Source organism: Pseudonocardia halophobica (assembly GCF_027922425.1).
Lineage (GTDB): Bacteria > Actinomycetota > Actinomycetes > Mycobacteriales > Pseudonocardiaceae > Pseudonocardia > Pseudonocardia halophobica.
Genome location: NZ_BSFQ01000023.1, coordinates 1 through 57671, shown reverse-complemented (window position 1 = coordinate 57671; position 57671 = coordinate 1). Strand labels below are relative to the sequence as shown.

The following is a 57671-nucleotide window of genomic DNA, read 5'->3' as shown; positions in this document are numbered from 1 at the left end:
GGCCAGCACGTACGCGCCGACCAGGGCCAGCCCGGTGCCTTGCCCGGACATCGGCGACGAGCAGAACGCCGCGTCCCCGAGCAACCCCACCCGTCCGCTCGACCAGCGGTCCATCACCACCTGCGCGACCTGGTCGAGGTAGAAGTCCGGGGTGTCGTCCAGGTGCGCCAGGATGCGCGGGGTCTCCCACCCGAAGTCGGCCATCCGGTCGCGCAACAGCCGCTTCTGGGCCGCGACGTCCCGGTAGTCCACGTCGAAGTCGGGAGAGGGGAAGGAGAGCATGGCGATCGCCCGGGTGGCGTCCTGGACGGGCCGCAGCCCGGCGGACCGCCCGGCCTCCTGGTAGTCGATCAGCCAGCGGTCCAGCCCGAACTCGTTGGGCACGCTGTAGAAGGCCAGCACCAGCCCGAGGTGGCGGACGAACTGCTCGCGGGGTCCGAACACCATTCCGCGCAACGCCGAGTGCAACCCGTCCGCCCCGATCACCAGGTCGAAGCGCCGCCGGTCGCCGCCCGCGAAGACCACGTCGACGCCGTCCGCGTCCTGGGTGAGCTCGGCGATCCGGTCACCGAAGACGTATTCGACGCTGTCGCGGGTGTCGTCGTGGAGCACCTGGGACAGGTCCCCGCGCAGGATCTCGATCTCCGAGATGTACCCGTCGCCGCCGTCGTCGTCCGCGCGGTAGGTCTCCAGCACGTTCCCGTCCACGTCCACCGTGTACGCGCCGGCGGTGTCGGTGCAGGCCGCGCGCACCGCCGCGTCCAGCCCCATCCGCCGGATGACCTCCTTGGCCACCCCCCGCGCGTCCACCGCCTGCCCACCGGGCCGCAGCCCAGGGGCCCGCTCCACCACGGTCACCTCGACACCCCGCCGGCTCAACCAGTGGGCGAGCGCGGGCCCCGCGATGCTCGCCCCCGCCACCAACACCCTGATACCGCTCACCGGTGCCCCTTTCGTCGACTCGTCGAGGGGAAGACGTCGACGGGGCCCGAAAATCATCGCCTGCTCGGCATTCGCAGCGAGTCGCGGCCGTGGGTCAGGCCCGCGTCTGCGCTGGAACAGGCGCACTCGTCCAGCCGACCCGCACGGAGTGCAGCTCAGAAGCTCGCTGTAGGGCACGACAGGCATCGTCGGAGCCAGTTGGAGGCCATGAGGGAGGCCACGACGGGTCAGCTCGGTGGGGGGTCGTCCGCCAGGTAGATGGCGCGCATCCACACCGTCGTCGCCGACTCGACGAGGTCGTCGACGGCCAGTGCGTCCGGCGCGTCGATCAGGGTGAGGAAGAGCATGCGCTCGCCGTGCCAGATCAGGTTGCGGGCGAGCTGGTCGGCGGCGGGCCCGTCGGGGGCGATACCGCGTCGCCGCTCGCGCTCGATCGCTCGGGTCATCCGTTCGACGGGCTGGTGGATGAGGTCGTGCCACAGGCTGCGGGCCTCGTCGACGGAGTTCCAGAGGTCCGCGCCCTCGCGCATGACGGCGCCGTGCTCGAGCCAGAAGTCGACGACAGCCCGGATGGTGGCCGTCATCGACTCGCGCGGGCGGGCGGACTCCGGCCGCTGGAACCAGGAGTCCTCGGTGTCGTAGAAGACCAGGAGCCGGTCCCGCACCCGCGCGAGCAGCGCGGCGTAGGCCTCGTGCTTGGACTTGAAGTAGAAGTAGAAGCGCGTGCGGGTGATCCCGGCTTCCTCGGCGATCTGCTCCACACCGAGGTCCCGCAGCGGCGTCTCGACCAGCAGCCGCTCGAGCGCGTCCAGGATCAGGGCGTCCCGACGCCGAGTGGCGCGGGTCGTGGGCTTCCGCTCGCGCTGCCCATTGCTCCTCGGCGCGGCCTTCGGACCTGTCATCGCGGTGGACTCTACCGCCGCCAGCTGTGCCGGACCCGCGGTGCGCGCGGGTCCGGCACAGGTCACAGGGTGGTGGCTCCGTCCGGCAGCACGAACTGGACCCGCTCCAGTGAGGCGCAGAGCCGACCGAAGACATCCTGCCGAATCCGGTTGTGCTCGGCGTCCTCGTCGTACTGCCGGTAGGCCTCCTCGTCGGCGAGATCGACGGTGATCACGAAGTCCGCGTTGCCCTCGCGCAGCCCGAGATCGCGGCCGGCCCGGAGCTCGAACTCGACGCCCTGCACCCGCAGGTCACGCAGCTCCTGCAGGCCCGCCTCGAGCTCGGCTGCACCCACTCCCTCGCGGATCCGGCCGAGGACCACGTTGCGGATCACCGGCGTTCCCACTCCCGCGGGCGCACCGGCACCTCGAGCAGGGAGGCCGCGCGCCGGTCGTCCAACGTGCGCCTGCCGGCGTCGGTCATTAGTTCCGGCGTCCACATCGTGACAGTGTCGATCTCCACCCGGACGTTCTCGACGCCGTCGACCTCGGCCACGCGCGCCTCGATCCCGTCCGCGATGGAGCTCATGAGGATGCACGACGGTGCCGTGGGGCTGACCGTGACGACGACCGTTCCGTCGCCCTCGACATGCCAGTCCCGGACCAGTCCCATGTCCCGCACGCTCATCGGCGCCCGCGCCGCGATGCTGCAGGGATCGTCGACCTTCCCGAGAGCGGCCTCGATCGCCGCCGGCGTCGCGCTCATCGCCGGTACCCCGCCGGGTCCGACGCGAACTCCGCCTTCCAGGCGGCGTAGGGCTCCGGGCGCGGATCGGTGCGACGGGCCAGGGAGAACTGGTCGTCGGCGATCTTCGCCTTCATCGCCTCGACGTCCAGGTCGAGGACGCGGGCGTAGTTCAGGCCGAGGATCTTGGCCTTGTCCTCGCGGGTCAACGGCTCGATCCCCACGCCGTTCAGTGTCTGCTCCGAGAACTGGAACTCGGTGAAGGCCTCCAGGAAGGGCTGGGTGTGCGCGAACATCGCCCCGTCCGAGAAAATGATCTTGTCTGGTCCGCCCCAGAGGAGGAAGTCGGCCATGATCTCCTCGAACATCTTCGGCGCCTTGAGCAGCAGCAGGCTGGTGACCTCGAGGTTGGCGTAGACGTTGGGGTAACGTCCCAGGGCCAGGGAGGTCTCGCGGGTGAAGGCCAGCCCGGCGTGGATGATCTCGAAGCTCACCTCCGGGAAGCGGCCGGCGGCCCCGTCGACGTCGTCGATCTTGTAAGGGTTCATCGGCACCGGCCCGAGCGGGGCGGCCTTGTGGATCGCGACGGTCTTCAGGCCGTGCTCGATCGCTCGCTCGATGATCGGGAACGCGAGGTCCGGGTCGTCGAGCCGCCAGGATCGGTCCGGCTCGACCTGGGCCGGGTACATCTTCAGCCCGACCGCCTGTGGCAGCTCGGCCATCTGCTCGTCGAGTTCGCGCAGGCAGGTCTCGAGCCCGGCGGTCGGGTCCACACCGACGTAGGCGAGGAAGCGGAACCCGTACTTGGTGGCCGCCTCGACGGTCTTCTCCCGCGCCGCCAGGCCGTCGCCGAAGTAGGAGTCGAGGCGGAGGGTGTGCGTGGCGGCGACGTCGACGTCCGCCTCCACGAACAGCGCCTGGGCGAGGGCGTCGACGGTCCAGTCCGAGGTGAACTCCTCGAGCGTCATCCGGGCGTGGGGCGGGGACCAGGTGTTGTGGAGCCCCCAGAGCATGTCGCACAACAGCTGACCGGGTTTGTTGCGGATGTTCGCCGGTTCGAGGTTGTAGGCGTGGGACACGGCGTTGATCACGAAGTAGTCGTCGATCATCGTTGACTCCTGTGGTGGATGGTGCGGGTCAGATCCGTCGGTCGGCGGTGGTCCAGTACTCGTCGCGCAAGGCCCGTTTGAGGACCTTGCCGATCCCCGAACGCGGGAGTGCGCGGGTGATGACGCGCTTGGGTGCCTTGACCGAGCCGAGGTGGGCCTTGCAGGCTGCGATCAGCTCGTCCGGGTCGATCGTGTGCCCAGGCCGGGTCTCGATCACCGCGGTCACGGCCTCACCCCACTTCGGGTCGGGGAGCCCGATGACCGCGCAGTCGTCGATGCCCGGGAAGGTGTGCAGGAAGGACTCGACCTCGGACGGGAAGACGTTGAAGCCACCCGTGATGATCATGTCCTTCTTGCGGTCGACGATGTAGACGAAGCCGTCCTCGTCGCGCAGGCCGACGTCGCCCGTCCCGTACCAACCGCCGGGTCTGCGGGTCTGGGCGGTCGCGTCGGGGTCCTGCCAGTAGCCGTCGAAGACCAGGTCGGACCGCACGACGATCTCGCCGCTCTCGCCGGGCCCGAGCAGGTTCCCGTCGTCGTCCATGATCTCGATCCGGGCGAGCGCCGAGGGTCGGCCGCAGGACGCCAGCCGACGACCGAGGACCGGGTCCGCTGCCGCCTGCGCGATCTCCGTGGTCTCGTGGACGGTGCAGATCAGCGGTGCTTCGGCCTGGCCGAAGGTCTGTGTCATCACCGGGCCGAACACCTCGACCGCCTCGGCGAGCCGGTCCGGGGCCAGCGGGGCGCCGGCGATGAGGAACTGGCGGAGCGAGGAGTAGTCGTACCGGCGAACCTTCGGGTCGGCCAGTAGCTTGTAGAGGGCGGTCGGCGGGAGGAAGATCGCGGAGATCCGGTTGCGCTCGATCGACCCGAGCACCTGCTCGGGAACCACCCCGTCGTGCACGACCACCCGTCCGCCCTGCGCGAGGGTCGGGAAGCAGACCAGGCCGGCAGCGTGCGTCATCGGGGTCGCGCACAGGTAGCGGGGCGGCTCCGGCTCACGCAGGTGGATCTGGAACCCCAGGCACATCAGGTGGATCTGGCGGTGGGTGATCGGGACCGCCTTCGACCGCCCCGTGGTCCCACCGGTCGGGAGGAGCATCGCGACGCCACCGGGCTCGAACGGCCGGTCCGGTACACGGGGACCCGTCGGCACCAGCCAGTCGTCGGCGTCGAAAGGCTGGGAGGGTTCGAGGCCGTCGACCAGTTTCTCCAGCTCGGCGGCCCGGTCGGCCAGATCGGGGTGATGGAGGATCCGCCGGCACCCGACCGTCGTCAGGAAGTCGGCCTGGTCCGCCGAACCGGAGACGACGTTGATGGCGGTCCAGATCGCCCCCGCACGGAGGATCCCCACGATGCACGCGAGCGCGAGCGGGTGGTTCCGGCTGAGGACACCGATCCGGTCCCCCGGCCGGACGCCGTCCCGGCGCAGTGCGCCCGCGATCCGGTGGGTCAGATCGCGGAACTCCTTGTGGGTGAGGACCGTGGTGCCGTCAGGATCGACGAGGCACGGATCGGTGGGCGCCGCGCGGGCGCCGCGGTCGATGTAGTCGACGAGCAGCATGGGACGACCTCGGTGTCATCGTGGTGGGGTGGCGCGCAGGGGTCAGGAGACGAGGCTGCGAAGCAGGTCGCAGGCGTCGTCGATCACGCGGGATCCCGCCGGGATCTTCTTGGGCACCAGGGGTGCGTGGTGGATGATCCCGGGAATGCACACGTCCTCGGCCGTGCCGCCGGCGGTGCGGATCCGCTCGGCGAAGGCGTGCCCCTCGTCGCGCAGCGGGTCGAACTCGGCGGTGACGACGACCGTGGGCGGGAACCCGCTCAGGTCGTTGGCGCGGAAGGGGAAGACGAGCGGGTCGTCCTCCTTCGCGTCGGGGGCGTACTGGGCGAACATCCAGTCCATCTGTTCGCCTGTGAGCATGTAGTCCTTGTCCAGAAGGTGCCGCGACTCGGTACCCGAGTCCCGATCCAGGACGGGGAGCATCAGGACGACGGCGCTCAGGCTGCGATCACGCAGTGCCGTCGCGGCCACGAGGCACCCCCCGCTGGACTCTCCCGCGAGGACCACCTTCCCGGAGCCGGACAGTGCGTCGAGCACGGCGGCGATCTCGTCGAGCTGGCGCGGGTAGGTCGCCTCGGGGGCGAGGGTGAAGTCGACGGCCACGACCGTGCAGCCGGACCGGTTGGCGAAGCGCCGGCACAGGGTGTCGTGGGTGTGCAGCCCGCACCGGGTGAACGAGCCGCCGTGCACGTAGACCACGGTGGCCAGGGGTTCGACGAACGGCGCGTACGTCCGCACCGGGACGCCGGCGACGATCCCGTCCTCGACGGAATGCACCTCCTCCCGCTCGAACCCGAGCGGGATCAAGGCCTCAACGCCCTCGCGCATCTCGGCGACCGACGTCTCAGACAGGGGCTTGGTGGGCTTGCTCGTGGCGTTCTCGATGAAGGCTGCTGCGGCTTGATCGAGCGGCATGCACGAAACAATACACGACGTCGTGTCTTGCTCAAGGGCATCGCTCGATTCGAGACCCGGAGGCCGGTACGAGGACCGTCGGGAGCCCAGGACGGAGGAGGCCCCGCGACCACCCACTTCGTCGTGTCAGTCCGACCGCCCAGACCGGCGACACGCTGTGGACTTCCCGCTCGCGTCGGCGCCAGGACCGGCAGGATCTCGTCTGTCAGACGCGGACCGGTTCGAGGTCCGTCCCCATCCAGCGCGCGATCGCGACGGTGCGGGCGTCCGTCCCGGGCTGTCCCATGACCTGCAGTCCGAACGGGAGACCGCCGACGCCCATCAGCGGGACGTTCACCGCGGGCGCGCCCAGCAACGAGCTCGGGAAGTTGAACCCCGGGTCCCCGGTGGGCCAGCGGACCGGCGGTTCGCCGGGCACGTCTCCGGACCAGATCGGGGCCGGCCCGCTCGACGTCGGGAGCAGGACGGCGTCGGTTCGGGTCGCCAGGAGCGCGTAGGCGGCCGTCAGCGCGGCGCGACGGCGGAGGGCGGCCTCGTAGCCCTCGGGACCGAGCCGGGCGGCGGTGTCGAAGAAGAATCGCTTGACCCGGTCGCTGAAGTCCGCGGGGCGGGCGAGCGCGAGGTCGCGGAACGCCCACGAGTGCTCCCAGGCGAGGATCCCGCTGCCGACCTCGGTCGCGCCGACAAGGGCCTGTTCGAAGCCTTCGACGACGGCGTCGTCACCGCGGCGCAGGATCCGCACGCCGGCTGCCTCGACCTGGGCGAGAACCTGTTCGAACGCCCTCCGGCTCGTCGGGTCCAGCCGTTCCCACGCCTCGGTCTCGACCACCGCGACCGTGCTCGGCACCCGGGCGGGCGGCGGGATGGCGGGGCCGTGCAGGGCGGGTCTGCCCGGGTCGCCGCCTGCGCGTGAGGCGATCGCGATGGCGACCAGCCACATGTCCTCCGACGAGCCCGCGTGGACGCCGTGCGTCGTCGTGCTCGCGGTCTGACGCTCACCGCGGTTGATCGCGCCCTGCGACGGCTTGAACCCCCAGACGCCGCTGTAGCTCGCCGGCCGCATCAGGGAACCGCCGGTCTGGGTCGCGATGGTCGCCGGGACCATCCGCGCGCCCACCGCCGCGCCGGACCCCGACGAGGATCCCCCCGGCGTTCGACGGGGGTCGAAGGGGTTGGTTGTGTGGCTCGGCTCCGGCCCACCCAGCTCGGTGGTGACGGTCTTGCCCAGGATAACGGCCCCGGCCTCGCGCAGCGCCCACACGGCGGCGTTGTCCCGCTTCGGGAAGTTCCCCGCGAACGCGGCACAGCCCATCTGCGTGGGCATGTCCCGGGTCTCGAGCAGGTCCTTGATGCCGATCGGTATCCCGTCGATCGGCGAGAGCGGCTCGCCGCGGCGCCAGCGTGCGGTGCTGGCGTCGGCCTGCGTCCGGGCCCCCTCCTCGTTGAGCACCACCCAGGCCTGGACGACCGGCTCGCGTTCCGCGATCGTCGCCAGGCACCGCTCGAGGTAGTCGCGCGGGGAGTCGGAACCGTCGAGGAAGGCCGCGGTCGCGGTGTGGAAACGCAGGGGCTCGAACGTCCTCGGGTCGTAGGTCACGTGTCCTCTCCTCGCTCTGCCCACGCGAACGGGCCGGGCTCGGTGAGCCGGCGCCGGAGCGCGGCGTCCTGCGCGGCGTCGGCGACGGTCCAGGCGAGCGCGAGCCCGCCGTCGTGGATCGCCCGCGTGCCCTCGGGCCCGGAGGCGGTGCGGGCGAACGCCGCGGTGTGGTTGCCGTCCTGGGCCGGCGAGTCGAAGGACAGCACCGGGTGGATGGCGGGCATGCGGACCGAGACCTCGGCCATGTCCGTGGAGCCGATGGCCTTGTCGGGGTAGTCCGGGAAGGTCCGGCCGAGGGCCTCGGCGTTGGCCTGGAAGAGGCCGGCGAGGGCCTGGTCGTGCCGGAAGCCGTGCGCGGACGCCAGCTCGGTGATCTCCATCTCGACCCCGGCGGCGAGCGCACCCGCCTCGAAGCAGGCGCGCACGCGCGGCCAGAGGAGGTCGACCTCGTCCAGGGTGTCCGCGCGGACCATGCACTCCACCACGGCGGCGCCGGCGATGACGTTCACTGCCGTGCCCGCCTCCTTGACCCAGGTGTGGACGCGGTCGCCGTCGCGCTTCTGCTGCCGCAGCAGTCCGATCCCGACCTGCGCGACGGTCACGGCGTCGGCTGCGTTGAGCGCCTCGAACGGGCGTGACGCGTGTGCGGTGCGACCCTGGTAGGAGATCGACCAGTGGCGCACCGCGCGGATGGTCGGGGTGGCCATGTCCTTGAGCGTCGGGTGGGTCATCAGGGCGGCGTGCAGGCCGTCGAAGGCGCCCTCCCGCAGCATGATCGCCTTGCCTGCCAGGACCTCCTCCGCGGGCGTGCCGAGCAGCCGGATCGTGAGGTCGAGCTCGTCCGCGAACGGGGCCAGCGCGAGCGCCGCCCCGAGCGAGCTCGCGGTGATGACGTTGTGCGCGCACCCGTGTCCGATGCCCGGCAGTGCGTCGAGCTCGGCGCAGAGCCCGATCGCGAGCGAACCGGTGCCGATCGTGGCGCTGAACGCCGTGTCGAGCCCGGCGACCTTCTCCTCGACAGTGAACCCGCTGTGCTCGCGCAGCAGCCCGACGACGGCGGCGGCCGTCCGGTGTTCCTCGAAGGCCACCTCCGGGTCCGCGGCCATCTGCTGCGACAGCGCCACGACCGCGGGTTCGTGTCGGGCGAACTCGGCGGCAACCCGCTCCTTGGTCGTCGTCATCGCAGCACCTGCTCCGGGGCCCGGTCGCGGGCGCGGGTCTCCGGGAGCGCGACGACGACGACGATCAGCGCGACGAGCGCGAGCAGCGTGATGTAGCCGCCCGGTGCGAGCCGGCCGAACCAGCCGGTGAGGAGCGCGCCCAGGATCGGCGCGGTGCCGCCGAAGATCGCGTAGGCCACGTTGTAGGCCAGCGCGGTACTGGTCGCCCGGATCCTGGCGGAGACGATCTCGACGGCGACCACGGTAGAGCCCACCGTGACGAGCGCCGCCGGGACCACGAGGATGATCTGGGTCGCGAGCGTGGTCGCCAGGGTCCCGCCGCTCGCCAGCAGGTAGGCCGGCAACGACCCGACGACGGCGACCGCGACACCGGCGACCAGGAGGGGCTTGCGTCCGACCCGGTCGGCCACGATCCCGGCCGGGATGCAGAGCACCGCGCACACCAGCAGCGCGACCCCGCCGGAGACGAGCACTGTGCCCGGGGGCACCCCACCGGTCGTCGTCAGGTAGGTGGGGAGGTAGCCGAGCAGGTTGTGCACGACCACGGCGAGCAGGGCGAACAGCGTGAACAGCAGCAGGAAAACCCGCCAGTTGCGGAAGGTGTCGCGGATCGGGCGCGACGCCGTGTCCCCCGCGGACTCCAGCTCCTGGAAGGTCTGGGTCTCGTCGAGCTTGAGCCGCATGTAGAGCCCGACGAGCGCCATCAGCCCGCCGGCGAGGAACGCGAGCCGCCAGCTCCAGTCCTCGTACGCCGACTCGGAGATCAGCCGCAGCGCCAGCAGCGCGAACGAGGCCAGCGCCGAGCCGACGTAGGTCGCGCTGCCGACGGCGCTGAGCCAGAGCCCGCGCCGCCCCGGCGGCGCCTGCTCCATGACGTAGGAGGCGGCGCTCGTGTACTCGGCCCCCATCGAGATCCCCTGGCCCAACCGACAGACCAGGAGCAGAATCGGGGCGAGGATCCCCGCCGAGTCGTAGGTGGGCAGCACTGCGATCGCGGCGGTCGACACAGCCATGATCAGCACCACGGTCGAGAGCGCGGTGCGGCGGCCGAGCCGGTCCCCGATGCTGCCGAAGATCGCCGCCCCGAGGGGCCGCACCACGAAGGCGAGGCCGTACACGGCGAGCGCCGAGAGGATTGCGAGGGTCGGGTCGCCCGCGGGGAAGAAGTGTGTCGCGATGATCGTCGCGGAGGCCCCGTAGATCACGAAGTCGTACGACTCGACCCCGTGGCCGACCATCGCGGCGGGGAGGACGCGGCTGCGCTTCACGGGCCCGCTCACCAGATCTTCTCCAGCACTCGCAACACGTTCCCGCCGATCACGGCGGCGATCTCCTCGTCGGTGTACCCGTGCCGGACCAGCCAGCCGGTGATCGTGCGGAAGCACTCCCCCGGGTTCTCCAGACCGCCGACGGCCTCGACGGGGTCGAACGCGGGTCCGGACCGGATGGTGTCCTCGACACCCCACTTCTTGCTCATGACGTGGTGCATGTCGAGGTGGTCCCCGAAGAAGGTGTCCGGCCCGAAGGCGACGTGCTCGATCCCGACCAGGTCCACGCAGTACCGGAAGTGGTCCATCACCGATTCGACGCTGTGTGCGCGGTGAGCCGTGCTGACCGTGGTGTACGGAGCGGCCTCGATCCCGATCACGCCGCCGGACTCGGCGCAGGCCCGGATCACCTCGTCCGGTTTCATCCGAGGGGTGTCCCAGACGGCCCGGGCCCCGGCGTGGGTGATCAGGACCGGTCGCTCACTGACCTCGATCACCTCGAGCGCGGTCCGGTCCCCCGAGTGGGACACGTCGATGGCCATCCCGAGCTGGTTCATCCGCCGGACCGCGCGCCGGCCGAGCCCGGTCAGACCGCCGTCACCCTTCTCCCGCAGACCGCTCCCCAGGGCATTGGCATCGCTGTAGGCGACGCCGATCTGCCGCACCCCGAGCCCGTACAACACGTCGAGCCGGTCGATCTCGTTCTCGATCAGCGCCGCACCCTCGAGGCCCGCGACGACGGCGAGGCGCCCCTCGGCATGTGCCCGCCGGATGTCCGCGACGGACTCGGCCCGGATCACGTAGTCCTGGTGGGCGAAGTCGCAGAACCGCATCCCCAGGTCGGTGATGACGTCGTCCCACTTCCAGCCGTTGCGGGACTCGCACGCCCCCCAGCCGAGGTTGTCGAACACCGCATCGAGCCCGGACCGGCTCAGCCCCTCGTAGCCGTAGGCCAGCCGCGCTCCGCGGTTCCACTCCAGCAGCTCGGTGCGGGCGTGCCGCGGCAGCCGCACCGGGTGGTCGTGCAGCGAGACGACGACGTTCTCGGCCAGGAGCCGTTCGGTTCGCGCCGCCTCGTCCTCGGTCAGCCCGAGGTCGTGGGGCGGGAGCCGGTCGACGTCCGGGGCGAGCTCGAACTCCTCGTAGTCCGTCCCGGCCTGTAGGTAGGAGAAGGACTGGTATCCGCTGTAGCGGGTGGATGGCATCGCGTCTCGCCTCCGTTGTGTTCATCATTGCGGCACGGCGGTGCTACTTTGCGGCACGAATTCCGCCGGAGTCAATCGTCCGCTCACTACGGAGACGTCGAATGAAGATCGTCCTGGTCGGCGACACCGCCCTTGCCCGCGAACCCGCGTCCCGAGTGGACCGACCCGTCCTGACCGGCGATCTCGTGATCGCGAACCTCGAGGCCCCCCTGGTGGACGAGGCCCGACCGGCCGAGAAGGAGATGACGATCCGACTGCCCACGTCGGCGGCGACGCTGTTCCGGGGGTGGGGGATCGACGTCGTCTCGCTCGCCACGAACCACGCCCTCGACCACGGCCCGGAGGGCCTGTTCAGCACCATGCGCGCGCTGGACGACGCGGGCGTCCGCCATGCAGGCGGTGGCCGCACGCTCACCGAGGCGGACGCCGGTGTCGTCGTCGAGGTGGACGGCACGCGCGTCGCCGTACTCAGCTTCTGCTCCACGCTGCCGCCGGGCGCCAATGCCACCGCGACCCGACCCGGGATCGCCCCGTTGCGCATCGACCAGAGCTTCGCGGTCGACGGGACCCTCGCCCAGGAACAACCCGGCACGCCGCCCTTCGTTCGCAGCGTCGCCCAGGAGGCCGACGTCCGCCGCGTCGAGCAGCGGGTGCGTACGGCCCGGACCGAGGCGGACCGGGTCGTGGTGTGCTTGCACTGGGGCGTGCCGTTCGCGTACCTCCCGCCCAACCAGGGTCCGCTCGCGCAGTACCAGCAGAACCTCGGCCGCAGGCTCGTCGACGCCGGCGCGGACGTCGTCGCGGGCACCCATCCGCACTGCCTGCACCCCGTCGAGCGGTGGAACGAGGGCCTGATCCTCTACTCGCTGGGCAACTTTCTGTTCCACCAGGGCGAGATCCAGCAGCCGGACACGTTCTTCGGGCTGCCCTACCGGGCGTCGCGCCTGTTCGAGGGGACGCCGTGGTTCGACAGCGCCGTCTTCGAGGTCGACCTGCCCGCCGAGGGTGCGCCGCGCCTGCGGATCGCCCCGATCACGCTGGATGCGGCCGGCGAGCCGCGCGTCGCCGACCCGGATGCGGCCGCACGGATCCGCGCCCTCGTCGAGGAGTCCTCGCGCGAGATCGATCCGACGGTCCAGGTGGACGCCGACGGAGTCGCCCACTTCGGAGCACCTGCCGACGTGGTTACCCGAATGTCACGATCGGCAGTTGACGACCCACAGCCCGCGTCCTAACGTGCCGTCATACGATACGCCGTGCACTACTGCGACACGAGGTGAGTGGTCATGACCAGCGTCGACGAATCCGTCCGCACGGTGTCCCGTTCCGACAGGACGGTGATCAGCTACTCGGTCGTCGGGCCCGCACACGGCCCGACCTGGGTGTACGTGCACGGCTGGGGGTGCCGCCGGACGGACTTCGACCCCGTCGCCGCGTTCCTGCCCGAGGGGGACCGGGTCGTCTCGGTGGACCTCGCCGGGCACGGAGACAGCACCTCCGCCCGCGCCGCCTGGACGATGGCGGAGTTCGCGCGGGACGTCGCGGCGGTGCTCGTCGCCGAGTCGGTCGAGCGGTGCGTGGTTGTCGGGCACTCGCTCGGCGGCGCGGTGGCGCTCGAGCTGGCCCGCCTGCTCCCCGACACGGTCACGGAGGTCATCGGCCTGGACTCGTTCCACTACCTGGGCCTGTACCCCGCGATCGAGGACGCCGCGGCGCGCGGCCTGCTGCAGACGTTCGAGGACGACTTCTCTTCGGGCGTGCGCAGCCTCGTCGTCATGGGTTCGGTCCCGGACACGGACCCCGGGTTCGCCGAGGCGATCTTCGCCAAGGCCTCGCGTCTCGTCCCCGCCGTCGGGATCGGGACGCTCGCGGAGATGCTGCGTTGGGACATGGACGAGGCCCTGGCTGCGGTCCCCCACCCGGTGGCGACGCTCGCGGTGCGCGGACTGCTGGACCCTGCCGCGCCGGAACGGTACGGGGACCGGATCGACTTCGTCGTCCACGAGCTGGGCAGCCACCACTTCCTCCTCGAACGACCCGAGGAGACCGCGGCCCTCCTGCTCGCGACGAGGACCACTGCATGACCGTGTGGACACCGCTGCGCCTGCGTGAGCTGACGCTGCCCAACCGGGTGTGGCTCTCCCCGATGTGCCAGTACTCCGCCGGCGCCGACGGCGTTCCGACCGACTGGCACCTCGCGCACTACGGGGCGCGCGCGGCGGGCGGGGTCGGCATGGTGATGGTCGAGTGCACGGCCGTCGCGCGGGACATGCGCACCACCGCCCGGGACCTCGGCATCTGGGACGAGCAGCAGGTCGCGGGACATCGGAGGCTCGTCGAGGTGATCTCGACGGTCGGGTCGGTGCCTGCGCTGCAACTCGGCGTCGCCGGTCGAAAGAGCTCGCACGGGGTGCCGTGGGACAACGCGGGCACGCGGAGCGCCGTACCGCCGGAGCAGGGCGGGTGGCAGCCGCTCGCGCCGTCCGCCGTGCCCTTCGCCGGGCTCGCCGTCCCGCGCGCGATGTCGACCACCGACGGCACACGCCTGCTCGAGGACCTCGCCCGCGCCGCCCGGGGCGCTGACCGCGCCGGGTACCGGCTCCTGGAGCTGCACGGTGCCAACGGCTACCTGTTCCACGAGTTCCTGTCCCCGCTCGCGAACCACCGCACCGACGACTGGGGCGGAGACCTGCAGGACCGCCTGCGGTTCCCGCTGGAGATGGTGCGCGCCCTGCGGTCCGGATGGCCGGAGGCCAAGCCGCTCGTCGTGCGACTCCCGGCCGAGGACCTTCTCGACGGCGGCCTCACCACCGAGGACATGACCGTGGTCGCCACCCAACTGGCCGCACACGGGGTCGACATGATCGACCTCTCCTCCGGTGCGCTCGTCCCGGAGGCGGTGCGCCTCACCGAGCCGCTGCACAACGCCCGCTACGGACCGCTGTTCCGCACGGTGGGTATACGCACCGCCGCCTCGGGGATGGTCTTCGAGGCCGCGCACCTCGACGAGGCCGTCCCCGCGCTCGTCGACGCCGTGTTCGTGGGCCGCGCGCTACTGCGCGACCCCTACTGGGCGTTGCGCGCCAGGAGCTCCGATGCGACGGACTCCTGGCCCCGCCAGTACCACCGCGCCTTCTGAGCCGCACTCACGCCGAGGAGATCAGCCCGCTGATCTCCTCGGCGGCCGCGACGGTCAGCCGCGCCAACCGCTCCTCGTCCGCGGGCGAGTACCGCATCTCCGGGATCGCCAGGGTCAGCCCCGCGAACGGGCGCCCGGCGGCGTTGGCGACCGCGGCGCCGAGGGAGGTCACGTGCGGCCGGAACCACGCGGACCCGTTCAGCGCGTAACCCCGCTCGGCGGTCCGCGCGATCTCCCCGAGCGCCTCCTCCGCGGTCGGGACCGGCTCGGCGAAATCCTCGACGGGATGCTTGAGCACCTCCTCGACCTCGGCCGCGTCGAGTCCGGCGAGGATCGCGAGGCCCGCGGACGAGGCTCGCAACGGCACCCGGCTACCGACCTCGATGAACACCCGGACCACGTGGGTGCTGTCCTCGCGCGCGATCACGACGATGTCGTCGCCATCCCGGACCGAGAAGTGCACGGTCTCGTCCGTCTCCGCCGCCAGGCGCTTGACCACCGGACGCGCGAGGTCGCGCAGGTCCTGCTCGCCGGTCCCGCGCAGGCCGATGGTGAGTGCCTTCATCGTCACGCCCCATCGGGTGCGCTCGGGGTCGACGATCCGCAGCCAGCCGGCCTGCTGGAGGGTCACCAGACAGCGCTGGACCGAACTCTTCGGCATCGCCGTGACCCGGGCGAGCTCGGAGACACCGATGGGCTGACGTGCGGCGACCTCCTCCAGGACCCGAAGAGTGCTCAATGCGCTGCTCAACGGCCGCACACTACCGGCCGGCTTCTCCGTCGCCGTCACATCCGCGCCTTCGTCGTGCCTGGTCGGGGCTGGGAGCGTAACACTCCGGCACGACCGTCTCGCATCTAGGAACGCCACTCATGTTTCGCTATCGTGCACACCGTACCGCTGGCAGGCACATTGGAGGAATCATGAAGGCTGCCCGGATCTCGGGGTTCGGCGGGCGGGAGGTCCTCGGGGTCATCGACGTTCCCGCCCCGGAGCCGGCTGTGGACGCCCTACCCGCGCGAACACCCCGTCAAAGGGCTCGCGCGCGACGTTCGGCCCGGCGTCAAAGGTTGGCCAGACCACTGTGACGCATCGGCAGTGCCATGCCGATGCCGTTGTCGGAGACGATCACCGTGAGGGTCGCTCCCTCATGATCGTCGCCGACGGCGACGAGCCCTCGAGCAGACTCCGGACCCGGGTCGGTGACAACGAGGTCGACCTGGATCTGGTCGGCCCCGGCGTGCTTGGCAACGTTGGCGGGGGCTTCGCGGACGACGGCGACGACGTCGTCGTCGACCAGATCCCCAGAGGTTCGAAGGCAGTGATCGCTTCTGTCGCGCGGCGCTCGGCCTCGGCGTGTGCGACCTTCCGGGCGATCTCGGCCTCGGCGGATCCGCGGGCGGGCCTGCGTGACGATATGACTGCCCGTACCGGCCTGCGAGGGGCTGCTGTCCGTGCCCGGTCACCTGCCACTCGGCGGCGGGTGCGGGAGCCGACGTCAGAATCAGTCCGCCAACGGCCGACGTGTGCCTCGCGACGCTGGCAGCTGCTGGCCGGTGTCGTCGCGCTGGTGGTCAGTGAGCGCGAGATGGCCGTCGGTGCGACGCACCTGGTCTTCGCGAGCCTCGTCGCCGGCGTTCGCGGGAGCCGATCTCCGAGGCCAACGTCGACGCGGCCACCGACGGCCCGGCGATCTCGGAGGAGGAGCACGAGGTCACGCTGCACGCCGAGCGGCCGGTCACCCAGACCGAGGCCGTCCCGGTGGAGCGGGTGCGCCTGGACAAGGAGACCGTGACCGAGCAGGAGCAGGTCAGCGGCGAGGTCCGCAAGGAGCAGATCGAGGCCGACGGGGTGCAGACCGACCGCGCCCGGAACTCGCCCGACCGCTGACGCCACCCGCACACCACGGCGCCGCCCTTCTCGACGGCGCCGTGGTGTGCGTGGGTGCGAGCCGCGGTGCCGCTCCGCGTTACGCGGGTTTGTCGCCCTTGGCCAGGAAGCGGTGGTAGAGCAGGGCGGCCAGCCCGCCGCCGACGATCGGACCGAGCAGGTAGGCCCACGGGGCGCTGAACTCGCCGGCGACGATGGCCGGGCCCAGGGTCCGGGCGGGGTCGACCGAGCCGCCGGTGACTGCCCGCGATGGATTCTCCGGTTGGACACCGGACGCTGCTTGGGTCAATAGCGGGGACGAGGTCGAGACAACTGGAGCTGCGGGACTCGGCACGCTGACGACATGCTCGACAAGATCAAAGATCCCGCAGCACTGATCGCGGCGCTGCTGAAGCCCGAACGTCTTCGGACTCGACCCGAGGGGCCCTCCCCCACGCCAGCGCTGCCCGGGGTCTTTGGCTGGCACTTCACAAAGCCCCCGGCAGAGGGGCTCGCTCCTGGTTGGCTGCTCTATGCCGGAGCCTGCGCCGGGCATGCCGGGTACGGTCTGAGATCGAGCACTGTCAGCGGCCGGAGCCCTCCCCGGGGAGCGAGGTTCCCCGAGACGGGCGGGGCGCGCAGTTGAGCCGTGGTGTACGTACTTCTGCGTACCGCCGCGATGTTTCCCCAGGTCGGCCGCTCGGTGCTGCCGTCTTTCGCTTGACTGGCACCCAAGTTGGCGCTTGACTCTCGTGCCAATGAAAACGACGCGTGGGTACCGGATGACGGCACGGGCGGCGGCCGCGGAGCAGACGCACCGGCGGATCCTCGACGCCGCGCGGGCCCGTTTCCTGGCCGCCCCGTATGAGGAGGTGACGCTCGCGGCGATCGCCGCCGAGGCCGGTGTCAGCACACAGACCCTCCTCAACCGGTTCGGCTCCAAGGAAGGCCTGGCCGTCGAGTTCGCCACCGAATTCGCGCGGGAGATCGACTCCGATCGGGCCACCGCCCGCGCCGGCGACCCCCGCTCCGCGGTCCGGGCGGTGCTCCGCCAGTACGAGATGATGGGCGACCTCAACATCCGGACCTTGGCCCTCGAGAACCGAATCCCGGCACTGGCCGAGATCTCGCGGATGGGCCGCGAACACCACCAGGCCTGGCTGGAGGAAACCTTCGGCACGTGCCTGCCGGCCGATCCCCGTGCCCGCCGGACGACGCTCCTCGCGCTCTACGCCGCCACCGACGTCTACCTGTGGAAACTCCTCCGCCGCGACCTCGGCGCCTCCCTGGCCGAGACCGCCCGCGTCATGGAACGGCTGGTACGCGGGGCGCTCGCCCCGCCCGGGTGAGAGAAGGTGCGAGATGGACTACCTCGCGACGATCTGGGACGCCGGCGGCAGCGCGCCACCGGAGCTCGCCCTGGTCCGCAAGCTCACCGAACGCGGCCATCGGGTCGTCGTGCTCGCCGGGCCTCCCCTGCGACCAGCGGTGGAGGCGGCCGGAGCATCGTTCCGGGCCTGGCGCGAGGTTCCCCATCGGCGTTCGCCACAGGATCCCGACCCGTTCACCGACGCCGACCTGTCCAGCCCGCCCCAGCTCATCGGGAGGCTGGTCGACCGGATCCTCGCCGGCCCCTCGGCGGCCTACGCCCGGGAGGTCGGGGCGGCGCTCGACGAGTGCGGCTCCGACGTCCTGGTCTCCAGCATGCTGATGCTCGGCGGCATGGCTGCCGCCGAGGCCCGGCGCGTCCCGTGCGCGGTGACCATGCCCAACTGCTACGCCATGGCCGCACCCGGCGTACCCCCCTTCGGCACACCGTGGCTCCCGGCCAGGACACCGCTCGGTCGCCTCCGCGACGCGGCGGTGAACACGCTGGCCACGAAGTTGTGGGACCGCGGGCTCGCTCCACTCAACGCCACCCGGACCGATCTCGGGCTCCCGCCTCTGCGGCACGTGTTCGACCAGCACACCCGGGTGGCCCGGATCCTGGTGTTGAGCTCGGCGGTGTTCGACTTCCCGACCGAGCTGCCGGCCAATGTGCGCTACGTGGGCCCGCAGCTCGACGACCCGGTATGGGTCGAGCCCGTCGAACTCCCGCCCGGGGATGAGCCACTCGTCCTGGTCGGGATGTCATCGACGTTCATGAACCAGGGTGACCTGCTGCGTCGGGTCGTGGCGGCACTCGACACCTTGCCGGTGCGCGGGCTGGTCACGACCGGCCCCGAGATCGACCCCGCCGAGGTCCCGGGGACCGGCCGCGTCCGCGTCGTCACCGCCGCCCCGCACCGCGAGCTCCTGCCGCACTGCGCGGCCGTGGTCAGCCACGGCGGGCACGGCACCGTCATCAAGGCCGCCGCCGCCGGGGTGCCCCAGCTGGTCATTCCGCTCGGCCGCGATCAGCCCAACAACGGCGCCCGCGTCGTCGCCGCCGGAATCGGTGTTCGGCTCAAGCCCTCCGCCAAGCCCACCGCGATCGCCGCCGCAGTCCGCCGCCTGCTCGACGATCCGTCGTTCACCCAGCGGTCCCGTCACTTGGCCGAGCGCATCACCAGGGACGCGCACAGCACGGCCGCCGTCACCGAACTCGAGAACCTCGCCCGTCCGGCCGATGACCACGCGAGGACGTGAGCCCGCCGTCTCGGTCGTCCCGCTGCCGGATAGTACGGCGGGCCGACCGCCCGACGGTTAAAAACCGTCTCTCTCTCGCTGATCATGCTTCCGATCAGTTACGACGAGACAACGACGCTGATTCAGGCACGCTAGGAGCCTGACCGTCGCTGGCGACAGAAGGTGTTCTCGCGCCCTTCCCACGCCGGGTCTGGGAACGGCAGAACTTGCTACTTGCAGAAATCAGTGAAGAAGGCTGCATTGTCGTCCGCGATCGGTGCCTGAGTGCGGACGAATGTGCCGAACGGCGCCAATGTCCGCGTCGCGCCTGAGACGGCTTGACCGTTCTGCTGGCAGCCGCCACCGGTGCCCGCTGGCGTCCCGGGCGGCGGTGAGCCTGGAGACGCTGCATGTGCGACGCCTGTAGGTAGGAGTACGAGTCCCGCTGCAGCTGCCGCGACGGCAAAGGCTCTGCGCACTCGTTCCATGTTGATCCCCTCGTCGTTCCTGATTTCGGGAAGGAGTGGTCACCGGCTCGACTTGGTGAAGCTTGTCGTTACCCCACCGCCTCGCAAGCGAGCTAACCCGAACTGGCAAGACACGCTCTTGATGTGGTGGGCGGATCATGTCCGGCGCACCGGTCGTTCCTGGTAGGTGACAGGGACCGACACGATGGGCTCGTCGAGGCTCCGGTCGTTCCGACGCGCGACCGCTCGGACATAGCCGAGATGCCACCCGCGGTCGGCGGTGAGCGCCTCGATCTCCACGGTGTTGTCCGCCGCGACGGCGTGCTGCCAGTCCAGCCAGCATCGCCATCCGTCGGGCATCGCGTCGGCGAGCTCGACGATGGCGACACCGCTTCGTTCCCAGTGCCGCCGCCACCACCCCGGCGAGTGCAGGCAGCTCAAACTGGGCTCCCACCACGCCTGCAGGTGCCCCGGTGTCGCGCGGCCGGACGTCGGCGCAGCGACCCTCCCCTGCACCAGCGACAGCGCGAACTGACCGAAGTCCTCCGCGCCGGTGGGTTGTGGATGTTGCTTCGCCGGCGCGATGCCTGCTCACCGTCGATCGTCCGCGGTGGGCTTGATCGCGGGATCACCGACTACTCGGCCATGGATCTCTCTGATCAACTTCTGGGTCTCGCGGGTCAACTGGGTGTTGGTACTGAGCTCCTGCTCCTGCTCGACGAAGTCGTGGTTGGCCTTGGCCTGCTGAAACGCCGCGGCGCGATTCTGTCCGATCATCACGAAAGTGGACAGGAAGATAGCTTCCAACGAGACAACCAGAGTCAGCTTCGGCCACGGGTCCCGTTCCAGGAAGATCATCCACACAGCGAAGTCGATGGCGTGGATGTAGACGAATTTCATGGAGCCGGCGAAGGCGGTGATGCTGTCGGCCAGCCGCACCTCGAAGTGATTCTGCCGTGCCTCGATCTGCTCGAGCACCGCTGGATGCTTCAGAGAGGCGCCCCGTTTGGCGCTTGCCACAACTGATCCCTCCACTTAACCATCAGTGGGCCGACCAATCAGCCGCCTTCCCGTGCCCATGCGCGAGGTCTGGCCTGACCGACCTCTTCTTCACGCCGAGCAGCAGCTGCGATCATCAGCTGCCTGCCGCCTCCGCGAGATCGTCGGCGTATGCGCGTGCGTCGAGCGTCACGTTCCGCCTCGGCCGCGTCTGCAATGCCAAGAGTTACCCGGCAAGGTCATGCTCTTCTCCTGACCAGCCTCGCTCAAGGGTTCCGATGGCAAGCAACCGGTCTCGGCCTCCTGATGCGAGGCGCATAGGACGGCGTTCACGAGGGCCTTCCGTCCCTCGTCGCCGAGCCGCCGACCCGAACCGGACAATGGCACCGGTGGCACGGGGCATCGGCGGGACACGCTGCTCAGCCGCCGGGGCCGCCGGGGCCGCCGACGCGACGCGGCAGCGGGAAAGTGCTCTGCGTGTGGCCGAGGACGAGCCGGCGGAGCCGCACCGCAACTACGAAACGCCCACATCCAGTGGCGTTGCGCCGATGGTGACGTGTCAGATGAATCCGCTGATGCCGGTGAGGGCTCGTCCGACGATGGGGGTGTTCATTTCGCAGTGCCTTCGTAGGAGTAGAGATGGCCTCGGAGTCGGCGACGAAGCAACCGACGTGGTGGTCAAGGCGGATCCCGTTGCCGCACATGAGCTCGCAGGCGAAGCCGACGGTCTCGCGAATCCAAAACGCTGGTGACGGCTTTGGCGAGGGCGGAGTGCTGGTCCGCGGCCTCATTTGCGTTGCCGATCCAGTACTTGCGCACGCACAGGACCGAGGAGTCTCCGTCGCGGCGGGCGGTGGTGGCGGGGCCACCTGCGGCCACAGGGCGGCGAGATCGGACGCACGGCAACCCGGATACCGTGGCCTGCTCGTAAGGTTCGGGTGCTCGGCGCCCGCCGTGGCGTTTCGGTCGGGTCGCTCACCGCGCAGGGCAGGGACCTGTCCCGGCGTCAAGAAGTCGTCGGCGCCGAGGCTCCGGCCCGCCAGAGCCGGTCGCAGTTCGCATAGGTGCGCGAAGTGGTGGGTGAGCCATTCCCTGCGGCAGTCCTCCGCCCCGAGACCGTCGGGTGCGTGGAGCGGGCCACGCCACCCGCACTCACATGCCCCGACGAACGCGGTGAACGTTCCCTCCGCGCAGCGGGTCACGTCGGTCCAGATGTCGGACAGCGCGCCGTTGCGGTAGCGGCCGGCGACGAAACCTTCGTGCTGGTCGGTCGCCTCGTCCGCCCCGGGCCCGATGAACAGCATCGGAACATGGTGCGACTCGGCGACGGCATTCGCGACCCGCCGGGCGCAGTTCACCGGGTCCGGGATCTTGTTGCCGGCGTGGGAGAGTCGCCGGCAACCAGCGGTAGCAGCCGGTTGCCGCACTACGGCTCGGTCAGAGGGAGGCACAGAGCCCGACCGACCGGCCTCCGACCCTGCCGCAGTGCACCGCTCACGTGCCGCTCCCCCGCGGGGCCGGTGAAGCGAGGGCGGCGATGCCCGCACACACCGCCGTAACGGCCGCCGGAGTCGAGCTGCTGGAACCGGGCCAGCGCCTGCAGATTCGAGCGCTCGAATGACGACCTCACCGACGGGCTCTACGTCGGCCTGGGGCCGTGGGCCTGGCATCTCTTCCGCGTCGAGCCCAGTGACGAGCACTGACAGCGCCAGCGAGGACACCGAGACGTACGAGGGGATGGGCGGGTCCTCGCGATGATGCACAAAACTGCAAGAGGAGGAACAAGAGCATGAGCACTATCGACCCGGCCACGCCCGGCGCCCCACCGCCCCGCGAGCGGCTCGCCACGACACCGGTTCACCGACCCGGGGCGACCGGGCTCGCCATGTTCGCCGGGACCATCATGGTCGTCCTCGGGGTCCTGTCCGCGCTGGCCGGGATTTCCGCGCTCCTTGACGACGGGCTCTACGTGCCTGTGCAGGGGTACCTCTACTCCCTCGACCTGACCACCTGGGGCTGGATCCACCTGATCCTCGGTGTGGTCGTCGCCGCCGCGGGCTTCGGAGTTCGCCGGGCAGCTCTGGGCCCGTGCCATCGGCATTCTGACAGCGAGCGTGAACTTGATTGCGAACTTCCTGTTCCTGCCCTACTCCCCGTGGTGGTCGATACTGCTCATCGCACTCGACGTTGCCGTCATCTGGGCCCTTTCGGTCTACCGACCGCAGGAGGCACGCAGCTGAGGGTCTCTTGCTCGTCGGACCCGCCCCTGTTCCGGCCTCCTCTGACCGACCTGCGCCGGGCAACCGATGAGTGCTGCGCCGCGCCCTCCTGCGGCGCGAGGGCCGTAGGTGCCGCCGGCCGGACACGCTCCGGGCGCGGCGGCGAGCCGCACCGACCTCGCGGGCGCTGCCCGACCGGATCGGTAGCTCGGTGCCGGCCGACCCGGGGCAGCGTCGACGCCGGCTGATCGTCGCTCGACGCGGCACGAGTGCAGGTCAACACGGGCTGAGTCGCCAGCCAGGCCACGAGCCCACCGCTGTCAGGAAGTCGTCGGCCCCTACCTGTCGGCTCGCAAGCGCCGGTCGCACCGCGCGCAGGCAGGCGAAGTCGTCGGTGAACCACTCCCGGCGGCAGTTCGCGGCCCCGAGCCGACTCGAAGCGTAAGACGCGCCACACCCCGACGAGTTGACCCCAGCCGGTGTCCCGTGTCACCCCGAGCGGAGGAGGCGGTGCGGGAGACCGGCGACGACGGTGAGCGCTCAGCTCAGTCCCCCGGGCCGCCGCGGCCCGCGGGCACCGACATCCGAGAGGGAGACAGAGATGGCGATCGGACCGGTCCAGTTGATCGTGCTGGGTTTCCAGAACCCCGACTTCCACGGCGAGATCATCGGCGAGCTGGAGCGACTGCGGGAAAGCGACACCGTGCGGGTCATCGACTCGCTAGCGGTGTACAAGGACGCCCAGGGAGAGATCGAGGTCGAACACCTCAGCAACCTGACCGAGCAGGAGGCCATCGAGCTCGGCAGCAAGGTCGGCGCGTTGATCGGGCTGGGCATCGAGGGCGAGGAGGGGTTCGACGAGGGCGCCATAGCCGGCGCCGAAGCCATGGCCGACGGCATCCACATGTTCTCCGACGAGGACGCCTGGGACGTGCTGGCGGACATCCCCAACAACTCGGCGGCCGCGCTGCTTCTGATCGAACACCACTGGGCGGTGCCGCTTCGCGATGCCATCGCGAAGGCAGGCGGGTTCCGCGTCGCGGACGGGTTCATCAGCCCCCTGGACCTGATCAAGATCGGAGTGGTCTCGGAGGCGGAGGCCAGGGAGATGCACGAACTCGAGAAGGCGTCGACCGGCGCCTCGTAAATGGCACGCTCATCACACACGGAGGTAGAGATGTTCGGATCGCGCAGGGTTGCCCGCCGCACGGCCCGTCGCACCGCTCGCCGGGTCAACCGCCGTCAGGACCGTCGCGACTAGGCGATGGCGGTCACTCGGGCCGCCTGTTCGGGCGGGCCGCGGCCCGTCCGGCCAGGCGAGTCCGGGGTTTGTTTGCAGGCGGATGGATGGTGGACCCAGTGTCTCAGTAATTTTTCGATCTTCGCGCGGCCAGGCGGCCGCGAGCTGTCATGTGAGGCGTTCTCGGCCTGAAGCGCGTCCTCGCCGAGGTCATCGACAGCTCGCACCTCGCCCGCGGGGAGCAGCTGTCGGCGATCGTGGACACCGCAGTGCGCGAGGTCGGCCTGAACGCGGAGATCCTGCTGGTCGACCTGGCCGAGCGGGTGCTCACCCCCGTGCATCCGGAGCCCGGTGTGCAGATCGAGGTCGTCGGCACCTGGCCGGCCGGGCCTACCAGCTCGCGGAGATCCTGACCGGCAGCGGCGAGCGAGGGGCCCCCGCGCTGTGGGTGCCGCTGCTCGACGGAACGGACCGGGTCGGCGTCCTTCGCATCGGCTTCCTCGACGACGCCCGGACGGCCGTGGACAGCCCCGCTCTCCGGCGTCGTCTGTGGACCCTGGCCGGACTCATGGGCCACCTCGTCATGGCCAAGCTCGCCTACAACGACCGGCTCAGGCGGTGGCAAAGCGACGGCCCGCTCTCCCTCCCGTCGGACCTGCTCTGGCAACTGGTCCCGCCGCGGACCTTCGCCACCGAACGGGTGGTCGTGTCGGCGCTCCTGCAGCCGCACGACCAAGGTCGCCGGCGACGCGTACGACTACAACGTCGAGGGCGAGGTCGTCGAGCTCGCCGTGTTCGACGCCGTCGGGCACGACATCCGGGCCGGCCTGACCACCGCGTTGGTGATCACCGCCATCCGCAACGCCCGTCGGCCCGGCGAACGCGACCTCGCGGCGATGCGGCCCGGGCCGACGACGTCATCGCCGCCCAGCCCGGTCCACTGCAGCTCGCCACGGCCGTCCTCGCCCGCTTCGACACGGTCACAGGCGACCTCCACTACCTACTGGCCGGCCACCCGGCGCCGCTGCTGCTGCGCCAGGGCAAGATCGTCAAAGAGTTAGCCGGCCCTCCCCGGCCGCCCCTCGGGGTGAAACCGCACGGCCGGGCGACGGCCGCCCCGTGGGGGACGGGTCGCGCGAGCAGCTCGAGCCGGGTGACCGCCTGCTGTTCTACTCGGACGAGATCACCGAGGCGCGCGACGCGCAGGGTGCCTTCTTCGGCGAGGACCGCCTCATCGAGCTGGCCGAGCACGCCGCGGCAGCCGGACTGTCCGCCCCCGAGACCCTGCGCCGGCTGGGCATGGCGGTGATGGAACACCAGGACGGACGGCTCCAGGACGACGCGACACTGCTGCTGGTGGACTGGTCCACAGCGGCGCACCTCAGGATGTTCCCCACCCTTCCCACCCGCGCTCCGGACGTCGACGCACCGGACGTCGATGCACCGGACGTATGAGCATTCACCTCACGAGGGCATCCCGGAGGAAGTGGAGGGAGTTCCCGCCCACCGGTCGACGTCGCGCAGGGCGTCTTCGCGGGAGCGGTAGAGAGCCAACACCGTGTCGAGCCCGGTCAGCTGCATCGGCCGGATGACGGGCCGGTTCTGGTCGACCACGACCCGCAACAAGACGTTGTCACGCTGCGCCTTCGCCGCGTCGACAAGGGCGCCGATCCCCGCCGAGCCGAGGAAGTCGACCTCGCTCAGGTCCAGAATCACCGTCCTGGACGAGCGATCTTCGAACGCCCGCTCGAGGGCGGCACACGCCTGCTAGACAGTCGTGTAGTCGACCGGCCCGCTCAGCGCGAGGACCACCGCATCCCCGGACCGACGAAAGGAGCAGCCCAAGTCATCAGACGCCGACGACATCTGAGTACCTCCCGATCGACGCAGAGCATTCCCGACCGTGGGCGCCGTCAAACCACGGTGCGCCCCTCCGCGAATCAGACGAACCGCCGGACAGCACCCGACCTGAAGACGGCAGGCTGAACAGGATCAACGCGAGTGCCGCGGACACGAGCCAGTGGCGCGGCCGGCCCGCAAGGCGGGCGCGCAGCCCCTTGAGCTGATACCCGAGCACGCCGAACGCCGCAGCTTCGTCACCACGCGCGAGGACGTGTTCGAGCGGAAGCCGCTGACCTAAGCCCATTAAGGACCCCACTGCCGCCGCGGCCGAGGCCGCGAACACCCGGAGGAGCGGCGGAATCCGCGTGCCGCCGGGTATTCGCCGACCGGTAACCCCACCGACTGTCATGGAAGCGCGGCGGCGCCGGTGAACGCGCCCGGCACCCCGCCCACGGGGCCCGTGCCCGGCCGGCACTCGGCCCCTGACCTCGGGCGGTTCGACCAGACCGCCCGTCCCGCCACTGCAGATCGGGCCGCCGCCCCCTCTGCAGCGACCCCTGTGGGCGGCCGGGGCGACGTCCCGCCCGATGTCGCCGACGTCACGGTCGGCGATCTCATGGGGCGGGTTTCGCGGGACCTGTCCACCCTGAGGCGCCAGAAGCTCGCGCTTGCCCAGGCCGAGCTGAAGCAGAAGGCCCTTAAGAACAGCAAGGCCGCCGGGGGTTCGGCGCCGCCGGGTTCGTCGGCCCATTGGCCTCCTGCTGGACTGAGATCAGGACAAGTCGGAAGCGGTGGTCGGGGTGGGCCCGCTCGCCTGGACGCGCTGGTTCAGCTCGGCGTTCATGCGCCGGGCGTCCTCGAGCTGGTCCTCCAGAACGACGATGCGGCACGCAGCCTCCACAGCCGTGCCCTCGTCGACCAGTGCCCGGACCCGAGCGGCCAAGCGGAGCTGGTACCGGGAGTAGCGACGATGCCCCCCGGGCGAGCGCTGCGGGACGAGCAGTTTCGCCTCATCCAGGCTGCGCAGGAACCCCGCGGTGGTGCCGAGCATCTCGGCCGCTCGGCCCATCGTGTAGGCGGGGTAGTGCTCGTCGTCGAACTTGTCAGCCGCAGCTTTTGGGTCTCGGGTCATTCCACCTCCACGGACGAGGGGCCCCGGTGCAGTCGCACCGGGGCCCCGAGGGGTTAGCTCTTCACACCATCTACCGACTCGAAGGTCGGCTTCCTCGACTCGCAGGACCCTGAACAACGACTCCTGCGAGACAACGCATCCGCGTGGTAACCGAGAATCACCTTCCGTTCCGACGAGGCGGGTACCCACCCGGCCCGCGGGCCGACAGCAGGTCTGACAGTGGTGCCGTTTTCCCTTCTCCTCAGTGTTGAGACTTACTGGTGTTGCTCCGCGGGTAGTTACGTCATCTCCCGCGCTGATCGTCTCTTCGCTCTCTGACATGCAGGAGAGTACACACAGCCGAGCGCGAATGTCTAGTGCGCAGAGGTGAGATTTTCTGGCCTAGAGATGCGCCGCGCCGCTGCCGGTGGAGACCGGTCCCTGCCCCAGCTGAACGGCCGTCGGAGCGCCGTACGCGCAGGACTGCAGCATGACGACTTCGCTCTGCGATCCCGCCATGGCCGAGAACGAAGACGACCTAAGCCGAACCCCTGGTCTGCTCCTCACCGACGATCAGCGCGACGAGCTGATCGCCCGACAGGCGCGCCTGACAAAGGCGCTCGCGGCGGTCGAGGCGGCGCAGCACGAGCGCGAAGTCAATTTCGTCGAGCTGAACGACGCGAACGTCGAACCGACCGAGATGGCGAAAGCGCCGGGTGACCCTCAATCTCACCCGCTGGCCCACCATCGTAAGGCCGAGGCGGCGCAGGGCCTTGCTGCGGACGCGCCCCGCGCGGCGGCATCGAAGAACGCTTCGGCCAGCGTCTCCCGCGCCCACTTCGTTCGCTCGCGATGACCAGCGGACCACGTCGTCACTGCAAGGGCGGGGACGCTGGTGAACTCGCCGCCGAAGACCATCCAGTTCAGCCACGACGCTGTCCCAGCCGTCGAGGGGATCCGTGCCAGGTGGAGATCCGCCTCGGCGCCTACACCGGTGCCCGCGCCGCTCTTGGACGGTCTCGCCGCCGACGGGCTTCCAACCGCGCCTCGGGCAGGTCATCGGCGCCGTGCCACTCGGCATCGCTCAGCTCGTTGTCGCGCTCGAAACTGGCAGCGATCCTGGAGAAAGGCGGCTGTCGTGGGGAGCCGAGCACCTCAGCCTCGGAAGGCGGAACCCGACAGCCCTCGCCGGGGCAGATCAACAGGATGGCGGCCCGTGCCATCCCGACGACCTCCCGGAGGGCTACCACGTGGCCGCCCCCGTGAGCGGAGCTGACCTAGCTCGGCCGGAGGTGGTGTTGAGGCCGCCCCGGGTGTTCGCGTTCGCATCGGCGGCGTCACGGATCATGTCGTAGACCCTTGTGGTCGTCCCGGTCGCCGTGGCTGTAGTTCAGCCGGGCCACGTCCGTCCTGGCCTGGATCAGCTCCCGGATCCGGTCCGGGTCGCCGTGGCCGGCCCGAGGTTCAGACGATCTTTGTGCGTCGACTCGCGTCATACCCCACGTCGAGTGAATTCTTCAGGAATCAACGTGGGGCCGTCCCTGAGGGCGGCTCCGACGTCTGTCGTGGGTCAGTGCAGGCCGGGCAGCAGCAGCACTTTGCAGGCCTCCCCGGTGAGGAGGTCGACTGCTTCGTCGACCTGGCTGAGCGGCATGCGGTGGGTGATCAGCCACTCGAGGTCGAGCCGGCCGGAGTCCAGCAGCAGCATGGTCTGCTCCCAGGTCTCCCAGAGGCGCCGGCCGAAGATCCCGCGCAGGGTGATGCCCTTCTTGTTGATGTAGGCCGCGATGTTGATCTCTGCGGGTCGGCTCGGGTGCCCGACGGTCACGAGTGTCGACTCGCGGCGCAGGGCCTCGAACACCGACGGCAGTGCACTTTGGGCACCCGAGCATTCGAAGGCGACGTCGAAGCCGCCGCGCCGGCCGGTCAGCTCACGGCACCGCTCGGCGACCTCGTCGCCGGGGGGCATCGCCAGTGCGCCGATCTTCTCGGCCTGCGCGCGGCGGTAGGGGTTGGGCTCGACGACGATCACGTGGGCGGCGCCCATCAGTCGGGCGAGGTGGGCGACGACGAGACCGACCGGCCCGCCGCCGCTGACCAGCACAGCCCGCCCGGCCACGGCGTAGCCGGACCGCTGGATCGCGTGGACGGCGACGCCTGCGGCTTCGAGGAGGGCGCCGACCTCGAGGGAGGCGTGGTCGGGCAGCTTGACGCAGATGTCCTGCGGCGCAGCCATGTACTCAGCGAACACCCCGTCGATGTGCATGCCGATGATGCGGGTGCGTTCGCAGGTGTGCGCGTCGCCGGTCCGGCAAGGGAAGCACTGCCCGCAGATCAGGTGGCTCTCCAGGGCGACGCGGTCGCCGACCCGGAGTCCGGTCACGCCGGGCCCGACCTCCACGACGGTGCCTGCGCCCTCGTGCCCGACGGCGACGGGCAGGTCGAGGTTGAACGTCTGCGCCGAGGGCGTCCACTCGTAGACCTCGCGGTCGGTGCCGCAGAGCGACGCCGCGCCCACCTCGATGACCACCTGGCCGTCGGCGGGCTTGGGGTCCGGGTGGTCGGTCACGTACTCGACACCGCGCTCGGCGGAAGTCTTGACGACAGCCTTCATGGTCGTCCCCGTTCGTCTTTGAAGGTTGTTGTTCTCAGCAGGGGTGGTCTAGTGGTGGGCTGCCTGGCCGGCGAACCGGCGCAGGATGTCGGGCGGACCGACCTGGCCGCCCTTGAGCAGCAGCCGGCATCCGGCCACGGTGGCGCGGTCGTCGGTGCGGCATATCGGTCCGGCAGTGACGAACTGGTCGGACACGCGCAATTCGCGTACGCCCATGGCCATCAGGGCGTGGCTGGAGGTGTCACCGCCCAGCACGGCGACGTCACGGGTGAGCCCGGCGGCGGCCATGCGCCCGGCGAGGGTGCCGAGCAGTCCGCCGACATGGCGTGGGTCGACCGGACCCGCCGCCGCATATCGCGGGTCCTCACTACCCCGTGTCGTGTGGACGACGACGTCGCGGCCTGCGGACAGTGCCGCGCCGGTGTGCTTCTCGAGCGTGGCGGCCAGGTCCGGGTCGTCGCTCTTGAGCAGATCGACCGGCACCGCTACGTCGGCCCAGCCGTGCGTCACAGCGTCGCCGATCTGCGCGGCGGTCGTGCTCGAGGCCGAGGCACTCACCACCAGCACCGGCCCGGAGGCGTGCTGGCGACCGGGTCGGCGCGCCTCGCGGCCGGTGGCGGTGCGGGCCAACGCGGCCATGATCCCACCGGAACCCACCACGACGCTCGGATGGGGCGCGGAGGTCTGGCCCGCGCCGCGCAGGGCGCGCGCAACCTCGTCGAGATGATCGTCGGTCACGGCATCGACCACGAACGCCGGCACGGACTCCGCCTGGCAGGCCGCCCAGCGCTCGGTGAACGAGCCGTCGGCGTAGGCCGGCAGGTGCACAGCAGCCGGGACCTGACGGTCGGTGAACTGCTCGGAGAGCACCTGGCGCAGGTCGGCCTCGTGCATGGGAGTCGAGGGATGCCGGGACATCACCGGGTGCCGGTCGAGGCGGTGCACCTGCCCGGCGAACACCCCGAAGTGGTTGCTGAAGGCGGTGTAGCGCCCGAACTGCGGTTGGGCGGGGGCGACGGCGACCGGGCCCAGCCCGGCGAACTGCTCGCGCAGCAACTCGATGCCTCGACCGATGCTGCCCAGGGTGGGCAGGCTGTCGAAGGTCGAGCAGACCTTGTAGAGCAACACCTGCGCGCAGGTCCGCGCGATCTGAGCGAGCTGTGACCGGACCAGTTCGTCAAAGGCCTCCCCGCCGAGTGAGCGCGCGGGACCGGCGATGCCGACGACGTCCGCGTCCGTCGGCAGCGGGTTATCGCCGCCTCCGACGACAAGGACGGCCTCGAGGTCGTATCGGTGGGCTTGGGCGAGGACGTCGGCGGCACCGGTGAGGTCATCGGCGACGAAGCTGACGGCGGGCATGTCAGTCCTCCTCCTCCGGCGGCGTGCGACCTGCGAACTTCTGCACCGCGTGCAGCAGCGCCGGATCACCAGTGTCCGCCGCGAGCTCCGCGGCCCGCTGCAGCGGAACTCCGTCGATGGCGGCGGCCCAGGCGTCGCGCAGGCTGCGTACTCCGGCGGCGGGTCCGTCCGGGTGTGCGGCGACGCCGCCACCGGCGAGCATGAGCAGGTCGGTGGAGCGAACCGCAGCGTAGGTGGGTGCGGCTGTGGTGACGTTCTGCCCGGACGAGAGGGTGGGTACCGGGCCGCGGGTGGCGCCGAGCGGTGCGAGCAGGCTCGCGACGTTCGCCGCGACCTCGTCGTCGGTCTCGTAGAACTTGCTGCCCAGCCCGCTGGCGTGGACGTGGTCGGCGCCGGCGAGGCGGGCGAGCTGCTGCCAGACCCGATAGGACATCCCGAGCGCGGGCGAGCGCATCGAGCCGGCCAAGCCGGCCCGGTGGCCGTGGATCGGGACCTCGGCGAACTCGCGCAGCCACGCCAGTGCCGGCAGGCCCATCACCGGGACGTTGAGCATCACGCACCGCCCGCCGGCCTCGACGACCAGGTCGTGCCGTCGGCGCAGGCCCGCGAGGTCTCCGGTGATGTTGAACGCGTACATCGTCGGGTGCCCGGTGATCTGCTCGGCCGCCCGGATCTCCTCGGTGGCCACGGCGACCCGGCGCTCGAGCGGAAGGTAGCTGGGGTCGGTCATCAGCTCGTCGTCCTTGATCAGGTCGATCGAGGCATGGGCGAGCTCGCGGACCACGGACCGGAACTGCTCCTCCGACAGCCCCACGTTCGGTTTGACGATCGTGCCGATCATCGCGCCCGCGACGTCGCCCAGCAGCCGCCGCGTCCCAGGGATGCCGAAGGCCGGGCCCGGCTGCGCGGCGATGAACTCCGCCGGCAGCTGCAGGTCCAGCACCCGGCAGGCGAACAGCTCCTGCAGTTCGAACAGGTTCCCGGCGATGGTCGTGTGCAGGGTCGCCAGGTCGGTGCCGACGTTCTCCATCGGCCACTCGACCACCACGCGGGCCGCATGGACCTTCTCCGGCTGGGTCCGCGACGGTAGCGACGGGCTACGGCGGCCCAGGTGCTGCACGTCCACGATCTGTGCGCCGTGCCGTTCGTGCAGCTCCGCCGACTCGCCGGGCACCGACACGAACGTCCCGCTGGACTGCTCGCCGGCCAGGATCGCCGCGGCACGGGCCGGCTCGATCTCCGACTCGAGGTAGTAGGCGCAGCGCACCACTCGCGGGTCACGCATCTGCTTCTCGCTCCTGCCGGTCGCAGCGGACGGTGCGCTCCGGCTGTCGGCTCGTGGGATCACTGGTCGACGCGGCGCCGTCGCTGCGGTCGGTCGTCCTGGTCCGGTCGTCGTGCGGTCGGTCCGCGACGGTGTCGCCGACCACCGAGACGTGCGCAGCCCCGGGTGCGGACTCGCCGGTGTCGGCGGGCACGTGGTCCAGGTGCGGGTGCAGATCGGCTGCGAGGGCGGCTTCGGCTTCGCGCGTTCCACCAGCGGGCTGCTTGAGGACCACCCGGGCCCACAGCACCGTGATGATCGGGCAGAGGATTGCGGTGACGACGACCGACGCGGCGACGAGCACGGTGGCGCTCTGCGCGGCCGGGGCGTAGGCCGGGTTGGCCTGCGCGACGATCGTCGGAACGACCGCGGCGTTGCCGGCCGTGGTGGCCGCGGCGAGTCCGGCGATGCCGTCACCGCCGGTCAGCTTGTCGGCCAGCAGCAACACCGCGCCACCGATGAGCACGACGAACAGTCCGAGCCCGATGCCGAGCAGACCCGCCTGCCACACCGCGGTCAGGTTGATGGTCAACCCGAGGGTGAGGCCGAGGAACGGCACCAGCGCCGGCACCGCGGGCGCCAGGAACCGGCGCATCGCCGGGTCGAGGTTGCCCAGCGCCATCCCCAGCGCCAGCGGCAGAATCGCCCCGACCAGCGCCTGCCACGGGAACGCCGACAGCCCGGCGATGCCGAGGGTGACCATCGTGAGGAACGGGCCGGACTCCAGGCTCATCACGCTGTAGGCACCGACGTCGCGGTTGCGGCCGAACTGCCCCATCAGCGACATGTACAGCCCGCCGTTGGTGTCGTTCAGCGCTGCCACCACCGCCAGCACCGACAAGCCCGCGAGCAGCCCGCCGGAGATCGGGGCCTCACCCAGCAAGCGGCCCGCGACGATGCCCACGACCGCCGCGAACAGGATCTTGCTGCCGAGCAGTGCGCCGCCCTTCTTGGCGATGTAGGGCGTGGCCTTCAGGTCCAATGTCGCACCCAGGCACACGTAGAACACGCCGAGGATCGGCGCCAAGCCGGTGAACATCGCCCCGGTGAACGACCCGAAGAACTTCCCCGCGTCCGGTGCCGCCGTGTGGATCACCGCCCCGACGAGCAGGGGAATCAACATCAACCCGCCGGGCACCTTCTCCATGCCCGCCTTGATGCGTATCGCCACTTCAACCTCCGAACAGCGATGTTCGAATGAACATTGGATGCGAGGAGAGTAGGTGTACCGTCAGGGAGAGTCAAGGGGTGCACCCTTCAGCATCTTTTGATCACCGCAGGTGGGACGGTCTGCGGCTCCGCCGATCTGTTCGCAACTCGCATGAAGCTGCTATGTTCAATCGCACATGACCTCCGACCGGAGGTGCAGAGGCAGGAGGCCGGGATGAGGCGAGTACGTGGAGCCCGGGCAAGCGCAGGCGTCCAGGTCGGCGAGCTGGAGAAACGATCGCTGCGGCATCGGGGTAGGTGCCGGTCATGAGCCTGAAGGCGATCGCAGGGCCCGGTAGCGTTACCCGGGTGTCGCAGGACAACGCCGTAGAGGACGCACGAAGTGCTCGTCAGCGCGACATCCTCAAGACGCTGCAGCAAAACCGACAGGTCGACGTCACCGAACTGGCACAGCGCTTCGGCGTGTCCGGCATGACCATCCGCCGCGACCTCGCCGAGCTCGACGAGGCCGGACAGCTACACCGGGTCCATGGTGGGGCGATCATCCGCCGCGCCCCCGCCTACGGCTCCCGGGCCTCGATCCAGGCGGGCGAGAAAGCCGCCATCGCCCGCGTCGCCGCCCAACTCGTCGAACCGGGTGCCGCCGTCGGAATCGACAGCGGAACGACCTGCCACGCCGTCGCCGCCGAACTGGCCCATCGCAGCGACCTCACCGTAGTCACCAACGCACTCCACGCTGCGATCACCGCGCGCGAGGGCGGAAGTCGGGTGATCGTGCTCGGCGGCCTGCTGACCCCCGAACTGAGCCTGGTCAACCCCGGCATCGTGCGGGAGCCGCCACAGGTCCACCTCGATCTGTTGATCCTCGGCTGCGGCGGCCTCTCCGTCGACCGCGGCATCACCTACTTCGACCCCACCGAGGTCGAGGTCCGCCGCCTCCTCGCCAGCCTGGCCGACCGCGTCGTCGTCACCGCCGACCACACCAAGTTCGACCGCAAGAAGGCCATGGTCCTGGGCCCGCTCGACCTCATCGACGTGCTCGTCACCGACGCAGCGCCACCCGAGCCCCTTCGAACCGCCCTCGCCGCGGCCGACGTGGAAGTCGTCATCGCCACCTGAAACCCCGGCGTTGGGTAAGAACGGCGATGGGTGGCCGACTTGGAGGCACGAGAACGCCTGTCGGCAAGTGGTTCGAGCACTCGAAATGATCTCCGTTGCGGTTCCCAGATCAGGACTTTCCGGCTCGCTCGGCGACCGGTCCGTGTCCGGGGAGCTGGCGCAACGCGGCCCGGATGACGGTGAGGTGGTCCGCGGCGGTGTTCGACCCGACGTTCCGGGCCGCAGCAGCACGGCGAGAGGCTCACCGGTGCCCGTCGGTCCGTGGTCGACGAACGCGCACACGGGTGATGCCCGAAATCCTTCTTGAACGTCGGCGCCGCACCCCCTTGCCCGAATGCGGAGTGTGCCCAGGGTGGCGTCCACGTCGATGACCAGCGGCCGCGCCACGTCGGTTTCGTGATCGGGAGCATGCGCCCCGGCCAGCACTCATGCCCGCGAACGTGCGACCGCGCGGGCGGGGTCGATCGCCGCCGACACGGCCGAAGCGTCGGCGGCGAGCCGGTCGACAGTGCGCGACACCGTCGGATCCGACGCCACCTACCCAAACAGGCCCGGTTCGAGCAAGTGCGACCAGATGTGGACTAGCCGCCCGACGATCTTCGCGGAAGATCGCTTCACTGGAGGTCAACATGGCGTCTGACCTGCAGATTTACGTGGAGCCGCCTTGGGGAGTCGAACCCCAGACCTACGCATTACGAGAATTTTCGTCTTCGTGGTCACGGCAGGCGTCAGCTGCATCAGTGCAGCTCAGAGACTCGGCTCGGCTCATGACTGGCATCGCGGGAACTGGTTGGAGGCCACGAAGGAGGCCACACGGCCGGGACGCCGACGTGGCGGGCGCCGCTACGACCGAGAATTCCCGCCACGGTCGCAACCGCCACCGCTTCGCTAGCAGGGCCGGTAAGTCTCGCCACCGGGCAGGTAGCACCGGGGTCCTGTGTAGCCCGGGTCGGGGTCGCTCTTGTCGCCGTCCCGCGGCGCGGTCACATCATCGTCATCGTCAGGGCGTGGACTGACATCGCGGTAGCGTTCTGATGCCTGCCGGTTCGGCGGTCGTTGTCGGAGTAGTCGGAGGTGCTGGTGTCCGGCCGCGGCGACACCACGCGTATGCAGGTCGAGCCGTAGATGCCCAGCCTTGCGGCCCTCGCCGCCTCGTAGGCGCTCTGGAGCTCGACGGTGTAGACGGGATCTCCGGCGTACGCCGGGAACCGTCGTACGAGCCCCTGCTGCATCATCTCGTGCGCGAGGTCCTTGGTCGAACCAGCGCTCTCGCCGTAGCGCACATACCTGAGCGGCCGTCCGATCCTATCCACCGCGTTCCGGCCGTCTGTGTAGACGTGGACGACCTGGTCGGTGAGCTCGCGACGCACAAACGAGGCAGCGTCCGCACCGCCGCACTCGTCGACTTCGGGTGCGTCAATGCCGATCAGCTGGATCTGGCTACCGTCCTCGAGCTCAACGGTGTCGCCGTCAACGATGCGCGTGACGACGACCGCCTCGCCGCCTGGCTGACAGGTCGACCGTGCGGAGTAGGTAGGCGGGGCCTCAGAACACTTCTCGGGAAAAGACCGGCGTTCACCCTCGGCCTCCGGCAGACAAGCGACCGCAAGAACGCCGAGCACGAGAAGGAACACGACCAGGCACCCCGCAGCGCCGGACACATTCCGAGAGCCGGAGCCGGCCTGCGCCTTCGGTGGCGGCACAGCGGTCGCAGCCACCTGCCCCTCCCTCTGACGATCGGGCACTGCCCGCGTCGTCCGGGCCGATCGTCTACTTCAGGAGACGACTGACGGCACCGCTGGTTGGCGGCCAATCGGAGTAGGTCAGTGGCGATCGATACGACGGCACGTCCTCCCACAGCACTGACTGCCGTGGCCTCCGGGGCTGAGCGTGCCGCTTGTGCAGCGGGTGGGCGTCCATCAGCGCTCCCCTGGCCCGCGCCGCACTGAGCTGAGCGCCCGCTAACCGGCACCGCTTCGACCCCGACCGACGGGCAACAGCCGACGGGTAGCGGGCCAGGTCGTCAAGAGTAGGGGCCAGCATCCACATACGACCACAATCGTGATCTCGCCCTAGGTCACTAGAGGTAACGGGGGGACCACGGATGTGGAATTCTCGTTCGTGATGATCCCTAAGGATGAGGGTGGCCGGCTCGCAGCCGAGCAGCGTGCACGCGTGCTCATCGACCGTCAGCTCACAGCAGCGGGATGGGCGGTGCAGGACAAGAAGAACCTGAGCCTGTACGCCTCGCAGGGCGTCGCTGTGCGCGAGATCGTCATGAAGGCCGGCCACGGGCGAGTCGACTACTTGCTCTACGTCGACAAGAAGGCCGTCGGCGTCATCGAGGCGAAGCCCGAGGGCACGACGCTGAGCGGGGTCGAGTGGCAGTCGAGCATGTACGCCGACGGGCTCCCGGCCGACGTCCAGCTCAGGGCTATCCTGCGCGACGGTCGCCTGCCCTTCGTGTTCGAGGCGTCTGGCTCGGAGACACACTTCACCAACGGATTCGATCCCGACCCTCGTGCCCGCCGCCTCTTCAACTTCCCCAAGCCGGCCACGCTGGCCCGCATTCTCCGCGAAGCCGATGCGGACTCAGAGCACTCGACCTGGCGAGCGAAGGTCCGCCAGCTGCCCGCGCTCGACGAGGCCCCGCTGCGGCCCGCGCAGATCAAGGCCATCAAGGGTGTAGAGAACAGCCTCGCCGAGCAGCGCTTCAGTCGAAGCCTCATCCAGATGGCCACCGGCGCCGGCAAGACCTACACCGCGGTGACCCTGTCATATCGGCTGCTCAAGTGGGGCGGCTTCGGCAGGATCCTCTTCCTGGTCGACCGCAACAACCTCGCCGACCAGACGCTGGCCGAATTCCAGAACTACCGCACGCCCGGCGAGAACCGCAGGTTCACCGAGCTGTACAACGTGGACAAGGTCCGCCGAGCCGGGATGGCCGCTTCGACGAAGGTCGCCGTCTCCACCATCCAGCGCGTGTTCATGGCGCTGCGCGGCGAGGACGTCGCAGACGCCGACGACCAGAACATCGACACCTACGTCCCCGACAAACCCGTCGACGTGGGCTACAACCCCGAACTGCCGCCCGAGGCCTTCGACCTGATCATCGTCGACGAGGCGCACCGCTCCATCTACGGAGTGTGGCGCCGCGTGCTGGAGTACTTCGACGCCCACATCGTCGGTCTCACTGCCACGCCCGGCAAGCAGACCTTCGGCTTCTTCCAGCAGAACCTCGTCTCCGAGTACACCTACCCCGAGTCCGTCGCCGACGGCGTCAACGTCGACTTCGACCTCTACCGCATCCGCACCCAGATCACCGAGCAGGGCTCCACCATCGAGGCCGGCACGATCGTGCCCAAGGTCGACCGCCGCACCCGCAAGCAACGCCTGGAAGCTCTCGACGACGACCTCGACTACACCAACACCCAGCTCGACCGCGCCGTCACCAGCAAGAGCCAGATCCGGACCGTCCTCGAGACGTTCCGCGACAAGCTGTTCATCGAGATCTTCCCCGGCCGCTCCAGCGTCCCCAAGACGCTGATCTTCGCCAAGGACGACGCGCACGCCGAAGAGATTGTCACGACAGTGCGAGAAGTTTTCGGCAAGGGCAACGACTTCGCCGCGAAGATCACCTACAGCGCCACCAAACCCAAGGAACAACTCCAGACATTTCGCACCTCGCCTACGCTGCGCATCGCCGTCACCGTCGACATGATCGCGACAGGTACGGACGTCCGTCCGCTGGAGTGCGTCTTCTTCATGCGCGACGTCCGCTCCGCCCAGTACTTCGAGCAGATGAAGGGCCGTGGCGCGCGCACCATCTCCCCCGCGGACTTCCAGAGCGTCACCCCCGACGCCGACGTGAAAACCCGATTCGTGCTCGTCGACGCCATCGGAGTCACCGAGCACCCGTTCGTCCAGCCCCCGCTCAACCGCGAGAAGACCGTCCCGCTCAAGAAGCTGCTCGACAAGGCCGCCAACCTCACCCTCACTGAGAACGACGCCGCCACGCTCGCGTCCCGGCTCGCGAAGCTGGAGCTCGAGCTGACCCCGGCCGAGCGAGCCGAGCTCGACGACGTCGCCGGGACTCCCATCAAGGACGTCGTCCGCGGGCTCGTCGAGGCCGTCAACCCCGACCGCCAGGCGCAGGCAACCGAGCGCGCTGCTGACCCGGCGGCAGCGATCCGCGAGCTCATCGAGAAGGCCGTTGAGCCCGTCGCCGCCAACCCGGAACTGCGCAACCGCATCATCGAGCTACGCCGCACCCACGACCGCGTCGTCGACGAGATCAGCGTCGACACCCTCATCGACGCGCACGGCGTCGTCGACACCGACCGCGCCCGAACGACCATCGAGTCCTGGAAGGCCTTCCTCGACGAGCACCGCGACGAGATCACTGCGATCCAGCTCCTGGGCGAGGCCCGCGACCGCCGCATCAACTACGCCGACCTGCAGGAACTCGCGGACCGCATCGCCCGCCCGCCCCGCAACTGGACGCCCGACCTCATCTGGAACGCCTACCTCGCCATCGACGTCACCCACCGGCAGGCCGCCGGCCCACAGGTACGCACCCGGCTATCCCTCACCGACCTCGTCTCCCTGCTGCGCTACACCCTCGGCTCCGACGACCAGCTCGTCCCCTACGCCAACCGCGTCAAGGAGAAGTACGTAGGCTGGCTCGCCCAACAAGAACAAGCAGGCGTGCGCTTCACCGACACCGAGAGGTGGTGGCTAGACCGCATGGTCTCCGTCATCGCCTCCTCTGCCGGCATCACACCAGACGACCTCGAAGAGGCGCCCTTCACCGAACGCGGCGGCATCGACGGTGCCCTCCGCGACCTCGGCGATCGCGCAGCTGACTTGATCGACGACTTGAACGAGGAACTGACCGCGTGACCGACCTCCCAGCAACTTGGCGTTACGCACCGCTCGCAGAGATTGCGGCAGTTCAGGGCGGAATCCAGAAGCAGCCGAAACGAGCACCGAGGTCAAACCGCTATCCGTTTCTTCGAGTCGCTAATGTCACGGCAGCTGGGCTTGATCTCCGCACGGTGCACGAGATCGAGCTCTTCGGCGAGGACGAACTTGATCGGCTTCGCCTCCACCCGGGGGACTTGCTGGTAGTCGAAGGAAATGGAAGTCCAGCGCAGATCGGCCGCGCCGCGGTCTGGGACGGGTCGATCAAAGATTGTGTCCACCAGAACCATTTGATTCGGGTTCGCCCAGGACCGGCCCTGTTACCAGAGTATCTTGGCCTGATTTGGAATTCTCCTACTATTCGCCAGAATCTAACAGAAGTGGCGAGCTCCACTAGCGGACTCCACACGCTTAGCGTCGCGAAACTCAAGAAGATCGCCCTCCCATTACCCACGCTGGAAGAGCAGCGGCGGATCGTTGTCGTTCTCGAAGGCCACCTCTCCCGTCTTGATGCAGCGGCAGCAACGTTGGCAGTTGCCGCCCAGCGCCTGCATCGTCTACAGGAGCGCCTGGTGCTGGATGCAATTACAGGATCCAGTCACGACAGCGAGCGATCGGAGTGCCAGCTCGCCGGCGTCGGCTCGAACGATGGCAACCTCCCAGACCTTCCGATGGGGTGGACATGGTCTCGTCTCGGCGATGTCGCTGATGTCGTCGGTGGAGTCACGAAGGACGCTAAGAAACAGGCGGACCCCGGCTTTATTGAGGTTCCCTATCTTCGCGTTGCTAACGTCCAACGGGGCCGACTCGATCTGAGCGACGTCGCCCGCATCCGTGTGAGCCCCTCCAAGGCTGAGGCGCTGTCCCTTCGGCCAGGTGACGTCCTACTCAATGAGGGCGGCGATCGTGACAAGCTCGCGCGCGGGTGGGTGTGGGAGGGCCAGATCGAGCACTGTATCCACCAGAACCATGTCTTCCGCGCACGCGTTCGTAACCCGCGACTCGACCCCTACTTCCTGTCTTGGACGACCAACACAATCGGTGGCCGTTGGGCCGAGCGAAACGGGAAACAGAGCGTCAACCTTGCTTCAATCAGCCTGTCGATGATCAGGCGCATGCCGGTGATCGTTCCGGCATCCGGACATGCGTCAGTTGCTATCGCGCGCCTCCGCGACGAACTGGACTCGATGGCTCGCCTTCGCGAGGAGATCGCTCGAGCCGAGACGCAGAACAAGGCGCTGCGCCGCGCCGTGCTAGCCGCGGCCTTCACGGGTGCATTGTCTTGTCGAACCGGTGAGGTACCGGTATCCGATGAATCGGTCGTCGCGTGAGCGGAAAGCAGATCAAGTTATTCCTGGTGGAGGGCACGCCGGGTGGCCTGACAACAGCCGAGATTCCCAACTGGACTGGGCACGTCGTCACCGCGTCCCGCTCCGATATCGCGAAGCTCTTGTCTCGCGACGAGGCTGAGCGCACCGGCGTCTACTTCCTGCTCGGTAGCAGCGAACTGGGAGAAACGCGCTGCTACATCGGCGAAGCCGACGTCGTCCGAGACCGACTCAAGCAGCATGTCAAGGGTAAGGACTTCTGGGACCGTGTCGTCGTTGTTACGTCAAAGGACGCGAATATCACTAAGGCTCACGGTCGTTACCTGGAGGCCCGACTGATCGCGCTCGTCAAGCAGGCCGGCCGTGTGACCGTCGAGAACAGCCAGGCGCCGGATGTGCCGAAGCTGCCGGAGGCCGACGTCTCGGACATGAACGAGTTCGTAGCCCAGCTGCAGATCGTGCTGCCCGTGCTGGGGATCAACGCGATTCGCGTCAAGCCCTCCCCGAAAGCGCCCGCCGAGCCGCAGGAATCCCCCGTCTTCCGGCTGCTCAACGCGAAGCTGGGAGTTGACGCGCAGGCACAGCAGGTCGACGGCGAGTTCACAGTGCTGGCGGGCTCGAAGATCGTCGCGGTATTCCCACCGGGAAGCCCGAAGCACTCGGCCAGCACGGCGAAGCAGCATGCGGCGAGACACGCCGAGTTCGAACGGCTGCTCGCCGACGGATCCATCGTTGTCGAGGACGGGAACGGCCGAGTCGCTCGGGACATCGTCTTCACCTCGCCGTCAGCGGCCGGATCGGTTCTGCAGGGACGTGCCTCGTGCAACGGGCGGATCGAGTGGGTCGCCAGCGACGGCAAGACCTTCGGCGCCTGGGAGAAGCGCGGTGTCGACTGAGCCGACGGACAGCCGGGTGCGAGACTGCCGGACATGCCCGTGGACTCCCGCCGTCTGGTCGACAAGATCTGGTCGTATTGCCATGTCCTGCGCGACGACGGCGTCGGAGTCATCGAGTACACCGAGCAGCTGACCTACCTGCTGTTCCTCAAGATGGCGCACGAGCGGGCGACCCGGAAGCTCAAGCCGCAGCAGATCGTCCCTGAGAAGTACTCGTGGCAGCGGCTGCTTGACGCCGAGGGCACAGACCTCGAAGTCACCTATACGGAGATTCTGGTTGGGCTGGCGGAGCAGCCGGGCACACTCGGCACGATCTTCCGCAAGGCACAGAACCGCGTGCAGGACCCCGCCAAGCTCAAGCGCCTGATCGTCGACCTGATCGACAAGGAGAACTGGTCGGCCTCCGGGACCGACCTCAAGGGCGACGCCTACGAGCAGCTGCTCGCCAAGGGCGCCTCCGACAAGGGCTCAGGCGCGGGGCAGTACTTCACCCCGCGAGACCTGATCGCCGGGATCGTCGACGTCATCCAGCCCACGGCCGACGACACCGTCGTCGACCCAGCCTGCGGCACAGGCGGGTTCCTCCTCGTCGCCCACGAACGAGCAGCAGAGGGCTCCGAGCAGTTCACCCCGGTACAGCGACTGAGGCTGCGCGACGAGTTCGCCACCGGCTACGAGCTCGTCGACGGCACCGCCCGGCTCGCTGCAATGAACCTGCTACTGCACGGCATCGGGACGCCCGACGGCGACTCGCTGATCGACGTCCGTGACGCTCTCATCGCAGACCCCGGACGCCGCTGGTCCGTCGTCCTGTCGAACCCGCCGTTCGGGCGCAAGTCCTCGCTCACCATGATCGGCTCCGACGGGCGCGAGGTTCGCGAGGACAGAGAGATCGAGCGCCAGGACTTCGTGGTCACGACCTCGAACAAGCAGCTCAACTTCCTGCAGCACATCATGACGATTCTCGATATCAACGGCCGCGCGGCCGTCGTACTACCCGACAATGTGCTGTTCGAAGGCGGTGCCGGCGAGACCCTCCGCCGCAAGCTGCTGGCCGACTTCGACCTGCACACGATGCTGCGGCTCCCGACCGGCGTGTTCTACGCCCAGGGCGTGAAGGCCAACGTGCTGTTCTTCGAAAAGAAGCCAGCCTCCGAGCAGCCCTGGACCCAGCGCCTCTGGGTGTACGACCTGCGCACCAACCAGCACTTCACGCTCAAGCAGAACCCGCTGCGCCGCCACCACCTCGACGAGTTCGTCGACGCGTACCTTCCAGGCAAGCCCCGCGACGAGCGCACCGAATCCGAGCGGTGGAAGTCCTTCACCTACGACGAGCTCGTCAGCCGCGATAACGCAAACCTCGACATCACGTGGCTACGCGACGAGTCGCTCGAAGACACCGACAACCTCCCCGCGCCCGCAGTCATCGCCCGGGAGATCGTCGAGGACCTGACCTCCGCTCTCGCCGAGTTCGAGGCCGTCGCCGCTGCGCTCGAGGGTCAAGTGAACGGCGAACTGTAGGTATCGCCTGCCCTTGAGATCGTGTCAAGGCGCTCAGAGCGGTAGCCCGTGAGCGCTTTGGGGTCGCCGACCTCCTGGACTGCGAGCACGTCCGGATCCAGCGCGGCGGAAGCCTGCATTACCTCCTCGGGACGCAGGTCCAGCCGTGAACGCATGAACCGCACGGGATGACGCCAGCGGCCGTACTCGAAGGCGGCGTCGACCTCGAGCTCGACCACCACCTCAGGTGCCACCTGCACGTACGCGACCGGTTCGCTCGGGCGCTGCCCGAATCGGGCCGACGGGATCACCTCCGGCCACGGATGTCCACCGGCCGGCGCGGTCAGCACACCTCGCAGCTGCGCGCGGGCGGCGGGGGACAGCGGCGTCGTGCGGCCGGCGACTCGCAGCCGGCCGTGCGCACCGAACCGGCCGACCACCAGCGCGTCGGGCTCGGCGAGGGTGCCGAGCACTCCCCCGACGACCGCCTCGGCGCTCAGCCGCGTCTTGACCTTCCGCCATCCCCGGGCACCGGCGCGGTAGGGCTGGTCGACCCGCTTGGCCACCACGCCCTCGATGCCCGACGCGGTGTGCTCCCGCATCCACAAGCGTCCGACCGCCGGGTCGGCGGAGGTGGGCATGAGCACCAGCCCGTGCGGCAAGCGTGCGCCGAGCAGCTCCTCCAGGCGCCGGTGCCGCTCCGCCCACGGCAGCGGGCGCAGGTCCGTGCCCTGGCGCGCCAGCAGGTCGAACACGACATAGGCGGCCGGCGTGGCCGCGGCGAGCCGACCGGCGCCGGCAGTCGAGGGCTGCAGGCGTTCCTGCAGGGCTGCGAAGTCGAGCCGGCCCTGCTGCCACACCACTAGACCGTATGGGGGCCGGCGCCTCGCTCGTAAGTTGGCGCGGGTCACCGTCACGACCGGTGGCGGTGCCGCATTTACGGGAGGCGCCGGTGCTGTCGGAGCGTACGTGTGTTGGCCTGGATGTCCACGCCCGTTCGGTGGTCGCGTGCGCGATCGACGAGCGGGCCGGGGAGATCTGGACGTTGCGGTTGTCGCCGAAGACCCCGCAGATCGTGGACTGGATCAAGGGGTTGCCGGGGCCGGTGGCGGTCAGCTACGAGGCCGGACCGACCGGGTTCGGGCTGGCCAGAGCCCTGACCGAGGCCGGGATCCGGTGCGAGGTGGTGGCCCCGTCCAAGCTCGAGCGTCCGCCCGGGGACAAGGTCAAGACCGATCGGCGCGATGCCGAGCGGCTGGCGAGGCTGTTGCGGATCGGGGAGCTGCCCGGGATCCGGGTGCCGACCGAGGCTGAGGAGGCCGCGCGGGATCTGGTGCGGGCCCGCGAGGATGCCCGCGGGGATCTGATGCGGGCCCGGCACCGGCTGTCCAAGCTGCTGTTGCGCCACGGGCTGGTCTGGGACGACAGCGCCTGGACCGGCGCCCATGACGCGTGGCTGCGCTCGTTGCGGTTCGACCGCATCGGGGTCCGGCTGGCCTTCGACGAGGCCTACGAGGCGGTGCTGGTCACCCAGGCCCGCCGCGATCGGCTCGACCGGGCGATCGAGGTCATGGCCGCCGAGCCGGCGTTCGCCCCGGTCGTGGGCCGGTTGTGCTGCCTGCGCGGGGTGGCCACGTTGACCGGGTTCGGGCTGGCCGTGGAGATCGGCGACTGGGGCCGGTTCACCGGCTCCACGATCGGCGCCTACCTCGGGCTGGTCCCGTCGGAGACCTCGACCGGGACGCGGCGGGCCCAGGGCGCGATCACCAAGACCGGGAACAGCCACGCCCGCCGGCTGCTAATCGAGTCGGCCTGGCATCACCGCAAGCGCTATCGGCCCAGCCGCGAGCTGCTCCGCCGCCGAGCTCACCAACCGCCGGCGGTCTGGGCCCGGGCCGACCAGGGCAACCGGCGGCTGCACCAGCGATGGGCCCGCCTCGATGCCCGCCAGAAACGGTCCACGGTCAGCGTGGTCGCCGTGGCCCGCGAACTCGCCGGCTGGTGCTGGAGCCTGGCCGTGCTCGACAACCCGGACCACGCGGCCACCCGGCCGGCCTGAACTCGCCCGGTCCCCCGGAACACCGGTGAGGGCCGGTGGCAACAGGCAGTGCGAGGAACGATCCGCGGCTGAGCTATGAGCAGCCGCCGCAGCATGATCGCGGCGGCGACGCTCGACCCTAGAGACGCGGCCGTTCCCGACGAACACCCGGTCATGCGGTAACCAACCCGCGCATATCAGCCTGACCGCGCGTCGACCGCGACAGCCTCTCCGCCACCGGTCCTCACCGGCCCCGAAAGCTCGCATGAGCAGCCACGATGCTGCCGCATCGCGGCCAAAAACCCCTGCCCACTTGACAACAGGAGCCCCATATCAGCTCACCGTCGAGCACCACGTCCTCGCCGAGCTCGGCTACCGCCGCGACGATCTCCGGGAAGTACCGGGTCAACGACCGCAGCTGCCGACTCTGCAACCGCACCCTGCCACTGGCCGCATGGGCGAGGCAGCGGAAGCCGTCGAACTTCGGCTCGTAGACCCACTTCGCCCCGACCGGCAGCTCCCCCGTACTCACCGCCGCCATCGGCGGCAGCGGGTACGGCACGGGGCTCACGACGGGCACGATAAGCAGATCACCGAGGGTCCCGATCGGCGGACGAACGGTAACTCCGAGCCGGGAGGCGTCGGGCAGGTGGGCGCGGCGCGACGGCTCCGCCCGGCGCGCCGCGGCCAACCAACACAGCGCGCCAGCTCGACTGAAACGGCCCGAAGGGCCGGGCGAGAAGCTCTCGCCCGGCCCGGCCGGGTCACAGGATCCTGATCGTCGAGCACACCCACCGGTCCAGGCCGAGGAGCGTGAACGACGCGGCCAGCGCCCGGCGTCGTCCCCGGAGGCGGACCGATCCGGCGACCTCCACCGCGCCCTCGTGTGGCTGGGACGGGTGGAAGCTGAGCAGTCGGGCCCCGCCGCGTAGCCCGCAGGGCTCGACCGGGACCGCCCGCAGGTAGCGCAGCACCCGCGGGGCGACCAGGTCGGTGAGCTGCTTGACCGGGCGGCGCTGGTCGAGCACCTCCACCACCATCGCCACCGTCCGCTGCGCCTGCCCGATCGCGACGCGGTCGAGCACGACGTCGGTGACCGGGTCACCGGACGGGAGCTCGGCCGGGGCGCGGTGCCCGCAGGTGGGGCACGGGTCGAGGAAGTCCTCGCCGTCGAACACCACCGTGCGGACCGGGCGCAAGCCGAGCACCCGCCGAAGCATGTTCTCGTCCTGGGGCGTCTCCTGGTGGTCGAGGGTCTGGGACATGGCGGCCTCCAAGAAGGGTCGGCAACCAGCCCGAACAGCAGGTTTGTGGTTGTGGTGGGCTGGCTGCGGGGCGCGGTGCGAAGCGCCCGCCCTTGCTCCTCCGCGCCCGACTCCGCCCGGCGAGGCTCACGCTCCAGGGCAGCCCGCAGGGCTGTCGGCGTCAGCCGATGCGCCAGCACCCTGGAACGTGAGACCGGGCGGAGTAAGCGGCCCACCACCAACCAACACAGCCCGGCCGACAGGCCGGACCGAAATCTCCGAAGATGGTCACAGCTCGGAGCCCTCTCAGGTGTCCCTACAGGACCCGTACGGGCGACACTGTAACCCGAGCTTGATCTGTTGATCGTGCGCAGAGATACGCCGTGACTCGGCCCCGCCCGCAATCTCGACGGCCGACCTGTCCGAACGAATGACGATGCTCGCGAAGGCGGAGGGGCCGCCACCCTCGGTCGAGTGTGCCGCCTGGCGCACGAGTACCTGTCGACCTCGTCATTGGCGATCGCTGGCAGCGTGTGGCGACGCTGGCGACTACGCTTGGCGAGCCGCGCTTCTCCCGCGGTCGACCACCGGTCGGGATCGGACGTCCATCAGATGTCTGGCGCCGGCCGCCGCGACCATCAGGGGATCCGACGTGCGAGAACGCGATCTCTTCGCCCGGCTGCGGGCCGACCGTGAGCTGATCGACCAGGCCGCCGCCCGGCTTCGCCATCTCGCTGTCCAGGACGAGTACCGCGGCCAGCGCTACCCGGAGCACGCCTATGGCCTCGCGTCGATCCTCGACACCATCTCCCTCGGCCTCACCGACATACCGGACTCGATCCGCACGGCCGCGGTCCGCACCGCCAGGGTGCTCCTCGACACCGACCCGCACCACGGCGACGGCGACGGCGTTGAGTGATCACGTGAGCGACGAGCCGAACCAGCCCGAGGCCCCGACCGTCCGCGACCGCCTGCTCGGCGCCGGCGTCTCACCCGAGCGACTAGCGATGCACCACGAGGCGCGGCGCGTCCTGCTCGACGGCGCGATCGTCGGAGACCTCGATCAGCCGGCGCCGCCCGGCACCCGGCTGACCTTCGCCGGCGCCTGACGCCCAGAAAGCGCTCCCTCCTCTGCGATCTCCTGTACCAGGTCCTGGCCTTGCAGGGAGCTCGCCGGTTGCAACCGCTGGCGACGGGCATGGGCGAGCCCGGCCCTGGCCCTGACCTCCGGGACGCGATGCTGCTTCTCCACGCTCGGCGTTGACCCGCAACAGCGGCCGCAGCTGAATAAAGCCCGGCGTACGAGGACATGCCGGACGATCACGGTATCCGGCGTGATGGCCCGGGAAGCCCTGGATCAACGGCGCCGCTGCAGGCGACTGTCATATGAGGCGTTCTCGGCGCGTCTACGCCCAAGGTATGGACATCGAGTCTGCACCCGCCGACCGCGACCTGCGGCGGTCGAACCCCAAGTTGTCCGGCTCACCCCCGCCCGAGTCCGGCCCCCGGCGCCGAGCGTGCGGCGGTGAACTGCCAGTATGTGAATTGCTGGTCTACTATAGACAGTGAATATGCAGCAGATTCAAGAGCTCCAGACAGGGGACAATGTCATCAGCGTTGGAGGTCGTTGCAACCTGGGTCGGGCTGAGGGGGTGCCGGTCGCATTGATCGCCCGCGTTGGTCAGCACGCGGAGCTCCTGAGTAGCCCCGCTGCGATCGCCGTGGCCCCAGGGGCTCGGCCCGCCTCATCCAAGCACCATTTTGGACGCCGCGAGCAAACTACTTCGGGCCGTACCCGCATCCTCCGAACTCGTAGGCCCACGGCGGTCACCTGAGAGGGCAATACGACCTGCACGCGCGCCCTTTCGGGCTCTTCTGCCGAGTCAGGAGGCCTGCCGGGCCGCCCGCTCCTCCGATGCCTTTACGACCTGCACCTGGTCACCGATCTGCAGGTCGTTGAACCACGCCTCGGCATCGGCAGGCTCGAGGTGGATGCAGCCGGCCGAGTCGCGGTCCGGACTTCCGCCGTGGAAGGCGATCCCGCCGTCGGCGAAGAACACCGACCAGGGCATCGGGGCCGGGTCGCCGTTGGGCAGCCGGGACTCCTGGCTGACGTGGTCCTTGTCCTTGCGATAGACCCGCAGGGAGTGACCGATCGGGGTCTCCTCGCCCTCTCCCCCAGAGGAGATCCGCGCCGGCCCACGCACGACCTGGCCGTCCCGGATCAGCCACGCCTGCTGCGCTTCCAGGTCCACGCACGACCTGGCCGACACCGAGCACGGGGTACCCGGCACCGGCGGTTCGGCGTGCGTGGCCTGGGCCGCCGGGGACTCTGCCGAAGCCTGTCCCGCCACGACCGCACTGGCGGCCACAACGATCGCCAGCCCGACGCCGAACCGGGCCCTGACTCCGAACCGCACCACGTTCACCCACATCTCGCTTCGACGGCAATCAGGGACGTCGGAGTTCCTGCCGCCGGGAAGTCCGCCGTCCCGCAGGAGCAACGCGCAGATGGCCCTGCCGGTACTGGGCCGGACGGGTCACGTGCTGCCGCTCAACTGTGGCTCAGCATCACGCTGCGTGGCCACTGTCCGTCTGTCCGACAGAGGACCGGACATCTATGTATCAACGAGCGTTAGTATGTCGATGTGGCCGAGCCCGATACCTGTGCCCTGTTGTGCCTGGACCTGCCGCACGCCGAGCGGATCCGTCAGGAGGTGCCGCAGCTGCGGGCCGTCGAGCCGTCCGCCGACGCCGCTCGAGCGCTCGGCGACCCGACCCGGCTGCGGATCGCCGCGGCGTTGCTCGCCGGCGAAGAACTGTGCGTGTGTGACGTCGGCTGGATCGTCGGGCAGGCCCAAGGCCTGGTGTCGCACCACCTGCGGCAGCTCAAGGTCACCGGCCTGGTCGAGTCACGCCGGCAGGGACGCCTGGTGATGTACCGGCTGACCGACCGAGGACGGGTACTGGTCGAGGTCGTGCTCGGGGACCGCGCACCAGAGAGCGGGAAGGAGCAGGTCCATGGCTGACGCGTGCTGCGGGCCGGACCCCGGCCCGGCCGGCCGAACCTTAGCCGAGTCGGTCGATACGGCCGACGACCGGGCACGGCTGTGGCAGGTACGCGAGCTGCAGCTGGCCCTTGTCGCGGCGCTGGTATTGGGAGCCGGCTGGCTCCTGGGCCGGGCCGGCATTGCCGCCCCGGCAGTGATCGGCGTCGAGGCGCTGGCCGCGGTCGTGGCGGCGTCGACGTTCGTGCCCGGCGTGCTGCGCAACCTGCGGCGCGGCCGGATCGGTGTCGGCACCCTGATGACGATCGCGGCGATCGGCGCGGTCGCGCTCGGGCAGGTCGCCGAAGCGGCGCTGCTGGGCATCTTGTTCTCGATCGCCGAGGGTCTCGAGCACTACGCGGTCATGCGGACCCGACGCGGGCTGCGCGCCCTGCTGGGACTGGTGCCGCCTACCGCCGCGGTCCTGCGCGAAGGCACGGAGCGCCAACTCGCCCCCGACCAACTGGTCCTCGGCGACGTGATGGTGCTCCGGCCCGGCGAGCGGGCCGCGACCGACGGGGTCATCCGCTCCGGACGCACCAGCCTCGACGTCTCGGCCATCACCGGTGAGTCGGTCCCGGTCGAGGTCGGGCCGGGTGACCGGGTCTACGCGGGCGCGATCAACGGCGGTTCGGTTCGGATGAGCGCGATCGAGGTCGAGGTCGCCGCGCTCGCCGCCGACAGTTCATTGGCCCGGATCGTGCACATCGTCGAGGAGGCGCAGGAACGCAAGGGCGCCGGCCAGCGGCTGGCCGACCGCATCGCCCGGCCGCTCGTCCCCGCGATCATGGTGCTGGCGGCGCTGGTCGCCGGCATCGGGGCGCTGGTCGGCGACCCGCTGCTGTGGCTGGAACGGGCGCTGGTGGTGCTGGTCGCGGCGTCGCCGTGCGCGTTGGCGATCTCGGTTCCGCTGTCGGTGGTCGCGGCCATCGGGGCGTCGAGCAGGCACGGGGCGCTGGTCAAGGGCGGCGCCGCGCTGGAGGAGCTCGGGCGGATCCGGGCCGTCGCCCTGGACAAGACCGGCACGCTGACCCGAAACGAACCGCAGGTCGTCGGCATCGTCCCGGCCACAGGCGTGGCCGAGGCCACCGTGGTGGCCTGCGCCGCCGCGCTCGAAGCACGCAGTGAGCACCCGCTGGCCGCGGCCATCCTCGCCGCCGCCGGTGAATCGGCCCGCGCGGCCGACGACGTCGTCACGGTCGCCGGGCACGGCCTGACCGGCACGCTCGACGGCGAAACGGTGCGGCTGGGCAAGCCGGGCTGGGTGCCCGCGGGCGAGCTGACCGGCGAGGTGCTGCGCTGGCAGGGCGAGGGCGCCACCGTCGTGCTGGTCGAGCGGGCCGGGCGGCTGCTCGGGGCGATCGCGGTGCGCGATGAGCTGCGCCCCGAAGCGACCGAGGCCGTCACGCTGCTGCGCGACCTCGGCGTCCGGGTCGCCATGCTGACCGGGGACAACCGCCGCACCGCCGATGCTCTGGGCGCGGGGGCGGGGATCGACACCGTTCACGCCGAACTGCTGCCCGAGGACAAGGCCCGCCTCCTACCGCAGATCGCCGACGGGCGGCGGATCGCGATGGTGGGCGACGGGGTGAACGACGCCCCCGCCCTCGCGACCGCCGACGTGGGCATCGCCATGGGGGCGATGGGCACCGACGTCGCGATCGAGACCGCGGACGTGGCGCTCATGGGGGAGGACCTGCGCCACCTGCCGCAACTGATCGGGCACGCCCGCCGCGCCCGCGCGATAATGCTGCAAAACATCGGGCTCTCCCTGGCGATCATCACCGTTCTGGTCCCGCTCGCCGCCGCCGGCGTCCTCGGGCTGGCGACGGTCGTGTTCGTCCACGAGCTCGCCGAGGTACTGGTCATCCTCAACGCCGTACGGGCATCCCGGATCCGCCTGCTGCCAGGCCTTGCCGCCGCACCGACCGGGGACGGCCGGCACCATGTCACCGTCGCCCCCGCTCCGGTCACGGGGGATCCCTGCTGCGCCGCGGCGGCGTCCCACTCCTCGCAGCGCACCGCGGATCGGCCCTCGACGGTCGGCGATCGGGGCGTGCCACTGCCCCTGATCGACGCCACCCACGCCGCCCCAGCCAGCAGCACCTCGGCCAGCAGCGCGTCAAGTAGCGGTGGCGACGAATGTTCCTGTTGTCAACCGCAAGCTCAACTGAGCAGCAAGGAGCCCCATCAGGCCTGAACTGAAGCTTCGAGCGGGTGAAGATGATCGCGCGGACGCATCGGCCATTGATTCGGGACCGGACCCGGGACGTAGCGGCTGCGGCAGACGTTGCGGGAGCTCTTCCCGCCTAATCGCTCTCGTCGCCGCATGGCTCGAGTTTCACTGACCTCGACGTGCTGGAACTGCTCGAGCGGGCACTTGACCCGACCGGGTGGCGCAGATCAGTCGGGAACCTCAAGCAGGCCCGCCGCCGCGACGTCGGCCAGAAGAGTCTCGCCGCGGGGCGGGGATGGTGAGGACCGGTGCCGAGTGCAGGGCCGCGAGCTGGCTGCCGGTGGCCGGGGTCGCGGCGGTCGGCGCCTTCTTCTTCCCGCGGCGCAGGGTGACCAGCAGGCCGATCGCGGCCGCGGCGCAGGCGACGAAGACAATGGCCGGGACGATCATGTCCGCGGGCGACGTGGCGCCGCTGAGCAGGCCGGGCGAGGGTGCCTCGGGCAGGGCCGAGTAGTCGACAAGGCCGGTGGCCTCGAGCATCGCGATGTGCCCGGTCACGTACTGGAACGCGGTGTCGGCGAACTGCCGGACGAGCTCGTTGCGGCTGCTCACCCGCGCCTGGGTTATGAGCGGCAAGACGTTGCCGTGCGCCTGCCGGACGAGCTGGATGGCGGTTCTATCATAGTCCGCGCCAGTGCTCTGCATGATCTGGTTCATCCAGCCGATTTGCTGGTCCGTCGGCCGGCTGGGCAGTTGCACGCCCAGCTTGTCCGCGGCGTCGCGGTCGATCTGGTCCAACACGGTGTGCTGCTTAAGTAGGTGCTGACCGCTGGCGCGGACCTGCTGGTTGGTGGCCTGCTGGGCCATCTGCTGGCCGGTCGGGGCCTCCCACAGGCCGGCCTGGCGGACCTTGATCAGCAGGTCGCGGTCGGCGGGGCCGAGCGGACCCCACTGGGTCTGCTGCCAGCCGCCGGTGCCGGGTGCGCCGGACGTCCAGGACTGCAGGACGGACACCGTGACGGCGCCGAGGACGGCGACGAGCAGGGCCCAGCGCACGGAGCGCGGGATGCGGTGCAACATCGATGGACCTTTCGGGGAGCGGCCCGTGGGGAGCGGGTGCGTGCCGGCGCAAGGGGGCCTGTGGCCGGGTCGTGCGGGTGTGCTGGTGGTACGTACGGGCGTCCCGCCGGGCGGGCGGCACCGGACGGCGGGGTGTCGAGATCAGGCCATGTCGACCTGCTCGGTGTGGTTGGGTCGTCGGCGATGCCCATAACGGTCAGCGCGCCATGCACGTCGGCGACACCTGAGGGGCGAACCAATGAGGTGGTAGCCGTTGCCCGTCCTCGCGTCGAGGGTGTGCAGCGCGACGGTCAGCAGCGCGACGTCGATCTCACCGGGGCCGCGCGGGTCCTTTGCCGGATGCGGCGCAGGACCTCGATGACGTCCAGTTCGAGGTGGCCGTGCAGCACCGCCGCATGGAGGTCAGCACGTGCGCCAGCGCGGGCTAGCAAGCACCATCAGCAGTGCCGTCACCCATGTCGTGCGGGCGCCACCGCCGGAGCGCCGAGACTGTTGCCTTGTCCACGGTGAGGACGGTAGGCAAGGCTCGGTCGGAGGGGTTCGGAAGCTTAAGGGCCCGCCGGGGGACGGCGCCCGGCACGGGCCCGACGGTCGACGACGGCGGGAAAATGATCCGAACGCCCCCACAATTGCTCCGATCGCCGAGCAACCCTTTCAGGATCGGGCCGCGACTACGCCGGGAGGTCGCCGACCGGCCACAGCTCGCGGGCATCTTCCTCGCCGAAGAACGCTCAGCGGGGACACAGGGTAGCGCCGCTACCATGCTCTCTGTGCCGCGTCCGTCCATCCCGCCTCCGCGTCTCGCGGCGTCTCGGACGACTACTGGCACCGTCCTGACTGGCGCGGTCACGGCGCTCCTCGCCCTGACCGCAGTCGTCGTACTCGTTCTGGCCGGCGGAGGGAGCGGCCGCTGGGACGGAGTGGCTGGTACACCGTTGGTAGGCGGCTCGGCGGCACCCGTGCTGCTGCAGGCGTCGCACGGCAGCTCGAATCACTCCCCGCAGATCTGCCAACCTCCCGAGCAGTCGGCCCTGGCGCCGCAACAACTCGACAACACGACCTCCGCTCCGCAGGCGCAGATCACGTCGCCACCGACGGCCAGCCCGCTCCGCGTCGAGTCTCTCATTTCGTCGATCGATGCAGAAGCCGGTTCGATCTACAAGCTCTGCGTGATCCGAAGGTAGACGCACTCACAGCAGCCAGCGTTCGCCAGATCGCCGGATAAGCGCGAAAGCTGACGGAGTGCGCGTCGCGCTCAACCCGTCGGCCGCACTTTGCGCAACCCACACTGGCGCCGCTCGCTGGGCGTAAGCGCCCCAGGCAGCCACCGCGCATGGCGATGAGGCCGAGTCGCGAGCACGTCATGCCGGATTCGCCACCGCTCCTGCTTGTCCACGACACGTCTCAACGCTCACATCCAACGGTAGGCCGCCAGCGCCGGGGCAGTCATCGTAGACCAGTTAACGTCGGCGACTCTCACCGAACTCGCGACGTGCGCACGGCCCCGGCAGCTCTCGCCGACTCAAGCGCTTTATCCCGATACGAGGTCACCGGCCCCCTCCGCGGGGCGGAACCGGGCCGCACCTTCCCGTGGTCCGGCGTCCGGCCCCGGCCGCTTAACCCCTCCAAGGAGCCCCACCTGATGACTCCAGCGTTGTACTCACCTGATCTTCGAGGTTCACAGAAGTGGCGCGTCGGTATACAGGCTTGCGCTGCGGAACCCACGGCGCGCCCTCACGCTCCGACCCCTCGCAATTCGACCCGGCACCTCAGGAATGTCTGATGACCGGTCGCTCACGAGCCGTGAAGTTAGCTGTGTCAGCCTCCGTTCTTGCAGTACTAGCGGTTGTCGTTCTCACCGCACGGGCGAACTCGACGAACCAGGACGGAGGAGGCGCCGGAACGAGTTCGAGCGTTAGCGAGCGACAAATCCTGGACAAGATTGTCAGCGTATTCGAGAACGGCGTAACCGACCTTCAGTATGATTACATTGAAGACCTGGGGGACGGCCGCGGCTACACCGCCGGTCGGGCCGGTTTCTGCTCGGCGTGTGGAGACATGTGCGACATCGTGCGCCGTTACACCGACCGCGTCCCTTCCAATGCCCTCGCACGCTACCTGCCCACTCTCTCAGCACTAGCCAGGGAGGGGTCGGACAACCTCACGCTACTCGACGGATTGCCCTCGGCCTGGCAAAGCGCAGCCATTGATCCGGTTTTTCGACAGGTCCAGGACAGTGTGGTCGATGACACCTACTACCAGCCTGCAATGGGCTTGGCCGCCCGCCAAGGCCTTAGTACCGCGGTTTCCCGGCTCATCATGTATGACACTGCGGTCCAGCACGGCGTCACAGGCGCAGACAGCCTCACCGCGATCACCGAGCAGGTCACGGCCCAGCTCGGCGGAAGCCCGGGTACCGGGATAGACGAGACGGTGGCTCGACGCGTTCCTCGAGCAGCGCCGTTCCGTCCTCGAGCAGCCCAGCACGCCAGAGACCCAGGCGGCGTGGTCTGCCTCGGTGGGTCGCGTGGACGCCCTCGACAGCCTGCTCGACCAGGGCAATACGGCACTCCAGACCCCGCTTCAGATCAATCCATGGGGCTCGACGGTTGAGATCGCCTGATCCCCCACTGCCGAAGCACGCTCTAATCCCACCTGCCGGGGCGCACTAACCGTCCGCCTCAGTTAGCACAGAAATGTGAGACGCTGTCCATGACTTCCAGCTCTGCCCAACTGAGCACCCGCATCCACTCGCTGAGCAGGCCAAATCTGGTCAGCGTAGGTACCATCGTGTGGCTGTCCAGTGAGCTGATGTTTTTCGCCGGCCTGTTTGCAATCTACTTCACCACCCGCGCGCAAACTGCTGGCGAGTGGCCGCCGCCGCCGACCGAGCTAAATGTGTCTTACGCGCTTGTGGTGACGTCGATCTTGGTCGCATCATCCTTCACGTGTCAATTCGGGGTCTTTGCAGCCGAGCGCGGCGACGTGTTCGGGCTGCGCCGATGGTACGTAGTCACGCTGCTCATGGGCGCAATCTTTGTCGCAGGCCAGAGTTATGAGTACTACCAGCTCGTCCAGGAAGGAACCACCATATCGTCGAGCGCCTACGGGACGGTCTTCTTCATGACGACCGGCTTCCATGGCCTCCACGTGATAGGCGGTCTCGTCGCCTTCACGTTGTTGCTCATCCGCACCAAACTCAGCAAATTCACCCCGGCTCAGGCGACCGCTGCGATTGTCGTTTCCTACTACTGGCACTTCGTGGACGTAGTATGGATCGGACTGTTCGCCGTCATCTACTTCATTCGGTAAACATCCAAATTTGCCAATCATAGGAAGATCGTGGCGGAAGCGCTGGACGCGTCAGCGGGGCTCCTCGGGAGGCGCAGCCGGAACAGCGCCCCACCGAGCGTCGAGTCGAGCACCTCGACGCTGCCGTGGTGCACCGCCACGATCTCCCGGACGATCGCGAGTCCGAGGCCCGCGCCGCCGTCCGACCGGGCTCGGGCCTCGTCGAGCCGCACGAACCGCTCGAAGACGCGGCCGCGGTCCTCGGGCGGGACGCCGGGGCCGTCGTCGGCGACGTCGACCACCGCGTCGGGTCCCTCGGCCCGCAGCGTGACCAGCACCCGCGAGTCGGCGTGCCGGCGCGCGTTGTCGACCAGGTTCCGCACCGCCCGGATCAGCTGCGCCCGGTCCCCGGAGACCCGGACGGGCTCGGCGCGGACCTCGGGGGCCACACCGCCGACGTCGGACGGGCGGCCGCGCTCGGCCTCCACGATCTCGTCGAGGTCGACGTCCTCGCGGCGCGGCTGCAGCCCGCGCTCGTCGGAGCGGGCGAGCAGGAGGAGCCCGTCGACCAGCCGGTCGAGGCGGCCCGCCTCACCGCGCAGGGTCCGGACGGTCGACGCGTCGGACTCGTCCACCGAGCCGGCCAGCAGCTCCAGGCCCGACGCGATCGTGGCGAGCGGGCTGCGCAGCTCGTGGCTGGCGTCGGCGACGAACCGCCGCTGGGTGGTCTGCGCGCTCTCCAGCCGGCCGAGCATCTGGTTCATCGTCTCGGCGAGGCGGCCGACCTCGTCGCGGGCCGGCGGGACGGGCACGCGCGTGCCGAGGTCCCGGTCGGACATGCTCGCCACCCGCGCGCGCATCGCCTCGACCGGGCGCAGGGCCCGTCCGGCGAAGAGATAGGTGAAGCCGCCGACCAGCACCACCAGCACCGGGATGCCGACCAGCACCATCGCCAGCACCGTATTGACGGCGCGGTGCAGGAAGTCCAGCGGCTGGGCGGCCAGCACGGTGAAGGGCTGGCCGGTCGGCGGGAACTCGAATCCCTTCGCGACGACCAAGACCTCGATTGAGGTGCCCTCATTCAGGGCTATCCAGGTGGAGCCTGCAACCTTGACGTCTTCTGGTGGGGCGAGAAGGTCGGACATCAAGGGGTACTCGGGCAGCGGGTCGGAAGAGCCAATGTTCTGGATATCCGGCGGGCGTTGCGGGTCGTTGTTGTAGTCGGTCACGACCTCGATCAGGTCGGACCGCTTGCCGGTGGCCTGGACGGCGTTGCGTTTGACGTCCTCGGTGTCGGCGAAGTTCGCCGCGACCCGCTCGCCGAGCTGGGTGGCCTGCTGCGTGGCGGCGTTAACCAGCTGCATCCGCAGCAGCGCGTTGAGCCCAAGCACCAGGATCACGCCCGCGACGACCAGCACGACCCCGACAGCCAGGGCGGCCGCGAGTGCCGAGGCTGTGCGAACCCCCAATCGCCGACGCCACCGACCCCACCGACCACCGCCGCGGCGCGGGGGCGCGCCACCAACGTGAGGCTGTGCGCGCTTCACCAGGTCAGATTAGGAACCTCTGAGCTTGGCCCCTGACGCCGGACACCTGCCCTGAGGCGGACGCCGTCCGCCGGGAAGGATGTCGTCCGTGCCCGCTCCTCACCCGCCGGAGTTCCG

General features: G+C 69.7%; 50 protein-coding genes and 4 pseudogenes (1 of these 54 running past the window's edge). 26 read left to right on the top strand and 28 right to left on the bottom strand.

Features of this window, described 5'->3' with window-relative positions:
* From PKE99_RS23755 to PKE99_RS23705, 11 genes are all read right to left on the bottom strand, one after another.
* On the bottom strand, window positions 1-942 hold the 5' portion of the coding sequence (locus PKE99_RS23755; RefSeq protein ID WP_037049715.1) for an FAD-dependent monooxygenase. Its footprint begins 282 nt before the window's first position; the window shows 942 of its 1224 coding nt (coding positions 1-942); the start codon lies at window positions 940-942; its stop codon lies beyond the left edge, outside the window.
* Window positions 943-1169: 227 nt separating this feature from the next.
* Window positions 1170-1844, bottom strand: a complete 675-nt coding sequence (locus PKE99_RS23750) for a TetR/AcrR family transcriptional regulator (protein WP_156067827.1) — start codon at window positions 1842-1844, stop codon at window positions 1170-1172.
* A gap of 62 nt (window positions 1845-1906) precedes the next feature.
* Window positions 1907-2218: a Dabb family protein gene (locus PKE99_RS23745; RefSeq protein ID WP_037049719.1), complete on the bottom strand. Its 312-nt coding sequence runs from the start codon at window positions 2216-2218 to the stop codon at window positions 1907-1909.
* Entirely contained in the window at window positions 2215-2589 is a 375-nt protein-coding gene (locus PKE99_RS23740; protein WP_051737885.1) for a metal-sulfur cluster assembly factor, read from the bottom strand. The genes PKE99_RS23745 and PKE99_RS23740 overlap by 4 nt, the downstream gene beginning before the upstream one ends.
* Window positions 2586-3677, bottom strand: coding sequence for an amidohydrolase family protein (locus PKE99_RS23735; RefSeq protein ID WP_037049721.1), 1092 nt, complete (start codon window positions 3675-3677; stop codon window positions 2586-2588). The genes PKE99_RS23740 and PKE99_RS23735 overlap by 4 nt, the downstream gene beginning before the upstream one ends.
* A 28-nt stretch (window positions 3678-3705) precedes the next feature.
* A complete protein-coding gene (locus PKE99_RS23730) occupies window positions 3706-5241 on the bottom strand; it encodes a class I adenylate-forming enzyme family protein (RefSeq protein WP_037049724.1) in 1536 nt (511 codons plus the stop codon).
* A 42-nt stretch (window positions 5242-5283) separates the two neighbouring features.
* Entirely contained in the window at window positions 5284-6156 is an 873-nt protein-coding gene (locus PKE99_RS23725) for an alpha/beta hydrolase (RefSeq protein WP_051737886.1), read from the bottom strand.
* A gap of 205 nt (window positions 6157-6361) precedes the next feature.
* Window positions 6362-7753, bottom strand: coding sequence for an amidase (locus tag PKE99_RS23720; protein WP_037049727.1), 1392 nt, complete (start codon window positions 7751-7753; stop codon window positions 6362-6364).
* Entirely contained in the window at window positions 7750-8934 is a 1185-nt protein-coding gene (locus tag PKE99_RS23715) for an amidohydrolase (RefSeq protein WP_051737887.1), read from the bottom strand. Before PKE99_RS23715 ends, PKE99_RS23720 begins: the two co-directional genes overlap by 4 nt.
* Window positions 8931-10214: an MFS transporter gene (locus PKE99_RS23710; RefSeq protein WP_051737888.1), complete on the bottom strand. Its 1284-nt coding sequence runs from the start codon at window positions 10212-10214 to the stop codon at window positions 8931-8933. Before PKE99_RS23710 ends, PKE99_RS23715 begins: the two co-directional genes overlap by 4 nt.
* Window positions 10211-11407 carry a dipeptidase gene (locus PKE99_RS23705; RefSeq protein ID WP_037049730.1) on the bottom strand — a complete coding sequence of 399 codons (1197 nt, stop codon included), beginning with the start codon at window positions 11405-11407 and terminating at the stop codon, window positions 10211-10213. The genes PKE99_RS23710 and PKE99_RS23705 overlap by 4 nt, the downstream gene beginning before the upstream one ends.
* A gap of 101 nt (window positions 11408-11508) precedes the next feature.
* Here PKE99_RS23705 and PKE99_RS23700 point away from each other — a divergent pair, with 101 nt between their 5' ends.
* The 3 genes from PKE99_RS23700 to PKE99_RS23690 are packed head-to-tail and all read left to right on the top strand — an operon-like array spanning window position 11509 to window position 14546.
* Window positions 11509-12642: a CapA family protein gene (locus tag PKE99_RS23700; RefSeq protein WP_037049733.1), complete on the top strand. Its 1134-nt coding sequence runs from the start codon at window positions 11509-11511 to the stop codon at window positions 12640-12642.
* 51 nt (window positions 12643-12693) lie between these two features.
* Window positions 12694-13491: an alpha/beta fold hydrolase gene (locus PKE99_RS23695; protein ID WP_037049735.1), complete on the top strand. Its 798-nt coding sequence runs from the start codon at window positions 12694-12696 to the stop codon at window positions 13489-13491.
* Entirely contained in the window at window positions 13488-14546 is a 1059-nt protein-coding gene (locus PKE99_RS23690; RefSeq protein ID WP_037049737.1) for an oxidoreductase, read from the top strand. Before PKE99_RS23695 ends, PKE99_RS23690 begins: the two co-directional genes overlap by 4 nt.
* Window positions 14547-14553: 7 nt before the next feature.
* Here the strand turns inward: PKE99_RS23690 and PKE99_RS23685 are convergent, their stop codons facing one another.
* On the bottom strand, window positions 14554-15306 hold the full coding sequence (locus tag PKE99_RS23685) for an IclR family transcriptional regulator (RefSeq protein WP_231498334.1): 753 nt from the start codon (window positions 15304-15306) through the stop codon (window positions 14554-14556).
* 888 nt (window positions 15307-16194) lie between these two features.
* On the opposite strand from PKE99_RS23685, the gene PKE99_RS23680 reads away from it, so the two are divergent.
* On the top strand, window positions 16195-16434 hold the full coding sequence (locus PKE99_RS23680; RefSeq protein ID WP_197040765.1) for a DUF2382 domain-containing protein: 240 nt from the start codon (window positions 16195-16197) through the stop codon (window positions 16432-16434).
* Window positions 16435-16513: 79 nt separating this feature from the next.
* On the opposite strand, the gene PKE99_RS23675 is transcribed toward PKE99_RS23680, so the two are convergent.
* Window positions 16514-16723, bottom strand: coding sequence for an aquaporin (locus PKE99_RS23675; RefSeq protein WP_037049740.1), 210 nt, complete (start codon window positions 16721-16723; stop codon window positions 16514-16516).
* Window positions 16724-17171: 448 nt separating this feature from the next.
* Between PKE99_RS23675 and PKE99_RS23670 the strand changes: the two genes are divergently transcribed.
* Both PKE99_RS23670 and PKE99_RS23665 read left to right on the top strand, forming a co-directional pair.
* Window positions 17172-17762: a TetR/AcrR family transcriptional regulator gene (locus tag PKE99_RS23670; protein ID WP_037049741.1), complete on the top strand. Its 591-nt coding sequence runs from the start codon at window positions 17172-17174 to the stop codon at window positions 17760-17762.
* Between the two features lie 13 nt (window positions 17763-17775).
* Window positions 17776-19041 carry a glycosyltransferase gene (locus tag PKE99_RS23665; RefSeq protein ID WP_037049742.1) on the top strand — a complete coding sequence of 422 codons (1266 nt, stop codon included), beginning with the start codon at window positions 17776-17778 and terminating at the stop codon, window positions 19039-19041.
* Window positions 19042-19643: 602 nt separating this feature from the next.
* Here PKE99_RS23665 and PKE99_RS23660 read toward each other — a convergent pair.
* Together PKE99_RS23660 and PKE99_RS23655 are read right to left on the bottom strand one after the other, a co-directional pair.
* Window positions 19644-20003 carry a hypothetical protein gene (locus tag PKE99_RS23660; protein WP_156067829.1) on the bottom strand — a complete coding sequence of 120 codons (360 nt, stop codon included), beginning with the start codon at window positions 20001-20003 and terminating at the stop codon, window positions 19644-19646.
* Between the two features lie 75 nt (window positions 20004-20078).
* On the bottom strand, window positions 20079-20465 hold the full coding sequence (locus PKE99_RS23655) for a DUF1003 domain-containing protein (protein WP_081924513.1): 387 nt from the start codon (window positions 20463-20465) through the stop codon (window positions 20079-20081).
* Between the two features lie 410 nt (window positions 20466-20875).
* Here PKE99_RS23655 and PKE99_RS23650 point away from each other — a divergent pair, with 410 nt between their 5' ends.
* The 6 genes and pseudogenes from PKE99_RS23650 to PKE99_RS23635 all read left to right on the top strand — a co-directional run bounded on the left by PKE99_RS23650 (window position 20876) and on the right by PKE99_RS23635 (window position 25400).
* Window positions 20876-21238, top strand: coding sequence for a hypothetical protein (locus tag PKE99_RS23650; protein WP_156067832.1), 363 nt, complete (start codon window positions 20876-20878; stop codon window positions 21236-21238).
* A 1037-nt stretch (window positions 21239-22275) separates the two neighbouring features.
* Window positions 22276-22726, top strand: a pseudogene (locus PKE99_RS39615) (DUF7144 family membrane protein).
* 580 nt (window positions 22727-23306) lie between these two features.
* On the top strand, window positions 23307-23852 hold the full coding sequence (locus PKE99_RS23645; protein ID WP_037049744.1) for a hypothetical protein: 546 nt from the start codon (window positions 23307-23309) through the stop codon (window positions 23850-23852).
* Window positions 23853-24202: 350 nt separating this feature from the next.
* Window positions 24203-24358 (top strand): hypothetical protein, encoded by a 156-nt coding sequence (locus PKE99_RS23640; RefSeq protein ID WP_197040757.1) that lies wholly within the window; start codon window positions 24203-24205, stop codon window positions 24356-24358.
* A gap of 155 nt (window positions 24359-24513) precedes the next feature.
* A pseudogene (locus PKE99_RS39050) lies at window positions 24514-24987 on the top strand (SpoIIE family protein phosphatase); the annotation flags it as partial.
* Between the two features lie 77 nt (window positions 24988-25064).
* Complete coding sequence (locus tag PKE99_RS23635) at window positions 25065-25400, top strand: SpoIIE family protein phosphatase (RefSeq protein ID WP_051737893.1); 336 nt, start codon at window positions 25065-25067, stop codon at window positions 25398-25400.
* Between the two features lie 9 nt (window positions 25401-25409).
* Here the strand turns inward: PKE99_RS23635 and PKE99_RS23630 are convergent.
* Window positions 25410-25691, bottom strand: a pseudogene (locus PKE99_RS23630) (STAS domain-containing protein); the annotation flags it as partial.
* Window positions 25692-26559: 868 nt separating this feature from the next.
* Complete coding sequence (locus PKE99_RS23625) at window positions 26560-26919, bottom strand: MerR family transcriptional regulator (RefSeq protein WP_037049745.1); 360 nt, start codon at window positions 26917-26919, stop codon at window positions 26560-26562.
* Between the two features lie 469 nt (window positions 26920-27388).
* Between PKE99_RS23625 and PKE99_RS23620 the strand changes: the two genes are divergently transcribed.
* A complete protein-coding gene (locus tag PKE99_RS23620) occupies window positions 27389-27754 on the top strand; it encodes a hypothetical protein (protein WP_037049746.1) in 366 nt (121 codons plus the stop codon).
* A gap of 714 nt (window positions 27755-28468) precedes the next feature.
* Here PKE99_RS23620 and PKE99_RS23615 read toward each other — a convergent pair.
* The 4 genes from PKE99_RS23615 to PKE99_RS23600 are packed head-to-tail and all read right to left on the bottom strand — an operon-like array spanning window position 28469 to window position 33366.
* On the bottom strand, window positions 28469-29512 hold the full coding sequence (locus PKE99_RS23615; protein ID WP_037049747.1) for a zinc-dependent alcohol dehydrogenase: 1044 nt from the start codon (window positions 29510-29512) through the stop codon (window positions 28469-28471).
* Between the two features lie 48 nt (window positions 29513-29560).
* Window positions 29561-30940: a four-carbon acid sugar kinase family protein gene (locus tag PKE99_RS23610; RefSeq protein WP_271214914.1), complete on the bottom strand. Its 1380-nt coding sequence runs from the start codon at window positions 30938-30940 to the stop codon at window positions 29561-29563.
* Window positions 30873-32156 (bottom strand): RuBisCO large subunit C-terminal-like domain-containing protein, encoded by a 1284-nt coding sequence (locus PKE99_RS23605; protein WP_037049749.1) that lies wholly within the window; start codon window positions 32154-32156, stop codon window positions 30873-30875. Before PKE99_RS23605 ends, PKE99_RS23610 begins: the two co-directional genes overlap by 68 nt.
* Window positions 32149-33366 (bottom strand): 2-keto-3-deoxygluconate permease, encoded by a 1218-nt coding sequence (locus PKE99_RS23600; protein ID WP_197040759.1) that lies wholly within the window; start codon window positions 33364-33366, stop codon window positions 32149-32151. The genes PKE99_RS23605 and PKE99_RS23600 overlap by 8 nt, the downstream gene beginning before the upstream one ends.
* Window positions 33367-33671: 305 nt before the next feature.
* Here PKE99_RS23600 and PKE99_RS23595 point away from each other — a divergent pair, with 305 nt between their 5' ends.
* Window positions 33672-34484 carry a DeoR/GlpR family DNA-binding transcription regulator gene (locus PKE99_RS23595; protein ID WP_081924515.1) on the top strand — a complete coding sequence of 271 codons (813 nt, stop codon included), beginning with the start codon at window positions 33672-33674 and terminating at the stop codon, window positions 34482-34484.
* Between the two features lie 983 nt (window positions 34485-35467).
* On the opposite strand, the gene PKE99_RS23590 is transcribed toward PKE99_RS23595, so the two are convergent.
* Window positions 35468-36118, bottom strand: coding sequence for a thermonuclease family protein (locus PKE99_RS23590; RefSeq protein ID WP_197040760.1), 651 nt, complete (start codon window positions 36116-36118; stop codon window positions 35468-35470).
* A gap of 472 nt (window positions 36119-36590) precedes the next feature.
* Between PKE99_RS23590 and PKE99_RS23585 the strand changes: the two genes are divergently transcribed.
* Genes PKE99_RS23585 through PKE99_RS23570 form a run of 4 tightly spaced genes read left to right on the top strand, consistent with a single transcriptional unit; the run spans window position 36591 to window position 43152 of the window.
* A complete protein-coding gene (locus PKE99_RS23585; protein WP_197040761.1) occupies window positions 36591-39386 on the top strand; it encodes a type I restriction endonuclease subunit R in 2796 nt (931 codons plus the stop codon).
* Entirely contained in the window at window positions 39383-40738 is a 1356-nt protein-coding gene (locus PKE99_RS23580; RefSeq protein ID WP_081924517.1) for a restriction endonuclease subunit S, read from the top strand. Before PKE99_RS23585 ends, PKE99_RS23580 begins: the two co-directional genes overlap by 4 nt.
* Complete coding sequence (locus tag PKE99_RS23575; protein WP_037049753.1) at window positions 40735-41631, top strand: GIY-YIG nuclease family protein; 897 nt, start codon at window positions 40735-40737, stop codon at window positions 41629-41631. The genes PKE99_RS23580 and PKE99_RS23575 overlap by 4 nt, the downstream gene beginning before the upstream one ends.
* Before the next feature lie 33 nt (window positions 41632-41664).
* The gene (locus PKE99_RS23570) at window positions 41665-43152 is read left to right on the top strand and encodes a class I SAM-dependent DNA methyltransferase (protein ID WP_037049755.1); all 1488 of its coding nucleotides are present in this window, start codon (window positions 41665-41667) and stop codon (window positions 43150-43152) included.
* On the opposite strand, the gene PKE99_RS23565 is transcribed toward PKE99_RS23570, so the two are convergent.
* Window positions 43131-44048 carry an ATP-dependent DNA ligase gene (locus tag PKE99_RS23565; RefSeq protein WP_081924518.1) on the bottom strand — a complete coding sequence of 306 codons (918 nt, stop codon included), beginning with the start codon at window positions 44046-44048 and terminating at the stop codon, window positions 43131-43133. The two genes, PKE99_RS23570 and PKE99_RS23565, sit on opposite strands and share 22 nt — an antisense overlap.
* Between PKE99_RS23565 and PKE99_RS23560 the strand changes: the two genes are divergently transcribed.
* A complete protein-coding gene (locus PKE99_RS23560) occupies window positions 44003-45190 on the top strand; it encodes an IS110 family RNA-guided transposase (RefSeq protein WP_269323086.1) in 1188 nt (395 codons plus the stop codon). The two genes, PKE99_RS23565 and PKE99_RS23560, sit on opposite strands and share 46 nt — an antisense overlap.
* Before the next feature lie 223 nt (window positions 45191-45413).
* Here PKE99_RS23560 and PKE99_RS23555 read toward each other — a convergent pair whose 3' ends face one another.
* Together PKE99_RS23555 and PKE99_RS23550 are read right to left on the bottom strand one after the other, a co-directional pair.
* Window positions 45414-45740 carry an ATP-dependent DNA ligase gene (locus PKE99_RS23555; RefSeq protein ID WP_156068112.1) on the bottom strand — a complete coding sequence of 109 codons (327 nt, stop codon included), beginning with the start codon at window positions 45738-45740 and terminating at the stop codon, window positions 45414-45416.
* A 193-nt stretch (window positions 45741-45933) separates the two neighbouring features.
* Window positions 45934-46434: an Rv3235 family protein gene (locus PKE99_RS23550; protein WP_156068113.1), complete on the bottom strand. Its 501-nt coding sequence runs from the start codon at window positions 46432-46434 to the stop codon at window positions 45934-45936.
* A gap of 631 nt (window positions 46435-47065) precedes the next feature.
* Between PKE99_RS23550 and PKE99_RS23545 the strand changes: the two genes are divergently transcribed.
* Both PKE99_RS23545 and PKE99_RS23540 read left to right on the top strand, forming a co-directional pair.
* Entirely contained in the window at window positions 47066-47332 is a 267-nt protein-coding gene (locus tag PKE99_RS23545) for a hypothetical protein (RefSeq protein ID WP_037054546.1), read from the top strand.
* A 4-nt stretch (window positions 47333-47336) separates the two neighbouring features.
* Entirely contained in the window at window positions 47337-47522 is a 186-nt protein-coding gene (locus PKE99_RS23540) for a hypothetical protein (RefSeq protein WP_037054548.1), read from the top strand.
* A 774-nt stretch (window positions 47523-48296) separates the two neighbouring features.
* On the opposite strand, the gene PKE99_RS23535 is transcribed toward PKE99_RS23540, so the two are convergent.
* Window positions 48297-48686: a L,D-transpeptidase gene (locus PKE99_RS23535; RefSeq protein ID WP_306470752.1), complete on the bottom strand. Its 390-nt coding sequence runs from the start codon at window positions 48684-48686 to the stop codon at window positions 48297-48299.
* A 375-nt stretch (window positions 48687-49061) separates the two neighbouring features.
* On the opposite strand from PKE99_RS23535, the gene PKE99_RS23530 reads away from it, so the two are divergent.
* Both PKE99_RS23530 and PKE99_RS23525 read left to right on the top strand, forming a co-directional pair.
* Complete coding sequence (locus PKE99_RS23530) at window positions 49062-49442, top strand: ArsR/SmtB family transcription factor (protein WP_037054549.1); 381 nt, start codon at window positions 49062-49064, stop codon at window positions 49440-49442.
* Complete coding sequence (locus PKE99_RS23525) at window positions 49435-51660, top strand: heavy metal translocating P-type ATPase (RefSeq protein WP_081924781.1); 2226 nt, start codon at window positions 49435-49437, stop codon at window positions 51658-51660. Before PKE99_RS23530 ends, PKE99_RS23525 begins: the two co-directional genes overlap by 8 nt.
* Before the next feature lie 216 nt (window positions 51661-51876).
* On the opposite strand, the gene PKE99_RS23520 is transcribed toward PKE99_RS23525, so the two are convergent.
* A complete protein-coding gene (locus PKE99_RS23520; RefSeq protein WP_051738389.1) occupies window positions 51877-52716 on the bottom strand; it encodes a DUF4142 domain-containing protein in 840 nt (279 codons plus the stop codon).
* A 959-nt stretch (window positions 52717-53675) separates the two neighbouring features.
* On the opposite strand from PKE99_RS23520, the gene PKE99_RS23515 reads away from it, so the two are divergent.
* The 3 genes and pseudogenes from PKE99_RS23515 to ctaE all read left to right on the top strand — a co-directional run bounded on the left by PKE99_RS23515 (window position 53676) and on the right by ctaE (window position 56028).
* Entirely contained in the window at window positions 53676-53900 is a 225-nt protein-coding gene (locus PKE99_RS23515; protein WP_156068114.1) for a hypothetical protein, read from the top strand.
* A 598-nt stretch (window positions 53901-54498) separates the two neighbouring features.
* Window positions 54499-55137, top strand: a pseudogene (locus PKE99_RS39045) (chitosanase); the annotation flags it as partial.
* A gap of 291 nt (window positions 55138-55428) precedes the next feature.
* Entirely contained in the window at window positions 55429-56028 is a 600-nt protein-coding gene (ctaE, locus tag PKE99_RS23510) for an aa3-type cytochrome oxidase subunit III (RefSeq protein WP_037054552.1), read from the top strand.
* A 17-nt stretch (window positions 56029-56045) separates the two neighbouring features.
* Here the strand turns inward: ctaE and PKE99_RS23505 are convergent, their stop codons facing one another.
* On the bottom strand, window positions 56046-57476 hold the full coding sequence (locus tag PKE99_RS23505; RefSeq protein ID WP_037054554.1) for a sensor histidine kinase: 1431 nt from the start codon (window positions 57474-57476) through the stop codon (window positions 56046-56048).
* Between the last annotated feature and the right edge of the window lie 195 nt (window positions 57477-57671).

Bases quoted from the DNA above. Each gene is read 5' to 3' on its own strand.
- PKE99_RS23740 (WP_051737885.1), bottom strand. From the start codon at position 2,589: ATGAGCGCGACGCCGGCGGCGATCGAGGCCGCTCTCGGGAAGGTCGAC.
- PKE99_RS23725 (WP_051737886.1), bottom strand. From the start codon at position 6,156: ATGCCGCTCGATCAAGCCGCAGCAGCCTTCATCGAGAACGCCACGAGC.
- PKE99_RS23605 (WP_037049749.1), bottom strand. From the start codon at position 32,156: ATGCGTGACCCGCGAGTGGTGCGCTGCGCCTACTACCTCGAGTCGGAG.
- PKE99_RS23700 (WP_037049733.1), top strand. From the start codon at position 11,509: ATGAAGATCGTCCTGGTCGGCGACACCGCCCTTGCCCGCGAACCCGCG.
- PKE99_RS23695 (WP_037049735.1), top strand. From the start codon at position 12,694: ATGACCAGCGTCGACGAATCCGTCCGCACGGTGTCCCGTTCCGACAGG.
- PKE99_RS23550 (WP_156068113.1), bottom strand. From the start codon at position 46,434: ATGTCCCAGACCCTCGACCACCAGGAGACGCCCCAGGACGAGAACATG.
- PKE99_RS23520 (WP_051738389.1), bottom strand. From the start codon at position 52,716: ATGTTGCACCGCATCCCGCGCTCCGTGCGCTGGGCCCTGCTCGTCGCC.
- PKE99_RS23625 (WP_037049745.1), bottom strand. From the start codon at position 26,919: ATGACCCGAGACCCAAAAGCTGCGGCTGACAAGTTCGACGACGAGCAC.
- PKE99_RS23615 (WP_037049747.1), bottom strand. From the start codon at position 29,512: ATGAAGGCTGTCGTCAAGACTTCCGCCGAGCGCGGTGTCGAGTACGTG.
- PKE99_RS23620 (WP_037049746.1), top strand. From the start codon at position 27,389: ATGACGACTTCGCTCTGCGATCCCGCCATGGCCGAGAACGAAGACGAC.
- PKE99_RS23560 (WP_269323086.1), top strand. From the start codon at position 44,003: ATGGGGGCCGGCGCCTCGCTCGTAAGTTGGCGCGGGTCACCGTCACGA.
- PKE99_RS23645 (WP_037049744.1), top strand. From the start codon at position 23,307: ATGGCGATCGGACCGGTCCAGTTGATCGTGCTGGGTTTCCAGAACCCC.
- PKE99_RS23525 (WP_081924781.1), top strand. From the start codon at position 49,435: ATGGCTGACGCGTGCTGCGGGCCGGACCCCGGCCCGGCCGGCCGAACC.
- PKE99_RS23730 (WP_037049724.1), bottom strand. From the start codon at position 5,241: ATGCTGCTCGTCGACTACATCGACCGCGGCGCCCGCGCGGCGCCCACC.
- PKE99_RS23690 (WP_037049737.1), top strand. From the start codon at position 13,488: ATGACCGTGTGGACACCGCTGCGCCTGCGTGAGCTGACGCTGCCCAAC.
- PKE99_RS23705 (WP_037049730.1), bottom strand. From the start codon at position 11,407: ATGCCATCCACCCGCTACAGCGGATACCAGTCCTTCTCCTACCTACAG.
- PKE99_RS23595 (WP_081924515.1), top strand. From the start codon at position 33,672: ATGAGCCTGAAGGCGATCGCAGGGCCCGGTAGCGTTACCCGGGTGTCG.
- PKE99_RS23715 (WP_051737887.1), bottom strand. From the start codon at position 8,934: ATGACGACGACCAAGGAGCGGGTTGCCGCCGAGTTCGCCCGACACGAA.
- PKE99_RS23670 (WP_037049741.1), top strand. From the start codon at position 17,172: ATGAAAACGACGCGTGGGTACCGGATGACGGCACGGGCGGCGGCCGCG.
- PKE99_RS23665 (WP_037049742.1), top strand. From the start codon at position 17,776: ATGGACTACCTCGCGACGATCTGGGACGCCGGCGGCAGCGCGCCACCG.
- PKE99_RS23570 (WP_037049755.1), top strand. From the start codon at position 41,665: ATGCCCGTGGACTCCCGCCGTCTGGTCGACAAGATCTGGTCGTATTGC.
- PKE99_RS23750 (WP_156067827.1), bottom strand. From the start codon at position 1,844: ATGACAGGTCCGAAGGCCGCGCCGAGGAGCAATGGGCAGCGCGAGCGG.
- ctaE (WP_037054552.1), top strand. From the start codon at position 55,429: ATGACTTCCAGCTCTGCCCAACTGAGCACCCGCATCCACTCGCTGAGC.
- PKE99_RS23735 (WP_037049721.1), bottom strand. From the start codon at position 3,677: ATGATCGACGACTACTTCGTGATCAACGCCGTGTCCCACGCCTACAAC.